Here is a 56968-nt window from a genome sequence, read left to right as displayed (position 1 = left end):
CGTGTGCATGGAAGTGCGTGTGGTCGATGCCGACGGCGCCGAAGTGCCGCGCGGCACCGTGGGCGAGGTGGCGGTGCGCGGGCCCAACGTGATGCAGGGCTACTGGAACAAGCCCGAGCAAACCGCAGCCGCCCTGCGCAACGGCTGGATGCACACCGGCGACGGCGCCTACATGGACGACGACGGCTTCATCTTCGTGGTCGACCGCATGAAAGACATGATCATCAGCGGCGGCGAGAACGTCTATTCCGCCGAGGTCGAGAACGCCATCAACCAGCACCCCGCGGTGGCCGCCAGCGCTGTCATCGGCATTCCCAGCGACGAGTGGGGCGAGGCCGTGCATGCGGTGCTGGTGCTCAAGCCGGGGCAGGGCATTCAGCCCGACGAACTGATTGCGCACTGCAAGACCCTCATCGCCAACTACAAATGCCCGCGCAGCGTGGCCGTGCTCGACGCGCTGCCGCTCTCGGGCGCCGGCAAGGTGCTGAAGACCAAGCTGCGCGAACCCTTCTGGCAAGGCCGCCAGCGCAGCGTGGCCTGAGCGCCTGCGTCATCCATCCACAACCTCCAGGAGCCTTTCAATGAGCCAAGACGTCTATGTGGTCGGGGTCGGCATGATCCCCTTCACCAAGCCCGGCGCCAACCAGCCGTACCCGCAAATGGCCAGCCACGCGACCAACGCCGCGCTGAAAGACGCCGGCATCGGCTACGAGCTGGTGCAGCAGGCCTACGTGGGCTATGTGTACGGCGACTCCACCGCCGGCCAACGCGCGCTGTACGAGGTGGGCATGACCGGCATTCCGGTCGTCAATGTCAACAACAACTGCTCCACCGGCTCCACCGCGCTCTTCCTCGCGCGCCAGGCCGTGGCCAGCGGCGCGGCCGACTGCGTGCTGGCACTGGGCTTCGAGCACATGAGCCCGGGCGCGCTGGGCGCGGTGTTCAACGACCGGCCCAGCCCCTTCGACCACTTCGAGCGCATCACCGACGAGCTGGTCGGCAACGAGCAGGTGCCGCTGGCGCTGCGCTACTTCGGCGGCGCGGGGCTGGCGCACATGCAGCAGTACGGCACGCAGATGTCGACCTTCGCCAAGATCCGCGCCAAGGCCAGCCGCCATGCGTCGAACAACCCGGTGGCGCTGTTTCGCACGGTCATCACCGAAGAAGAGGTCATGGCCGCGCCCGTCATGTGGCCCGGCGTGATGACGCGGCTCATGGCCTGTCCGCCCACCTGCGGCGCGGCCGCCGCCATCGTGTGCTCGGCGCGCTTTGCAGAACGCCATGGGCTGGACCGCAGCGTGCGCATCAAGGCGCAGGCCATGACCACCGACCGCGCCATCAGCTTCGAGAGCCGCGACATGCGCGAGGTGGTCGGCTTCAGCATGGCGCAGGAGGCTGCGCAGAAGGTGTACGACGCGGCCGGTGTCGGCCCGCAAGACGTCGACGTGGTCGAGCTGCACGACTGCTTTGCGCACAACGAGCTCATCAGCTACGAGGCGCTGGGCCTGTGCCCGGTGGGCGGCGCGGAAAAGTTCGTGGTCGACGGCGACAACACCTATGGCGGCAAGGTGGTGACCAACCCTTCGGGCGGGCTGCTGTCCAAGGGCCATCCGCTGGGGGCCACCGGGCTCGCGCAGTGCACCGAGCTGGTTCAGCAACTGCGGGGCACCGCCGACAAACGGCAGGTGAAAGGCGCGCGGCTCGCGCTGCAGCACAACCTGGGCCTGGGCGGTGCGTGCGTGGTCACCATGTACGAACGCGTGTAGGGGCGGCCAGCATGATCGACAGGAAATGGATCGGCCACGCGCTTGCGCCTTCGGTGCTGCCCATCGAGCGCACGCGCCTGCAGTTCTTTGCCAAGGCCATCGGCGAGACCGACCCCATCTACACCGATGCCGCCGCCGCGCGCGACGCCGGCTACCCCGACCTGCCCGCGCCGCCGACCTTTCTGTTCGCGGCCGAGCTCGACTCGGGCGCGTCCGGCCGGCTGCTGGCCGACCTGCAGATTCCGTTGTCGAAACTGTTGCACGGTGAGCAGAGCTTCACCTACCACCGGCCGGCCTGCGTGGGCGACACGGTCACGGTGCGCTCCACCGTCACCGACATCTACGACAAGAAAAACGGCGCGCTGGAGTTCGTCGTGAAAACCTCGCGCGCCACCAACCAGCGTGACGAGCTGGTGGCCGAGCTGCGCGCGGTCATCGTCTGCCGCCGTTGAACGAAGGCACCGCGCAATGAACACCGTCGCCACCACCACGATCACCCCTGTCACCTTCGACGCCGTGCAAGTCGGCGACGAGCTCCCCGCGCTGCAACTGCCGCCCGTGACCCGCACCACGCTCGCGCTGTTCGCGGGTGCCTCGGGCGACCACAACCCCATTCACATCGACACCGACTTCGCGCGCCAGGCCGGCATGCCCGACGTGTTTGCGCAAGGCATGCTGGGCATGGCCTGGCTCGGCCGGTTGCTCACGCAATGGGCGCCGCAGTCGCAGCTGCGCCGCTTCGACGTGCGCTTTCAGGGCATCACGCATCTGGGCCATGCAGTGCGCTGCAGCGGCCGCGTGCTCGAAAAGCTGGAGCACAACGGCGAGCGCTGCGTGCGCGTGGAGGTGCTCAGCGCCAACCAGTACGGGCAGGCGCGCATCGCCGGTGAAGCGCTGGTGGCGCTGCGCTGATTCATTCAATAAATAAAAAAGGAACAGAGACATGACACCCAAGCTCGACGGCAAGGTCGCCCTCATCACCGGCTCGGGCCGCGGCATAGGCCGCGCCATTGCATTGAAGCTCGCGTCCGAGGGCGCGCGCGTGGTCGTCAACGACCTCGACACGGCACCGGCCGAGGAGACTGTGCAGGCCATTCGCGCGGCAGGTGGGCAGGCCGTGGCCTGCGTCGGCAGCGTGGCCGCGCCGGACTTCGCGGAGCGCTTCGTCGGCACCGCGGTGAACGAATACAAGGGCCTGGACATCGTCGTCAACAACGCCGGCTACACCTGGGACAGCGTGGTGCAGAAGATGACCGACGAGCAGTGGTACGCCATGATCGACGTGCACCTGACCGCGCCCTTTCGCATCCTGCGCGCGGCGCAGCCGGTGATTCGTGCGCTGTCGAAGGCCGAGGCCGAGGCGGGCCGGCGCGTGGTGCGCAAGGTGGTCAACATCTCGTCGGTGGCCGGGCTCTTCGGCAATGCGGGGCAGGCCAACTATTCGACCGCCAAGGCCGGCATCGTGGGCCTCACGCAAACGCTGGCCAAGGAGTGGGGCCGCATGAACGTCACCGTCAACTGCGTGGCCTTCGGCTTCATCCAGACGCGGCTCACGGCCAGCACCGCTGAGGCCAGCACGGCCAACATCGAGGGCCGCGAAATCAAGGTGGGCATCAACCCGGGGCTGCTGGCCATGATGGAGCAATCGATTCCGCTGGGCCGCGGCGGCACGCCTGAGGAAGCGGCCGGTGCGGTGTACCTGCTGTGCACGCCCGAGTCGGACTACGTGAGCGGGCAGACGCTGATGTGCACCGGCGGGCTCACGGGCATCTGATGAACATGCAAGAGAGCGAAGGCATTGCCTGGGGCGTGGCCGATGGCATCGGGCGCATCGTGCTGAAGCGACCCGAGCGCGCCAACGCCATCGGTCGCAGCAACGCCTGGGTGCTGGTGCGTGCGATCGACGAGGTGATCGCGCAGCAGCCGCGCGCCATTCTGCTGACCGGCGAAGGCCGCGTGTTCTGCGCCGGTGGCGACATCGGCGAATTCGTGGCGGCCGGCGAGGCTTTGCCCGCGCTGGTCGACGACATCCTGAACGGCTTGCACCCCGCGCTGCTGCGCCTGTCGGCCCAGCCCGCGCCGCTGGTGGTGGCGGTGAACGGCGCGGTCGGTGGGGCGGGCGTGGGGCTGGCGCTGTGCGGCGACTTTGTGCTGGCGGCCGAATCGATGAAGCTGCGCACCGGGTACGCGGCCATCGGGCTGTCGCCGGATGCAGGGGCTTCGTACTTCCTGGCGCGCCGTGTCGGGCCGGTGCGTGCGCAGCAACTGCTGATGCTGAGCGACGCCATCGACAGCCAGCGCTGCCTCGCCTGGGGCGCGGTCGATGCGCGGCACCCCGATGCCGAACTGGCAGGCGCCGCCGAAGCGCTGGCGGCGCGGCTCGCCCATGGGGCGACTGCTTCGTTCGCCGGTATCAAGGCGCTGTGCGCGGGCGCACCGGGGCGTTCGTTCGAAGACCACCTGGCGATGGAGCACCAACTGCTGCGCGACCGCGCCGGCAGCGCGGATGCGCGCGAGGGCGTGGCGGCGTTCGTGGAGAAGCGGGCGGCGCGTTTCACTGGCCGCTGAGCGGCGGCGCGGTTCGACCGACGCTCAGGCGGAGTTTTGCCTGCGACAAAGTACTGCTGCATCGGACGCTCGCTCAACGAGCTCCCTTGGCCGCCGTACACCGCAGACCGCCTCCCATGAGTGATTTCAATCTTCTGACCATTGCCACCGTTCAGTCGCACGTTGGTCCTGCTGTTGCCGTCTTGCTCGGCACCGATCGGTTCATCGGGCTCAAGCCGCTCCAATGGGTCGACAGCACCGATGCACCGGTTCGTCGCGTCTTTGCGTACGCGCAACTCAAGGGCGGGGTGGTTGCCCCGCGCTGGGGATATTCGTTCGACTTCGTGCCCCACCTCGCAGCCGGAAAGATGCAGTGGCATCGCACTGAAAAATCGGTGATCTTCGATGCGTTCGTCGATGGGCAATCCCTCGATATGAACCTGTCGTACATGTGGGGCGAGCGCGGGCTGCTCGAAGGCATGACGCCCCGGCTCGAGGAGGCCGTGCGCAGCGCCAAAGACTTCTGGCGGGCCGGCGGGCAAGGGAACGCGGTGTATGACCAGGTCATTGCGTTGAACGACCGGCCCGAGGCACAGATGTACATACAGTCGCCGGTGGCCGCCGCGTTTTGCCATGCACTCTGCGGACGCGAACAAGATGCGCGTCGCGCGATGGCGGTTTACATCGACCGAAACAGGCCTCGCGAAGACACAGTCCCAAAGTTGTGGGCGGCGCTGGACGGCGCGCTTCAAGGCACGTCATGACGTTGGCACGATCAACTACAGTGAGCGGCCAGCCGACCCCCGCACCCGTTGTCAAGATCGACCGATGGGTCAGTCGATGTGCCCCGAAAGCTTGATTCATGACTCTGCAGAAAAAAGGAAAGTACTGGTACGGCACCGGGTCGGAGGACATCCAGGCTGAACTCATTGCCTACAGCAAGCGCAACAAATACGCGGCCGTGGCTTTTTCTGGCGCGCGCTGCGCGTGCGGCGGCGCATCTTTCAAGCTCGAAACCGACGAAGACGAAGGTGCAGGCCGTCGAACTTGCGCCGGCTGCGGCGCGGTTCACCTGATGGGCGACAGCGAAGAGTTTGCAAGCGACGCAAATTTCGAACGCCATGAATGCGTCTGCGACGCGGACGAGTTCGAGCTTTTGTCGGGCGTTGCGCTCTATGCCGACAGCAACGACGTTCGGTGGTGCTACATCGGCTGCCGGTGCACGCACTGCAACTTGGTCGGTGTGTTCGCGGACTGGAAGTGCGAGGCCGGGGATGCCGACCTGTTTCTGGCCAAGACCTGAGGACGCTGCGGCAAGCACCTTGATGGCGCCGTTGCAGCATCTTCAACACGATTTTTCTGGTTACCGCATCAGCAAGCATGAGCAGCCATTCACATCGCGCAGCGCAAGAGCTGAACGCTCTGCCGCCTTCACCTAAGAAGTCTGAAGCGCTTGCCGCGCTGGAGGACATCCGCGAGTCCGAGCAGCGAACAAACGCGGCCGTCGAGCGATTGGAATTAACACTCGCGGCCCTGTCTCCTTCGCCGCGCGAGCAAGGAGTTTTTCGGCTTCTTCCGTGGCTTGCTGGGTTGCTGGCAATCGCCGCCATCGCCTCGGGAATCGATGCGATATGGACCTCCGAGTCGTGTTCGCGGGGCCGCAGCGGAGTCAGTTGCGTTCACGGCCCAAAAGCACAGTTGCAAGGCGCCGCCACCGTTGCGGTCGGCCTGATCCTTGCGATCATTCCGATGCGGTCGTCCGTCTGGAAATGGACGGTGGCCGCTCTCCTTGCCGCGCTTGTGTACGGGCTGTTGATTGCGTCGTTGCTTAACTAGCCATTTCATCTTTTTCAGCGTTTGCCATGCTCAACAGATCCGCCATCATTCTGGGAGCCTCAGGCTCTGTCGGCCAAGCCCTTCTTGCCGAGGTGCTGCACTGCGAAAGCTTCAGTCGCGTTCTCGTGATCACGCGCCAGCCGCTGGGCCTTCAGCTCGACGCGCGCGTGCAAGAGTGTCTGGTGCCGGACATGGTGCCGAACAAGCTCTTTCAAGCGGTTGTCGACGCGCTGAGCAAGCTCGATGGCGATGTTCTCGGATTCAGTGCTTTGGGCGTCGGCGCCGGCACAGCCAAAATTTCTTTGGAAGCGCACCGCGCCGTCGATGTCGATCTCAATGCCGCGTTCGCTCGCGGGCTGCGTGCCTCGGGAAAAGTGCAGCATCTCGCATTCATGTCGGCGATGGGTGCCAACGCGAATGCCAGGACAACCGGGTCTGGCGCGCCGGGAATGCCTCGCTACGCTCGCGTCAAAGGCGAGGCCGAAGCTGCTGTTCAGAAAGACGGGCCGGCGGTCGTGAGCATTTTTCGTCCGGCCATGATCATCGGCTCCCGACATACCCCGTGGCTGCTTTCGGCGATGCTGCCGCTGTTTTCGGCGTTGACGCCCGCAAGGTTTCGTTCCATTCGCACGACGGAGATCGCGCAGGCAATGGTCGCCGCCTCATTGCAGCCACCGGCACACAGCGCCATTTACAGCTACCCCGAAATGATGGCGCTCATTGCCGCTGCGTGAGAGCGCAAGCGTTGCGGAAATCGTCCGCAGGAAGACAGCCGAAACGAGTTCAACCCGCAGGTTCAAGTCAGTGGGTCATTTCGGATCGATGACATCGAACTCGAACTGCACCGGCGCGGAATCTCCGACGTACGCGCTGATCAGGTAGTGGCCCGCGGGGTCGCCTTTGGCCACGTCCCAAGACTTTGAAATGGTGCCGTCGTAGACGGTCAAGGTCACGTCCAGCGAAATGGTCTTGCGATCCGGTGACGTGCCGTAGGGCTGACCAGCGGTGCCCCACGTCTTCGGGGTCTGCGGCAATGTCATGCGTTCCAGAACGCGGACCTTGCCTGTCTTCTGGTTGAGTTTCAGGACCCAACCGTAGTTCTGGTCGATCTTTCGGGGGACGGTGTTCGAAGCCTTGAAGCCGAGCACGGCGTTGTTCGGCGCGAGCTTGAACAGGCCGAAGACCGCATCGAGCGGACACGCGCCATTCGCTGCCGGAGCGTCGGCGCAAGCTTTGAACACGGCGGCATTGGATGCAGAAATGGAGCCTTGCGACGTGGCGGGCATCGGGGCGTCGTTGGAACTGCGCGGCACGTCGCGCGTCGTTTGCGCGCTGATGTGGGTACACGCGACTGCGGCGGAAAGAACAAGAAGGTGGCGGATGTAGGTCATGGTGGATTTGGCTTGGCAAGCGGCTCTCGACCGATCATGCCTTGCATCGTGATCCAGCCGGCGGCTGACATTGCTGCCGATGCCGCCACTGCGTCGCTTCCAGCTCGCGTAGGCGCCCAGGTACTGGCTGCGCAGGTCGTTGGAGCCCGCCGCGTAGTTCACGATGCCCCGCGCGAAGCCCGTGACGCTCATGTCGCCGTCGAGCTGGCCAACGTAGATACCGGTGCGCCAGCGAGCATGGCCCACAGGTCAGCTGCTCGGGCAGTGCGGCGTACAAGGGAAAAAGCCGCAAAGATACAACTTGCAATGCCTATGGGCTACCCCCGAAAACAGGTAGATCCGCTCAGTGAAAGAGGGCCAAGGACGCGTCCGACGACATGATGTTTTCGATAGCTTTGCCGCCGCGCTAAAGACGGGCCGCGAAACTCGCAGCCCGCCGACCAGCTGCTAACTGCTGGTTTCAGGCGCGCCATGCCGCGCCTTCTCACTCAACTGAAACAGCTCCCCCGCCTTGCGCGCCAATTCAGCCGCAAGCCAAAGCAGGTTGTCCAGTTGTCGCGGCCCCGTGCCGCTGCACCAGTCGATGTCTTCCCCGTGGCAGACCCACAGCAGGGCTTCGAGTTGGGCGAGTGTGTTTTCGAGCTGGTCCGCAGGGTCTTGGGCGGTCTCGTCGGGGGAGTTTGGGGGCGAGTGGGCCCCGGCTATAGTCTTGGTAGCCATTTTTGTGCGGTCCTTTCTAGGGTGTTGCACTTTTTTGGTTAGACGGTCGGGGTGCTAGTTACACCCCGGCCGTCGCCTTTTGATACTTCGCATCTGCATCGTTGCTTGTTCAGCACCGACAACCTGCCGCGAGGCGAGCAGTCTTCAAAAATTTGTTTGGCTGTGTCTGTGGCGCCTTCTGTGTCCCCTTGCCGGGGTAGTGAGTGTCTGGGGCATTCACTGTAGACAACGGCGCCCGGCGTGCAGTCGTCACGCGCTGCACGAAGTCGCGATTCACGCCAAAAAATGCAGCTTCGGCTGTACGGGCAGGGCAGGCGGGCAGGGCGCGCGCGCCCATGCGCGCGTAACCCGCACGCTGCCGGTCAAAGGTCGTTCGGCGCTTGCGCGCTTTCCACATCACGGCACCACGCATAGATGCTCTTCGGCTGGCGCTCGAAAGGCTCTGGCAAGGTGACCTTGATGGCGTCGAACGGCGCTATCTTGAAGTTGGCAGCCGAGCAATGCACGACCAGGCTCGCGTGACCGTCCGCATCGGCCTCGACCACGATGCCGATGTGTCCGAAGCCCTCGTCGCTTCCCGCCTTCGGGTACACGACCAACGCACCCGGTGCGGCAGGCGCGCGCCGCTGAAAGCGCACGCCGCGTCCCATGGCGTCGGCCCAGATGCTGTCGGTGAAGATCCAGCCCGCCGCGTCCGTGAAGGGGCCCGGTTGGGTTCGCCTGCCGGAACCGAGCGCCCAGCAGACGAAGCCCGAGCAATCGCAGGCGCGTACCACCACTGCCGGGTCGCGCATGTCGAGCCCGGCGGCGGCGACCAGCGGCATGCGGCTCCTTTTCAAGCCCACCCACCTTAGCCAGGGCCGCGACCGAAAGCGATAGCGCGTAAGCGCTATGGCCTTGGACAGGGCATCTGACAAGAATCGTGTGGCGTCCACACCGTGGGGAGCCCGATGCAGATCCGCGTACTGATAGTCGAAGACGAACCGGAGTTCCTGCGCCGGTTTTCTCTCGCCGTGCTGGGTGACCCGGGGCTTTCGCTGATCGCCGCGGTGTCCAACGGATCCGCCGCAATGGCGCTGCTGGCCTTGGAAACGCCCGATGTGCTGCTGCTCGATCTGGGCCTGCCCGACATGGACGGCACCGAGGTGATTCGCCATGTCGCCCGGCACCACCCGCGGTGCGACGTGCTGGTGGTGACGATGTTCGGCGACGAGCAGCACGTGATCACCGCGCTGGAGGCCGGAGCAACCGGCTACCTGCTCAAGGACGCCTGTGGCGATCACGTGGCCGCGAGCATTCATGAGTTGCATGCAGGCGGATCGCCCATCAGCCCCGGCATTGCGCGTTGCGTACTGGCGCGCTTGCGCGCGGCGCCGGCCCGCACTGCGCAAGAGGTGGCGAGCGATGCCGTGCTGACGCCGCGCGAGACCGAACTGCTGCGCTTGACGGCCAAGGGCCTGAGCTTCGATGCCATGGGCGAACTGCTGGAGATTTCCCCGCACACGGTGGTGGCGCACGTCAAGAAGATCTATCGCAAACTGGCGGTGCATTCGCGTGGAGAGGCCGTCTACGAAGCCAGCCAAATGGGCCTGCTGTGACATGGCGCCGGCTGCGGGCGCTGTGGATCGCCTGCTTGCTGGTGGCTGGCGCTGCTGCTGCTGCTTTGCCGCAGGAGGCGCTGCAAGCGGCCGATCTTCAAGAGGCCGATCTTCAAGAAGCATCCACTTCGCCGCAGCAAGCATTCAAGCTGATCGCGGCGCAATCGATTCCGCCCGACGCAGGTGCGCAGTGGGAACGGGTGACGTTGCCCCACATCATCCGGTGGGCCGACAGCGCGCAGTCGCCAAGCCCTGTCTGGTTCCGGCTCGCGTTCGAACGCCCGAGCACATCGACCGGGCCCTGGGCTTTGTATCTGCCTTACTTTTACGGTGGGGGACAAGTCTGGCTCAACGGCCGACAGGCGGCCAGCGTGCCGGAGTCGACGCAGCGGCTTCGCGTGCGATGGGAGCGGCCTCATCTCCTGCTGTTGCCCGACGACCTGCTGCGCGCCGGCCGCAATGAATTGATGGTGCGCGCAGTGCCTGCGTTTGGCGAAGGCGGGCTGCGTTTTCCGCGCGCGAGCATCGGGCCGATGGTGCAGTTGAGCGAAGTGAACGACCGCCGCTTCTGGTGGGTACAGGTGGCGCCGCAGACCACGGTGGTGGCGTGCCTGATCGTTTCCGCGTTCGTGCTGTTCATCTGGTGGCGGCGCCCGGGCGAAGTGCTGTACGGGCTGTTCGGGCTTGCCACCGCGCTGTGGGGCATTCGCACCCTGACCTTCGTGATGCAGGTGATACCGGTCGACCGATGGGAGCTTTGGCGGCTGGTGTACCTGGGGGCCACCGGCGGCTTCGTGGTGGTCATGGCGGTCTTTGCGATGCGGTTTTCCGGACTGCGCCACCGGTGGGTCGAGCGTGCATTGGTGGCGTACTGGCTCGTCGGGCCGGCCTGGCTGTTGCTGCAAGGCCCGGCCGGCGAGGGCATGGTCAACCGCGTGTGGACGGCGGGGCTGATACCCATCGGCCTGGGCATCGTGGGGGTCTCGTTCTGGACGGTGTGGCGGCAGCGCACCTGGGTGTCGGCGGTCATACCCGCGGCGCTTGTGCTGGCGACGCTTGCCGGTGTGCATGACTACCTGATCTCGTGGAGCCCAGGCATGGTCGATCGCGTATGGCCAGGGTGGGCCGGACATCGCCTGTTCCTGTTGCACCATGGGGCCAACCTGCTGTTGTTGGCAATGGGCGTGCTGTTGTCCTTGCGCTTCATACAGACGCTCACGTCGCTGCAGCAACTCAACGAATCGCTCGAATCGCGTGTGGCCGACCGGGAGCGCAGCCTCTCGGCCAACTACGTGCGTCTTGCGTCGCTGGAGCGGCAGAACGCGGCCTCCGCGGAGCGCCAATTGATCATGCGGGAGATTCACGACGGGCTCGGCTCCAAGCTCTTCACGTCGCTTTCGCGCGTTGAGCGGGGCGACATGGACAGCCGGCAGATCGCGGAATCGCTGCGCGCCTGCATTGCAGACATGCGGCTCGCGCTGGATGCGCTTGCGCCGGAAGATCACGACCTGCGCACCGCGTTCGGCGACTTCATGTTCCGCTGGCAAACCGAGTTGAGCGCGGTGGGCGTGGGCGCCGCCTGGACGATCGATGTGCCCGAACACGCACCCGGCGTTCCGCCCCACACCACGCTGCAGTTGCTGCGCATCGCACAGGAAGCCCTTACCAACATCGCCAAGCATGCGCGGGCGCGGCGGGTGTGCCTGAGCCTGCAGCAGATCGACGGCCTGCTGCGGCTCGAAATTCAGGACGACGGCATCGGCGCCGCACCGGCTCGCGGCGCCAGGGGGCGCGGCATGAGCAACATGCGCACGCGCGCGGAGCAGCTTGGCGGCACGCTCGAAGTGCGGCAGGACGCGTATGGCACCTGCGTTGCGCTGAGCGCTCCCGCGAATCTTTCAGCAAGCTCCCCGGGGCTCGAGCCGGCTTTGCGCGGCATGCCCATCCCGCAAACGCGGGAGGCGTGAACTCGAAAGCGGCATTCCTTCGCCGCGCGGCCATGCATACATTGGGCAGGCACGCATCGCAGCCCTTCAGGAGAGAAAGCGCATGACCTCGGAAGATCATTGGACCCAGCTCGGCCGTTCGCTGCCGAAGGCGCTGCTCCCGCGCGGCGCAGCGGCCGCAAACCGCCGGCCGGCCCGGCGCATGCGTGCGGCCCTGCGCAGTGGAGTGCCGACAGCATGACGCCGAGCGCCGACCTCCTGTCTTCGGCCACGCTGATGCCGATCGTCAGCTGGCTGTATCTGGCCACCAACTCCGCACGGGCGCTCACCTACGTGCCGCAAATCGCCGCGGTGTGGCGCTGTACCGATGGCGCGAAAGCAATCTCTCTGCTGACCTGGGGGTCATGGGTGCTCGCCAACCTCACGGGGGTGATGTATGGCGCGCTCGTGGTGCAGGACGGTTTCTTTGCCGGCATCTCGGCGCTGAATTTCGTGTGTTGCTCGGCTGTCGCGCTGATCGCCGCGCGGCGCAGGGGGCTGGTTTGAACAGCTGCCTGCTCTGCGCTGGCACTGACAACAGCACCGGGAGCAGCAACTGCAAAAGCGTCAGGCCGTGGGCGGCTTCGGCGGCTCGTTGAAGGTGTCGTGCAGGGGCACATCTGCGGGGGTTGCAGCGGCGGGCATGGCCACCATCGCCGGCTCCTTCTTCTTCGTGAAGAACTTGCTGATGCCCCACAGCACGCCGCCCACCGCCACGATGGCCAGCTTGGCGAACTTGGCGACAAAGGCCAGCACGATGGCGATCAGCCCCAGCTTCTTCACCGCCACGCCGGCCACCAATGCGGCCAGGCCGTAGGCGGCAACCTTGTCGGTGGAGGAGTTGAAGTCCGCGTACTTCTTGCCGTCGTCGTACTGCAGCGCGGTGAGCAGCTTGGCGGCGTCGGGCTTGAACTTGTCCAGGTCCTTGGCGTTGGTGATGAGGTTCAGGCTGATATAGCCGTCGCGGCCCAGCGCGTAGGTGTTGTAGTTGACGCCCTGGTTGTCGTCGGCGCCGCCCTTGCGCTTGGACAAGGCCGACCACACCAGGCGGTGCGCGCCGGACTCGTACTCGGGCTTTTGCGCCCAGCCCGTGACCTCGATGGACGGAATGCCGCGCTTGGCGCGTTCTTCGTTCGCGGCTTCGGTGCCTTCCTTCAGGCTCTTGAGCAGGTCGTCGGCGTTCCAGTCTTTCGCGTCGTCGTCCTTGATGTAGCCCTCTTTCACAAACTTGACCACCGCCATCCAGTCGGCGTCGTCGGCGGGGAACACCGCGCCCAGAAAGGTGTCGTCGGTGCGGTTGCCCATGGCGCGCATCAGTTGCGCGGCGGCGGGCGTGGGCACCCACACGTAGCCTTCGGGCAGCTTCAGGTGGGCCTGGTCGCGCAGGGTGATGTCGGCGGGGCCGACCTTCTGCACGGCCTTGGCGGCTTTGAAGGCGGCCTCTTGTTCGCTTTCCAGCGAGGTCTCGGCGGCACTGGCTGCGGAGGTTGTCGAGGCGGTGGTCGAGGCGTTGGTCGACGGGGTGGATGGCGATGCAGCCTGGGCGGTGTGCGCCACGAAAGCGGCGCACGCGAGCAGCAGGCCGGCCGTCAGGCGGGCGGGTTGAATACGCAAGTTCTCTCTCCTCGGTTGTTATGAATTTGGCGAGCGAGAAGAGTGTAAATAGCTTGCCTAAGAACCCGCGTTGCAGTCCGTGCACCAGCCCGCGCGATGCTCGCGCTACCCCGAGCTACCCCGAGCTACCCCCTCGAAAGCACCGGCGGCTTGCGGTGCCGCGTCGCCGTTTCGTAGTCGTGCGCGTAGGCCAGCAGGTCGGCCTCGCTCCACAGACGCCCCACGAACAGCAACCCGAAGGGCGCACCGGATTCGTAGTAACCGGCCGGCATGGTGACTGCCGGCAGGCCTGCGATGTTGATCTCTCCCACGGTCGTTTCCTGAATGGTCTGGCCCGTGCCGCTGGGCGGCAGTTCTTCGCGCATCTGCGGAAACACCAGGCCGTCGAGCCGCTCGCGCGCAAACACCTCGTCCACGATGCGCAGGTACGCCTCCTTCAGCGCAATGAAGTCCGGCAACGCCGGCGGCTTGGAGGGCGAAGCGAGCGACGCCGCAAAGTCGGGCAGGTTGTGCATGAAGGCCAGCACGCCGCCTTCACCAAAAGCCGATTGGCTCGCGGTTGCCGCCGCAAATTCGTCGAAAGTTTTCAGCGCCGCATTCGGGCCCAGCCGCTCCAGATAGCGTTGCAGGTCGTAGGGCACCGACTCCATGCCGCGTGCATCGAAGTTGGGCAGCGGCGTTGTCGGCTGGCGCAGGGCGGCAAAGCCCGATCCCGCAAACGGGTCGTCGACCAGCACCGCGCCCAGCGCCCTCAACTCCTGCGCGGCACGCGCGTACAGCCGCTGTGTGGGCGGCGACAGCGGCTGCGCGCGCCAGCCCGGCCCGTACAAACCCAGCCGCACGCCCTTGAGCGACTGGCTGCCGAGCCTGGCCGCGTAGCCCAGCGCGGGCTTCTTGCCCACGCCCGCGAGCGTCTTCGGGTCTTCGCTCGAATAGCCTGCCAGCACGTCCAGGCACAGCGCTGCGTCTCGCACGCAACGCGCAATGGGGCCCACCACGTCGCGGTTGCCCGACAGCGGCATCACCCCCGCGTTGGGAACCAGGCCGATGGTGGGCTTGATGCCGACCAGGTCCTGTGCCGACGCTGGGTTTTGAATGGAGCCGCCCGTTTCCTCTGCCAGGCCGAGCACCGCCATGCCGGCGCTCACCGCGGCGGCTGTTCCGGCACTGCTGCCGCCCGGCACCCGCCCGGGCATGGCCACGTTCAGCGTGGGCCCGGCCCAGCTGTCGTCGGCATGCGTGCCGGTGTGGCTGAGCACGGGCACGTTGGTCTTGCCCAGGATGACGGCGCCCGCGGCGCGCATGCGTGCCACCACGGGGGAGTCGGTGGCGGGCATCAGGTCGACGCCGCCGGTCTTGCTGTAAAGCAGCGACCAGCCCGCCGTGGTCGGGAAGCCGACCATGTCCATCGGGTCCTTCACCACGACCGGCACACCCGCCAACGGCCCCAGCGCTTCGCCGGCCAGGCGGCGCTGGTCGATGGCGCGCGCGTCGTCAATGGCGGCTTCGTTGATGAAGATGACGGCGTTGTAGTGCGCGTTGAAGGCGTCGATCTGCTTCATGCAGGCCTCGGCGAGGCTTTGCGCGGTGAATCTGCCGCTCGTGAAACCTTCTTGCACCTGCGCTACGGTCAAGGTGCTCAGGTCGGGGGCGGCCGCGTCGGTGGGGGGCGCGCCTTCGTTGGCCGAATCGAAATAGCTCATGCTCGAACTCCTGGTGATGGATGGGGGATGGGGGATGGGGGCGAAGCCGCAGCCGGAACCGTGGCAGCAGGTGCGCTCAGAAAGTCATGTGCCGGTCGACCACTTCGTCGGTCAGCCCTTCGATGGGGCCGCTCTGCACGATGGAGCCCTTCTCGAACATCGCGAAGTGGCTGGCCACGCGGCGGGCGAAGCCGATGTTCTGTTCGACCAGCACCATGGTCATGCCGAACTCGCGGTTCAGCCGCGTGATGGCCGCCTCGATCTCTTCGACCACCGAAGGCTGGATGCCTTCGTTCGGCTCGTCGAGCAGCATCACCTTGGGGTGCGCCGCCAGCGCGCGTGCCAGCGCCAGCTGTTGCTGCTGGCCGCCCGAGAGCACACCGCCGGCGCGCTCCAGGTTGGCCGCTAGGTAGGGGAACAGCTCCAGCGCCAGCGGCGGAATTGTTCGCGGCCCGCGGCCGGCAAAGCAGCCCATCAAGATGTTCTGCCGCACGCTGAAGTCCGCAATGATTTCGCGGCCCTGCGGCACATAGGCGATGCCGCTGCGCGCGCGCAGGTGGGTGGGCATGGCGTCGATGCGAACACCCTCCAGCTCGATGGCGCCGGTCGAGCGCACCATGCTGCCCATCAGCGTGCGCAGCAGCGTGGTCTTGCCCATGCCGTTGCGCCCCAGCACGGCGGTGATCTTGCCGGCGGGTATGACCAGGTCGACGTTCTGCAGGGCGTGGCTGCGGCCGTAGAAGCCGTTGAGGCCGGACAGTTTCAGCATGGCGATGCAATCCCGTGAGAGCCGAGGTAGGCCTGCCGCACCTGCGGGTTGCGCTCTATCTCCGCAACGTTTCCTTCGGCCAGCACGCGGCCCAGGTGCAGTACCGTGATGCGCTCGGCAATGTCGCGCACGAACGCCATGTCGTGCTCCACCACCAGAATGGTGTGACTGCCGCGCAGTGTCTTCAGTATTTGCGCTGTCTTGCGCGTTTCCGCCTGCGTCATGCCGGCGGTGGGCTCGTCGAGCAGGATCACCTTGGGGCGCTGCGCAATCAGCAGGCCCAGCTCCAGCCATTGCGTGTGGCCGTGGCTCAGGTCGGCGGCCTGGCGCTGCTGCACGCTCTCCAGCCCGATGAGCGCGAGGATCTCGTCCACGCGCTGCTCGTCCTGCCGGGCAAAGCCCCAGCGCAGGTTACGAAGAATCGAGGGCTCGCGCGTGGCCGCCACGCACAGGTTCTGCCGCACGCTCAGTTCCCTGAAGACGCTCGGTATCTGAAACTTGCGCCCGATGCCGGCACGCGCCACGCGGTACTCGGGCCAGTGGGTCACGTCGGTGCCGTACAGCGCAATGCGGCCTTCGGTGCTGCGGGTCTTGCCCGAGACGAGGTCCATCAGCGTGGTCTTGCCCGCGCCGTTGGCGCCCAGCAGCACGCGCAGTTCGCCCTCGGCCACCTGCAGCGATACGCCGTCCACCGCCTTGAAGCCGCCGAAGCTCACGCCCAGCGATGTCAGTTGAAGTGCGATGGCGGTCATTGCGCGCTCTCCAGCTCGCGCCGCGCCGCGCGGGTGCTCCAGCGCTCCAGCATGTCGTGCACCCAGCCGCCGATGCCCTTGGGCAGGTACAGCACCACCAGCACGAAGGTCAGCCCCACGATCACGCGCCAGGCCTCTACCAGTGACTGCGTTTCGCTGGCGGTCGCTTCCAGCATGTTGATGAGGATGGCGCCCACGCATGCGCCCAGCAGCGACGCGCGGCCCCCCACGGCGGCCCACACCACCATGGTGATGGAGAACGCCAGGTCCATGAAGGTGGGTGACGCAAACTCCGCCACCACCACATAGAGCATGCCCGCCAGCGCGGCAATGCCGGCGGACAGCGCGAAGAAGAAGGTCTGGTAGTGCGCCACGTCAAAGCCCAGATAGCGCGCGCGCTGCGGGTCGCCCGAGGTGGCGCGCAGGATCAGCCCCGCGCGCGTGGCCAGCAGCAGCCGCGCGCCCACCAGGACCACCGCCAGCAGGCCGGCAACCAGGTAGTAGGTCGAGGTGCTGTAGGGGTCGAACTCGTGCGCCGCAATGCGCAGCCAGGCCAGGTCCGACAGGCCGTTGAAGCCGTTGGTGAGCGGCTGCGCATCGACCAGCAGCAGCCGCACCAGCAACACCAGCGCCAGCGTGATGATCGAGACGAACACGCCCGCTATGCGTTTGCGGAACACGACCGCGCCCAGCACAAACGCCACCGCCACCGGCAACAGCACGCCCATCAGAATGCCGAACCCCTGGTAGCGAAACGGCAGCCACAGAAAAGATCCGTGATTGATGCAGCACAGGTCGATGAGCGCGCCCGGCTCGGCGTTGGACAGCATGAAGTCCGGCACTGGCCCCTTGCCGCCGTGCTGCAGGCTGGTCGGGCTCGCCATCTTCAGCGACATGGCCAGCATGTAGGCCCCCATGCCGAAGAACAGGCCTTGCCCCAGGTTGAGAATGCCGGCATAGCCCCAGCACATGGCAATGGCGATGCCGAGCATGCCGTACACCAGGTACTTGGCGAGCCGGTTGAGCCAGAAGCCGTCGAGCACCAGCGGCGCGGCGGCCACCAGTACCAAAAAAATCGCATAGGCCGCGAAGGTCGCGCGCCGGTCCAGTTGGGCCACCATGTCTTACCGTCCCTTGAACGAGAACAAGCCCTGAGGGCGAATGACGATCAGGCCGATCACCAGTGCAAACACCGCGGCGCGCGCCACGATATCGTTGGTGATGGCCGCGACCACGCCGTTGACTTCGCCCAGCCCCAGCGCGACCACCACCGCGCCCAGCAGGCTGCCGACACCGCCTGCCACCACCACCAGGAAACTGTCGACCACCAGCGCGGTGCCCATGTCGGGCGACACCGTCTTGAAGCCCGCGACCAGAACGCCCGTGATGCCCGCCAGGCCCGCGCCGAAGGCAAAGGTCCAGGCGTTGACGCGTTGCACGTCGATGCCGCAGGCCGCGGCCATGCGCGGGTTGCGAATGATGGCGCGCACCTGCATGCCGATGCGGGTGCGGTACAGCAGCAGCCAGGTGGCCAGCGTCAGCACCAGCGTGCTGGCGACGATGAACGCGCGGTACGCGTTGATCGACGTGCCCGCAATCTGGAAAGCGCCCTGCAGCTCGGCCGGAACGCGCATGTTCTGCAGCCCCGGCCCCAGGCCTTCGATGTGGATGCCGAAGAACGCGAGCCCGCCTTCGAGCCGCACGAACTGCTGCACGAGGATGGCCACGCCCCAGGTGGCGAGCAGCGTGTCGCCCAGCCGGCCGTACAGGCGGCGCACCACGCAGCGCTCTATCAGGAAGCCCAGCGCCGCGGTGAGCACAAAGGCAATCGGAATGGCCGCGTACAGGCCCCAGCCGAGCCAGATCTGCGTCATGACCGCGGCATACGCGCCCACCATGATCATCTCGCCGTGCGCCATGTTCACGACGCCCATGGCACCGTAGATGATGACGAGGCCGAGCGCGGCCAGCAGAAGAATCGAGCCCACGCTGAGGCCGATCAGAAGTACATCCAGCATGCAGGGAACTCTTTGGAAGATGCGAGAGACGCGCGCGGCTCCCGCCCGCACAGATGGCGCGCGGGCGAGAGCCGCAAGGCGCGTCAGATCTTGGCGGTGTCCGCGCCCTTGCGCGTGCAGATCAGGTTGGCGTCGGTCTCGCCGTAGGCCGAGTACGGCAGTGGGCGAATAGGCTGCGCGCTGGCGTCCACCACCTTGCTCTGGCCGTCGGCCTGCCACTGGCCGATGCGCGGCGTCACCCACGCGTGCAGGCTCTCGGGGTCGATGCGCACCTTGCCGCCGGGCGCGTCGAAGCTCTGCCCGCCGATGTTGGCGCGAATCGCGTCGGCCGTGGTCGACTTGCCGGCCTCCACCGCCTGCTTCCACAGAAACACCTGGAAGTAGGCCGCCTCCAGCGAGTGGTAGGTCACGGCCTTGGGGTCGTTCACGAACTTGCGGTAACGCTCGATGAACGACTTGTTCGCGGGCGTGTCAATGGACATGAAGTAAGGCACCGACGTGTAGCTGCCTGCGGCGTACTCCGCGCCCATGGCGGCGATCTCGATCTCGCTGGTCACGGTGGCACAGATGGGCACGGTGGCCTGCGACATGCCCTGGTTCTTGTACTCGCGGTAGAAGGACACCAGCGAGTCGCCGACCACGTTGGACAGCACCACGTCGGCGCCCGACTCCTTGATCTTGCGCACCGTGGTCGCCCACTCGGAATGCCCCAGCTCCAGGTACTCGTCGGCCACCCACTTGGCGCCCGACTGCTCGATCAGCTTCTTGCTGACCTTGGCCATTTCGCGCGGGTACACATAGTTGGAGCCGACGATGAAGAACTTCTTCTTGCCCAGCTTTTGCACGATCCAGGGAATGTAGTTGCCCAGTTGCTGGTTGGCGACCGCGCCGCTGTACACCACGTTCTTGGAGCACTCGTAGCCCTCGTAGTGCGTCTGATAGAACAGCATGGCGTTGCGCCGCTCGAACACCGGCAGCACTGCCTTACGGCTGGCCGAGGTATGGCAGCCGAACACCGTTTCGATGCGGTCGCGCGTCACCAGCTTGGACGCTTTTTCGTTGAAGGTCTTGGGGTCGGAGGCGCCGTCTTCGAGCACCACCTCCACCGGGCGGCCCATCACGCCGCCGGTGGCGTTGATTTCGGCCACCGCCATGCGCACGGCGTTGGCGAGCATCTTCTCCACGATGGAGAGACCGCCCGTTTGCGAGTACAGCGCGCCCACCTTGATGGGGTCGGCCGCGAAGGCGGAGCGCATCCACGCGGGGGAAGACAGCGCGGCGGCCGAAGCTGCAGAAGAAACAAGGAGGCGGCGACGAGAAGTTGTCAGCATGGCGGAACCTTAAGACGTGAGGCAGCACTGCATGGCTGCCGAATGGTTGATGAACCGTGTCAAGCGATACCAGCCGACGGCACTGTCGGGCGCGGGCAAAAAAAAACCCACTCCGCAGCGATGCACTGCGGTGTGGGCTTCATTGCCAGCATTCAGAAGAACACACATGGTTCCCTGAAAGAACCGCACCAGCGCCTGAAGATCAAGGGTGGTGCAGCCACTGCGCCAACGTATTCGGCTGGCGCAGTGCGGTGATGCTAGCGGGTTAGTTTGCGGCTTGCAACAGTGTTTCCATGTTGATGATCGAACTGGCAATCTGCTCCATGGAAAGCCGCTTCGACATGGCCTGCGCGCGAATCGCCTGGTAGGCCTCGACCTCGCTGATGCCCTTGGAGGCCATCAGGATCGTCTTGGCGCGGCTCATGGCCTGGTCGCTTGTGATCTTGCGGCGCAGCTTGCGGTTTTCCTTCAGCAGCGCCTGGCGCTCCGCCCAGATGCTGCGCGCCGCAATCAGGTTGGCGAGCAGGCCGAAGGGCTTGATGGGCTTTTGCACCACCGCGAACGCACCGCTCTCCAGCACCAGTTGCAGCGTGGTCGGGTCTTCGTAATTGACGATGGCGATGACGGTGGGCTCGGGCTTGGGCAGCGACTTGAGCAGCGCCTCCGTCGCATGCCGGGCCTCGCCTTCGATCAGCAGAAAAAGCACATCGGCGTTGGACACCAGATTGGGCGGCACCGGCCAGACGATGCTCACCATGCACCCTACGCGGCGCAGGTGGCTGACCAGCGCGTCCCCTTCTTCGTCCGGCGGATGCACCACCACAACCTTCAGCTCGGGCAGCTCTCGCAGCAGGGATATCGCCATGAGGCTCTCCGGTCAGGCCGAACGGCCCGCAAGTGGATCGAACCGGCTCTCGTACATGTACGGGTCCGGCTTCACGCGAATGCCCGGGTCGTCCACCACCTGGAAGGTGCCGCCGGCATCCACGCGTGCCACGCGCGGCCACAGGTAGGTGTGGTGGTTTTCCTGGTCGATGCGGACCTTGCCCTGCGGCGCCTCGAACTCGTGGTCGTGCAGGTGCGGCAGCATCAGGTCGAGCCGGTCGTCGCCCGCGCGCGCCAGCGTCTGCGCATAGAGCTTCACCTGAAAGTAGGCGGCCTCCGCGCAGGCGGTAATGGGCAGGTCGGGGCCGAAGCGCTTGCGGTACGCCGCCACGAACTTCCGGTTGGCCGGGCTTTGCAACGTGGAGAAATAGGGCGCCGCGGTGATGCTGCCTTCGGCCGTGCCGGGGGGCATCTGCGCAATCTCCGCCTCCTGCGTGGACTGGCTTGCAATGGGATGCGTGCGCTGGTCGAAGCCGGCCTCGCGGTAGGCCTTGTAGAAGTGCGCGATGCCGTCGCCCACCACGGTCGAATACACCACGTCGGGCTGGGCCACCTGAATGCGCCGCATCACCTTGGCCATGTCGATGTCGGCCACGCGCAGCGGCACGTACATTTCGTCGAGCACCTCCCCGCCGGCCTGGCGGAACAAGTCCGCAATGATCCGGTTCGACTCGTAGGGGTACACGTAGTCCGAGCCGATCAGGAACAGCCGCTTGCCGAAGTTTTGCGTCAGGTAGCGCACCAGCTGCACCGAGTTCTGGTTGGGTGCCGCGCCGGTGTACACGCAGTTGGGCGAGTACTCGAAGCCCTCGTACAGCGTGGGGTAGAACAGCAGCGCGCGGTGCGCCTCGACCACCGGCAGCACGGCCTTGCGTGTGCTGGACATGTAGCAACCGAAGATCACCGCCACGCCTTCGGTGTCGCACAGCTGCTTGGCCAACTCGCGGTACTGCTTGGGGCGCGAGCCGGGGTCGTGAATCACCGGCTCGATCTGCCGGCCGAGCACGCCGCCGCTCTCGTTGATTTCCTCGATGGCCAGCAGGGTGCCGGCCTGCTGCGTTCGCTCCACCGCGGCGGTCACGCCGGTGGTGGAGAACAGGACACCGACTCGCCAGGTTCGCGCTCTGGATGTGCTCACGATGGGTCTTTCAAAAAAAAAGCTCCCAACGGTCCGGGGAGACCGTTGGGAGCTTCACTGCTCCGGAGTATCGGGTTGGGGTAGAGGCGCTGCGCGGCACCACCGGTTCGGCGCACTTTACAGCACGGGGCGCATTTCAGGTGTCGCTCCATTTGCGAAGCAGGTTGTGGTACGTGCCCACCAGCGTGCGGCGCGCCGCTTCGTCCGCGCCGCTCTGGTTGAGCCGCTGAATGGCGTTGTCCAGGTCGAACAGCAACGCGCGGTCACCCGCATCGCGCACCAGGCTCTGCACCCAGAAGAAGCACGCGGTGCGCACGCCGCGCGTGATGGGCGTCACCTGGTGCAGGCTGGTGGCGGGGTACAGCACCATGTCGCCGGCCGCGAGCTTCACGGTCTGCATGCCGTGCGTGTCTTCCATCTGCAGCTCGCCGCCGTCGTAGCTGTCGGCGTCCGACAGAAAGAGCGTGGCCGACAGGTCGGTGCGCAGCTTGCGCCCGCTGCGCGGGTCGATGCGCACGCCCCCGTCCACATGCAGTCCAAAGCGCATGCCCTCGCTGTAGCGGTTGAACATGGGCGGGTACAGCAGGTTGGGCAAGGCCGCGCTGATGAAGGTCGGGTGCCGCTCCAGCGCCTCGGCCACGATGGCCTGGCATTCATGCGCCACCGCGGAGCCTTCGTCGATCTGCTGGTTGAACTTGACCGGCGCGCCCTGGTGGCCCGCGGTCACGCGCCCGTCGACCCATGCATCGCCCGCGGCCGCCAGGCGCTCGCGCACCGTGGCAAGCGCTTGGGCGTTCAGCACTCCGGGAATGCAGACCAGCATGCGGTCGGGTCCTTCAGCAGTTCAAAGACGGTAGGTGAGCGACAGCGTGGCCGCCCGGCCCGAGCCCGGCACCGCGCGACCGCCGTCCGAGGGAATCAGCGCGTCGTAGTAGTGGCGGTTGGCCAGGTTGAACAGGTTCAGGCGAATGTCGTACTTGGGCTGATGGTAGGCCACCATGGCGTCCAGCCGGGCATAGCCGCCGACCTGCACCAGGTCGGTGTTGTTGGCGAAGCGCTTGGCGCTGTAGGTGGTGCCGCCGCCGATTTCCCACTCGGGCGTGAGGGCGTAGGTGGCCCACAGGCTGGCCGCGTCCTTGGGCGTGTTGGCGGGCGTCTTGCCCAGCGTGCCGGGCGCAATGCCGTCGATGATGGTGGCGTCCAGATGCGTGTAGGCGCCGAACAGCTGCAGCTTGTCGGTCACGCGGCCCGCCACGCCGGCGCGCGCGCCGTTCACGCGCACCGTGCCGGTGGCGCTGTAGGTGCCGTCGCTGTTCTGCGAGCGTGCATTGGTCTGCGTGATTTGAAACGCAGCCGCCGTGAACGACAGGTTGCCGTCGTTCATGTCCCACTTGCCGCCCACTTCATAGGCCTTGTTCTTTTGCGGCGGCAGTGGCTGCGTGCTGCCGGTGGTGGCCACCAGCTGCTCGAGCGACGGGTTGAACGACGTGCTGTAAGACACGTAGTAAGACTGCGCGGGCGTGGGCTGCCAGATGGCGCCGGCGCGCACGCTGGTGAAGTCGACCGTTTGGCTTTCAGCCGCGAGCGAGGTCGCGGTCGTGATGCTGTTTGCGATGTTCGCGCGGTAGTGGTCCTGGCGCACGCCGCCCACCAGCTTCCATTGCGGGCTGAGCTCGACCGTGTCGTTCACGTAGCCGGCCACGGTGGTGGCGCTGGCGGTGGCCAGGTTGCCGGGCAGCGCGGGCGCGGTGCTGGGTGTGTTGCCCTGGTAGGGCGCGAGCAGCGGCGAGCAGGTGGCGTAGCCGCTGGTGCCGCCCACGGGGTTGAGCGCCACGCCGGCGCAGGTGCCGTTGCGGTAGTAGGCCTGGTTGTCGTAGGTGTCGTGGCCCAGCTCCAGGCCTGCGAGCAGCGTGTGCTTGAGGGTGCCGGTGTCGAACTTGGTGTTCAGCTCGGTCAGGTTGAACAGCGACTTGTCGTGGATGGTGCGGTCATGGCTTTGCTGGCGCACCCACAGGCTGCTGAGCGGCAGCGTGGAGAACGCAGCGGCCGGCACCGCCGTGGTGCCGGTGGAGAAGGGCGTGAACACGCCCTTGGCCGACAGCGTGCCAAGGGCCTGCGGCGCGGTCTCGCGCGCGTCGGTGGTCACGTCGTTGTAGGTGGTCTGGTTGCGGATCGACGTGTCGGGCGTGAGCTTGTGCTGCACCACCGCGCTGAAGGCCTGAATGTCGGAAATGGTGCGGTCGTCGCTGAAGCCGAAGGCCGTGTCGCGGTCGACCTTGGCCGGGTGGCCGTTGAGCGGGGGCACGCCGTAGTCGGGCTGGTCGCGGTTGTGCTGCACCAGCGCGGAGAGCGTGACCTGCGTGGGCGTGTTGATGCCGAACTTCAGCGACGCGTCCAGCCCGAAGTCTTTCAGCTTGGTCTGCTCGCGCGTGCTGGCGTCGCCTTGCTGGCCCATGGCCGCGATGCGAAACGCCGAAGTGTCCGACAGCGGGCGGTTGATGTCGATGGTGGAGCGCACCAGCCCGGTGGTGCTGGCCGACACCGACACTTCGGCCGCGGGCGTGAGCGACGGCTTCTTGGTGACCTGGTTGATCACGCCGCCGGTGGAGCCGCGCCCGAACAGCATCGACGATGGGCCCATCAGCACCTCGACCGAGTCGAGCGCGAAGGTGTCGCGGTAGTACTGCGCGCGGTCGCGGGCGCCGTCCAGGTAGATGTCGGTGCGTGCCGAGAAGCCGTTCAGGTTGATGTTGGTGCCGATCTGCCCGCCCTCGGCGCCGCCGATGGTCAGGCCCGGCACGTTGCGCAGCGCGCTTGCCAGCGAGGTCGCGCCCTGCGACTGCATCACCGCTTGGTTGATGACGGTGATCGACTGCGGCGCGTCGCGCAGGTCGGCCGGCAGGCGACTGAGGGAGGCGGGGTTGGCGCCGAAGCCGGTCTTGTCTTGCGCGCCTTGCACCTGCACCTCGCGCAGGGTGGCGGGGACGGAGGTGCCGGGTGTGCCTGTGGTGGCTGTTGTGCTTGTGGCGCCGGCGGATGAAGGCGAGGGTGCGCGGGCCGGCGCGGTGGGCTCGGGCGACGACTGGGCGAACGCGGCGGGCAGCGAAGCGCAGAGTCCGAGCAGGGCGAACGCCACGGGCGTGAGGCGGCGCGTGGCGCGCAAGGAGCGCAAGTAGCGGGAAGGGCGGCGGGTGCGGGTCATGGGCGGTTTTCCGGGAGGTGCCCGGGCGAAGGCCCGGGCCGGGCGGCGCAAACAAAAGCACCACCGGCGGAAATTCTGGCCGCGAATGAATCTTATTTGTATGGTTTAACTGAGGGTGTTTGACCCGCGATACAAAACCCGGTTCTTTACCTGTCAAGTCAGGTCGTAGGCAGCTTTGTGGCTGCTGGAGCGGAACGCTGCGTTCAGCGCCACGGCGTGGGCGGCGGAATTTCGCACACGGGCTCCACATCGATGCTCTTGAAATCCGCCGGCGAAACGATCTCCAGGTACTCCATGTCCGGCGAATAGTCGAACAGGTAGTGCCGGATGCCCGGGCGCTGGTGCACCACGTCGCCGGCCTCGACCAGGGTTTCCTTGTCTTCGTACATGAACCGGGCCCAGCCCTTGACCATGATCACGATCTGAAAGTCCGCCTCGTGGCGGTGCCAGCCGGTGCCCGTTTCCGGTGCCATGTTGGCCTTGACCAGGTGCGCGATGACCTTGCCGTGCGTGGCCTCGGCAATGCCCAGGTCGCGGTAGACGAAGAAGTCGCGCAAACCGCCCGGCACGAATTCCGTGTCGCCGGGTTTCACGTGGGAGAACTGGGTGGCCGTACGGTCCAGCATGGGGCGCTCCTTCGCAGGGGGTGGTGGTGCGGTGCAACACGCATAAAGCGTTCCTGCGCTCGACCAGGGGCAGTGCAGGGCGCCATGGCGTAGCCTTCGCCCTTCGAACGCTTTGCACTTCAAGGGAACCACGCCATGACCAAGCCCAAGCCCTGCACCCACACCGACAGCATTCACCACGTCACGCCCAGCGCCAAGGGCTGCGAGGAATGCCTGAAGACCGGCAGCCCCTGGGTTCACCTGCGCCTGTGCCGCACCTGCGGCCACGTGGGCTGCTGCGACGATTCGCCCCACCGCCATGCGCGCGCGCATTTCAAGGAAACGGCGCACCCGGTCATCGAAGGCTACGACCCGCCCGAAGGCTGGGGCTGGTGCTTCGTGGACCGCGTCGCGCTGGACCTGGGCACTGACACCACGCCGCAGGTCGGGCCCATTCCCCGCTTCGTCTGACGGCGCGTTCGGCGCCGGGCCCGCCGCTCAGGCCGCAGGCCACACGCTGCACGCTTGCCCCGTCAGAATCTGGCGTTCAGCGTCACGCGGAAGGCGCGTGGTGAGCCTGGCGTGATGTTGGTGTTGCTGTTCGCGTTCAGAAAGTACTTCTTGTTGAACAGGTTCTCCACGTTGAGCTGCATCTGCACGTTCTTGTTCAGCGTGAAGAACACGGCCGCGTCGAAGCGCGTGTAGCCCGGCAGCACGACGTTGGGGAACGGCGACGCAGTGGTCACGATCTGCTCGCTCGACGCGAACATCTTCGACTGGCGAATCACGCCCAGGCCGGCGCCCCACATCGGCGTGAAGTCGTAGCGGTTCCACAGCGCCAGGGTGTGCTTGGGCACTTGGCCGACGGTGGCGCCGGCGCGAATGGTGGCGGAGGTGTCGGCCTTGAACTTGGCGTCGGTGTAGGAGTAGCCGCCCGCCACGCTCCATGCCGGCGTGATGTTGCCGCTCAGGCCCAGCTCGAAGCCCTGCGTGCGCTGGCCGTCGCTCAGGATGGTGCGCGTGCTGGTCGGGTCGGTTGGGTCCAGCACCACCACGTTGGAGCGGTCCAGGCGGTACAGCGCGGCCGTGGCGGCCAGCGAAGAGGTCACGTCCCACTTGGCGCCGATTTCGTAGTTCTTGAACTTCTCGGGCTTGAGCGCCGCGTTGCTCAGGCTCAGCGAGGCCAGCTGGTCGCCGGCGCGCGGCTGGTAGGCAATGCTGTAGTTGGCGTACAGCGAGAGCGGCTCGATCGGCTTGTAGATCAGCCCCACGCGCGGCGACACCAGGTCGTCGTTGGTCTTGAAGCGGTCGCCGTTGCGGTTGTTGCGAAAGTCCACCTTGAACTGGTCGTAGCGCAGGCCGGCCACCACCTGGAACTGCGGGCTCAGCTCGATCTGGTCCTGCACGTACAGCGCCGCCACGGTGGCCTTGCCGCTGTTGTTGGCGTCGGTGGCCGACTGGCGGTACACCACCGGCAGGTTGGTGGTGGGAAACGCCAGCGGCACCGTCACGCTGGTGGCGGTGTTGTTGAAGTAGCCGGTGTTGCGAAAGTTGTTGGTGTCCTGCTGGCCCAGCTCGGCGCCCACCAGCAGCTTGTGCTTGATGCCGCCGGTGTTCAGCGAGAAGGTCAGGTCGGTCTGGTTGAACAGGCTCTTGCGCGAGGTGGCGTTGTTGTAGGCGTTGATGGCCACGCCGGTGCCCGCTGCGTTCACCGCGCCGGGGAACACGTTTTGATAGAACTTGTCCTGGTCCGACCAGCGCGTGCGGTTGCGCAGCTGCACGCCGTTGTCGAACTCGTGCTCGACCAGCACGTTGAAGGCGTCCAGCGTGGAGCCCGTGGGGCTGCCCGCGGCGTTGCCGAAGAAGGTCGACGGCGAGGTCACCACCGGCACGCCGCGGAACGACGTGATGCCGCGGTCGGCAATGCGGCTGTCCTTGAAGTGCTCGTAGCCCAGCGTCACCAGGGTCTTGGCGCTGGGGCGCCAGCTGAGCGTCGGGTTGATGCCCGAGCGTTCAAGCCACACGCCGTCGCGGTAGCTCTTCGCGTTTTCATACAGGCCGTTGAGGCGAAACGCCAGCTGGTCGTTGATGGGCTGGTTCAGGTCGACCGTGAGGCGGCGGTCGTCGTGCGAGCCGAGCGTGACCGAGCCGGCGTAGAAGGGCGTCCACTCGGGCTGCTTGCTCACGCGGTTGATCAGGCCGCCCGTGGCGCCGCGCCCGAAGATCATCGCGTTGGGGCCCTTGAACACTTCCACGCGCTCGATGTTGTACAGGTCGCGGTAGTACTGCACGTCGTCGCGAATGCCGTCGATGAAGAAGTCGCCGGTGGTGCTGATGCCGCGAAAGATCGGCGTCTCGCGGTTGCCTTCGCCCTGCGCAAAGCCCACGCCCGGCACGTAGCGCACGGCCTCGGCAACGCTCTGCACGGCGCGGTCGCGCATGTTGTCGCTGGTGATGACGCTGATCGACTGCGGCGTGTCGCGCAGCAGCGTGTCGGTCTTGGTGGCCGTGGTGCTGCGCGGGGCGGCGTAGCCCTTGTCGCCTTCGCCGGTGACGGTGACCGCGGGCAGCGAGTTGCCCGATGCGGCCGAAGCTGCCGGTGCAGATTGCGCCCATGCGGGCAACGCGCACAGCGTCATCGCGGCGCTGGCGGTCAGCAGCTGGACGGCCTGGACGATCGAGCGCTGCGCAAAGGTGACGCCCGCGTCTTGGGCACGCAGGCTGGAGTTCTTGTTCATGGTGAAGGCGGAGAGAAAAGGAAAGGGGCGCCAGGGCGCCGGCCAAAAAGGCGAGCGTCGATTTCGGTTCCTTCCTGAAGCGGCCGCCTGGAAGGAGCGCAAATACGACCTATTCGCAATTTGCGGCGAATGTAGAAGCAAGCAGTAGTACTGTCAAGTGCTACTGTTTTTGGCCGAATGCGGCCGCAATGAGCGTTCTGCCTGGCAATGTAAAGAGAATGTCACGGCAACGGCAAAGCAGCAGTGGGTCTTGCAACTGCTACGAAAACCTTCGGAAAAGCAACGTCAGGGCGTCTTGCCGGGCGTTTTTTCGACGCGTGGCGTGCGCACGCCGCTGATCTGTCCGCGAACCACTTTCCAGAAGTTCTTGGTGCCGTCGAGCAGGCGCCAGGCGTTGGAGCGGTGCGCGAGCACACCCACTTCGGGCAGCACGTCGCGCAGGTTCTTGATGCCCAGGATCTTGAGGTACTTGCGGATGGTGGTCGGGCTGTGGATCAGCATCATCACGCGCCAGCCGTAGTGGCGCCCGAGCATCAGCATGCCGATGGCGCTTTCGAGCTCGTCGAGGTCGCCGTTGAAGTCGTCCACGGCGCGGTCGACGATGCCCAGGATGTCCGGGTCTTTCAGAGCCATGGCAGCAGCGGGAACATCGGGCACATCAGGCACATCTTGGGGGTGGTCATCGGCACGGCGGCAGTGTCGCACGGGGTGTGCGCGAACCCCATGAGAGAATTTGGCAAATGCAAATCATTTTCATCGAGATGAGCGGCTTCACACCCTTGGCTTCCTCCGCAACCTGACATGTTCGACGCCTTTGCCGTCACGCTGCGCGAATTCGCGGAACTGGTGCTGATCGTCGGCTCGCTCGGCGCCTACCTGCACAAGAAGGGCCGGCGCGAGCTGTTCGCCTGCATCGGCTGGGGCTTGGTGCTGGGCTTGATGCTGGCGTCGGCATTGGCGTTGGTGCTCATCGATGCGTCGTTCGGCAGCGCGGCGGAGGCTGCGCTGGCCGCCGCCATGGGCTGCGGCATGCTGGTGATGGCCATTGGCATGGGCGCGTCGGCTGGCAACATCCGCGGCCGTGTGCAGCTCTTCTTCGACGCGTGGCTCGAGCGGCCTGGCGCCGGCATTGCGGTCATCGCGTTCGTGGCACTCGCGTCGTTTCGTGAGTCGCTGGAAGTCGCCGTGTTCGCTCGCGCCATTCATGTGCGTGTCGGTGTCTCCGACACATTGACCGGCATGGCGCTGGGCGTTGCCGCCGCGGGCTTGCTGTGGCCTGCGTGGCGCTGGCTGCACATGCGCGCGGGCCTGCTGATGGTGTTCCGCCTGTCGGCGCTGGTGCTGTCGCTGCTGTCGATTCAACTGCTGCTGCATGGCGTGGCGCAGTTGCTGCAAACGCCGATGTTCGCTTCGGCCGGCCCTGGGCTGGTGGCGGCTGTGGAGCCGTTTCTGGCGGGTGGTCCGCGCTACGGTTTCTTGTGCGCCGCGCTGATGCTGGGGCCTGTTGTGTTGCTGATGCGCGGGTGGTGGCGTCGCGCGGGGACTGTGGACTGAACTCGGTGTTTTGCTGAGGCTTGAGTTGGTCGGGGCGACGCTCACGCCGACGGGGTGCCTTGCTCCGCGAATGTCCTCCGCCCTTCGGGCTCCCCCTTTATTTCGCTGCGCAAGGCACCCCATCGGCGTGAGCGTTGGACAGCGCCGGGGTTGATCGTGCGATCACCAGCAGCGTGCCCAGGTGCACAGGGCGTCGGGTACTCCCCGCAGCGAAATAAAGGAGGAGCGAAGCGGGGGACATTCGCGGAGGGGAGTACCCGGCGGCCTGTGCACACGCCCCGAACAAAGAGCCCCAAACACCCTCTTCGGCGGCACGGCGACGCAGACCGAGGCGAAGAGCAGCTCCAGCTCGCTGGGGGTGGACGTGTCGGCTTCAGGCTCGAGCCTGCAGCCAGAGAAGAAGGCGGGTGGCACAGGCACCGGCACCGGCACCACCCCAGCCAAGGATCCGCTCGCCCAGAAAAAGGGCAGCGGCGTTGCCTCCGTCGGCGTCGAGACCGAGTCCAGCAACACCAGCCAGAAGACGTCGTTGAGCGGCGGCCAGGGCGTGACGGTGACGCAAGGCACCGCGAGCCCCGCAACGCGCCAGATCACGGCCAGCGTGCCCATGCCCGACAAGCTGCCCGCGGGCAAGACGGTCGCGGCCACCACCGCCGACGGCAAGCCGCTGCCGACGTGGCTCAAGCTGGACCCCGCCACCGGCAAGTTCAGCGGCAACCCGCCGGCGGACTTCAAGGGCGAGCTGAAGGTCAACGTCAAGGTGCCGCAGGCCGACGGTTCGGTGAAGACCGTGCCGATGAGCTTCTCGGGCAACTAGCAGAAGACGAACGCGACGCGCGGGTTGGGGGGTGTCACGGCCGGGGCGGCGCTCGCCCCGGTCGGCGTTCGCGCCGTGGAAACCCTGCGCGGGACAGCGGTATCGGCCGACTCTGCATGATCCACGGCTTCGACGACCGCGCGCGTCCTCTCTTGCCCGTGACATGCCCATCCCTCCGAACGCAGCCCCCGACCCCTCCACCGCGCCCTCAACCGCCCGCGCCACCGCACGCGAATGGACCGGCCTGGCCGTCATCGCCTTGCCGTGCATGCTCTATTCGATGGACCTCACGGTGCTGAACCTGGCAATTCCGTCGATCAGCGAAGACCTCAAGCCCACCGCCTCGCAGCTCCTGTGGATCGTCGACATCTACGGCTTCTTCGTGGCCGGCCTGCTCGTCACCATGGGCACGCTGGGCGACCGCATCGGCCGACGGCGGCTGCTGCTGATTGGCGCGGCCGCGTTCGGCGTGGCCTCCGTGCTGGCCGCGTTCTCCACCAGCGCCAACATGCTCATCGCCACGCGCGCACTGCTCGGCGTGGCGGGCGCGACCCTGGCACCGTCCACGCTCTCGCTCATTCGAAACATGTTCCTCGACCCGGCCCAGCGCACGGTCGCGATCGGCGTGTGGATCTCGAGCTACTCCGCCGGCGCCGTCATCGGCCCCGTGGTGGGCGGCGTGCTGCTGCAGTACTTTGCGTGGGGCTCGGTGTTTTTGATCGGCGTGCCCGTGATGGTGCTGCTGCTGGTGCTCGGCCCCCTGTTGCTGCCCGAATACCGCGACCCCGACGCCGCCCGGCTCGACCTGGCCAGCGCCGCGCTCTCGCTGGCCGCCGTGTTGGCCGCAATCTACGGCGTGAAGCAGATCGCGGAGCACGGCCTGCACGCCGTGCCTGTGCTGTCGATCGTGCTGGGGCTCGTGCTCGGCACGGTGTTCGTGCGCCGGCAGAAGCGGCTGGCTCATCCGATGATCGACCTGGAGCTGTTCAGCCTGCCGGCCTTCAGCGTGTCGCTGGGCGCCTACATGCTGGCCTGCTTCGTGATGTTCGGCATCTTTCTGTACAACGCGCAGTACCTGCAACTGGTGCTGGGCCTGTCGCCGCTGCAAGCAGGCCTGTGGAGCATGCCGGGCGCGGGCGGCTTCATCGTCGGCTCGATGGTGGTGTCGGCGCTGTCGCGGCGCGTGCGCCCGGCCTTTGTGATGGGCGGCGGGCTTGCGGTGGCGGCGCTGGGCTTCGGCATGCTCGTCGTGCTGCCGGCGCAGGGCGGGCTGGCGTGGATGGTGGCGAGCGCGGTCGTCTCATCGCTCGGCCTGGCGCCGGTGTTCACCCTGGCGACCGACCTGGTGGTGGGCAGCGCCCCACCGGAGCGCGCGGGCGTGGCGTCGGCCATCTCGGAGACCAGCTCCGAATTTGGCGGCGCGCTGGGCATTGCGATCCTGGGGAGCATCGGCGCGGCCATCTACCGCGCGAGCATGGCCGATGCCGTGCCGCCGGGCCTGGGCGCCTTGGTGGGGCCGGCCGAAGTCGAGGCGGCACGCAGCACCCTGGGCGGCGCGGTAGCGCTTGCGCACCAACTGGCGGGCAGCGAGGGCGCAGCCTTGCTCGACGCGGGCCGCGCGGCCTTGCTGCACGGCCTGCGCCTGACGGCCGGCATCTGCGCGGCCGTGTTGCTGTTGGTGGGCGTGCTGGTGGCGGCGCGGTTGCGCGGTGTCGGGGCCCCTGAAAACCCCCATGCCGGCGCATTGCCGCAGCGCTGACGAAACCCCATACTGACGCCTCCACGACGCGTTTCACCGGAGCCCCCATGAGCAACGAACTGCGCAAGAAGCTGCACGACCTGGCCGAACTCTGCGAGAACGCCCCCGACCCGCAAACCAAAGCCATCATCGAGGCGATCCGGCTGCAGACCGCGATACTGAACGAGCGGCTGTTCTCCATCGAGCTGCAGGTGGGTGCCCTGACCAAGCGCCTGGAAAACACCTCCGAAAGCTCGACCCACTGAGGGGGCCGCCGCTTTGTGGGGATAATCCCCGCCATGAGCGGCAACACCTTCGGAACACTCTTCGCGGTCACCAATTTCGGCGAGTCCCATGGCCCGGCCATTGGCTGCGTCATTGACGGTTGCCCCCCCGGCATGGCACTGAGCGAGGCCGACATTCAAGGCGACCTCGACCGCCGCCGCCCCGGCACCAGCCGCCACGTCACCCAGCGCCAGGAGGCCGATGCGGTGCAAATTCTGTCTGGCGTGTACCAGGGCAAGACCACCGGCACCCCCATCGCCCTGCTGATCCAGAACACCGACCAGCGCAGCAAAGATTACGGTCAGATCGCCGAGCAGTTCCGCCCCGGCCACGCCGACTTCACCTACTTCAAGAAATACGGCATTCGCGACCCGCGCGGCGGCGGTCGCTCGTCGGCCCGGCTCACCGCGCCCATGGTCGCGGCCGGCGCGGTCGCCAAGAAGTGGCTGGCCGAAAAGTACGGCATGGTGTTTCGCGGCTGCATGACGCAGATCGGCGACATCGGCATTCCGTTCGAGAGCTGGGAGCACGTGCCCGCCAACCCCTTCTTCGCCCCCATGGCCGACGTCAGCGCGCTGGAGAACTACATGGACCGCCTGCGCAAGGCGGGTGATTCGTGCGGCGCGCGCATCCGCGTCACCGCGACCAATGTGCCCGTAGGCCTGGGCGAGCCGCTGTTCGACAAGCTCGACGCCGAAATCGCCTACGCCATGATGGGCATCAACGCGGTGAAGGCGGTGGAAATTGGCGCCGGCTTCGACAGCGTCACCCAGCGCGGCACCACGCACGGCGACTCCATCACGCCCACAGGTTTCGCCAGCAACAACGCCGGCGGCATTCTGGGCGGCATCAGTTCGGGGCAAGACCTAGAAGTGAGCATCGCCGTCAAGCCGACCAGCTCCATCATCAGCCCGCGCCAGTCCATCGACATTCACAACAACCCCGTCGAAGTCGTCACCAAGGGCCGCCACGACCCCTGCGTGGGCATTCGCGCGACGCCCATCGCCGAGGCCATGCTGGCGCTGGTGGTCATGGAGCATGTGCTGCGCAACCGCGCGCAGTGCGGTGACGTGCACGAGCGCGAGGCCAACATGGCCGCGGCCGAACGCACCGAAGCCACGTCGCCCCAGGCGTCCTTTCTGTAGTGCCGTCGCCGGCACCCGTGGCCGCCGGGCGCGGCCACCTGCTGGCGTTTGCGGGCCTGTCGGCCAGCTATTTCGCGCACATCGGGTTCTTCAACCCCTACCTGCCGCTGTGGCTCAAGGACCTGGGGCTGCCGATCTTCACCATCAGCCTGCTGGCCTCGGTGCAGTCGATCACGCGGGTGTTCGCGCCCTATGCCTGGGGCGCGCTCAGCGACCACACCGGCCAGCGCGTGAAGCTGCTGCGCTTCAGCGCGGCGGTGGCGCTGGCAAGCTCCTTCGGGCTGTGGTGGCACGGCGGGGCGTGGTGGCTCGCGCTGGTGCTGCTGGTCATGTTCACCCACACCAGCTCGATGATGTCGCTCACCGAGGCCGCCATGGCGCAACTGGTGGCCGGCGACTGGGGCCGCTATGGGCGCATTCGGCTGTGCGGCTCGGCGGGTTTCTTGCTCACCGTGTTCGTGGCGGGCGAGTGGTTCGAGCGCTTCGGCATGAAGCACTTTCCGGCCTGGGCCGCGGGCACGCTGGCCATCGTGCTCATCGCGACGATGAAGCTGCCCGACGTGCGCGAGCCGCCCGCGGCGCACGGCAGCGTGAAGGAGCCCATCGGCCCGGTGCTGCGCATTCCGGCGGTGCGGTGGTTCTTTGCGGCGCTGTTCTTTCAGGTGATGTCGCACTTCTCGGTGTACGCGTTCTTCTCGCTGTACCTGGATTCGATCGGCTACAGCAAGAGCACCATCGGCCTGCTGTGGGCGTTGTCGGTGGTGGCCGAGATCGTGTGGTTCTTCTTGCAGGGCCGCCTCATCGGCCTGATGCCGATGCCGCGCTGGATGCTGGTGTGCGCCATCGCGGCCGTGGCGCGGCTGGCGCTGACCGCGGGGCTCGGCGGCTGGATTGCGGCGCTCGTCGTTGCGCAGTGGCTGCACGCGCTGAGCTTTGCGGCGCACCACACCACTTGCATCGCAATGGTGTCGCGGCGTTTTCCGGGGCACCTGCGCGGGCGTGGGCAGGCGCTGTTCACGGTGATCGGCTATGGCTTTGGCGGCGTGCTGGGGGTGTTGCTGGGCGGGGCGGTGGCGCAGGGCTTCGGGTACAGCACGATGTTCGGCGCGGCGGCGCTGCTGGCGGTGGCGGGGAGCGTGTGCGCGTGGCGGGCGATGCGGCTGGAGCCGATGGGGCGTAGCGCCAGAGCTTGACGGTCACGCCTACCCCACCCATGCTCTTCGCCAGCCTGCGCGAGGTGCAGTGGGAGGTGGTGCCGGAGCAGCCCGGCAGCCGTACGGTCCAGACCGACTGGTCGGGCGAGGTGATTGCCGATCGCTGGGTGCAGGTGGCCAGCGTGAACGACCCGGTGTCGCACGACACCACCGTGTATGTGGCTCACGGCGCGCAAGGCGGGCTGACGTTTTCCTGCAGGGCATCCACCAGAAAATCGACCATCACGCGCACCTTGGCGCTGAGGTGGCGACGACTTGCGTAGATCGCCAGGATGTCGATGGCAGGCATGCGGTAGGCGGGCATGACCTCGACCAGTCGGCCCGCGCGCACATCCTCGCCAATCACAAAGCTCGGCTGCCAGATCACACCGGCGCCGGCAATGGCCGCCGCGCGGGCGGTGTTGCCGTTGTTGGCGCGTATCGCCCAGCGAACCCGTACCGATTCCAGCGTGCCGCCAGGGCCGGCAAACTGCCACTCGTCGGAAGTCGCGCCGTAGGTGTAGCCCAGGCACAGGTGCCGCGAAAGGTCTGCCGGAACCTGCGGCATGCCATGGGCAGCAAGGTAGTCGGGCGAGGCGCAGACCAGGTTTTCCGAGCAGCCCAGCCGACGGGCAATGTGGTTGCCCGACATGGTGCGCGAGATGCGAATGGCCAGGTCGTAGCCCTCCTCGACGATGTCGACCACGCGGTCGATGAGCGCGATGTCGAGCTCGACGTCGGGGTACTTCGCCATGAACTTCGGCCACAGGGGCGCCAGCACGATGCTGCCGAAACTCAGCGGCGCATTGATGCGCAGGCGCCCGCGCGGCTGCATCGACGCGGTGGTCGCCAGCGCCTCGGTTTCCGCCACCTCTTCAAGAATCGACTTGGCCCGGTCGAACAATGCCTCGCCGCCTTCGGTGAGCGACAGGCGGCGTGACGTGCGGTTGATGAGCCGCGTGCGCAAGTGGGCCTCCAGCTCGTTGACGTAGCGCGTCACGTTGGCCGGGGAGGTGTCCAGCGCGTCGGCGGCCTTGGTGAAGCTGCCGCGCGCGACCACGGTGACGAACACCTCGTAAGCACGCAATCGGTCCATAAGCGTCGGCTCCAATCATTCATGAAAGCTGAATGAGTAAACCACTTTTGGGGCCTTTATGGAAGTGAAGCTGAATCATAAATTCACGTCACCCCAGCAACCCACCTCAAAGGAACTCACCATGAACGACACCCCATCGAGCCTCGGCTCTACCTCCACGCCCAGCCCGACCCGCCGCGCGCTGATTGCCGGCGCAGCCGCATTCGGCGCCGCCATGGCCATCGCCCCCACGGCACACGCCGCCCCTGCCGCAGACGCGGTACGCGGCTTCCGTGCGGGCAGCGCGCAGGTCAACGGCACCCGCATCAACTACCGCATCGGCGGCAGCGGCCCGGCCATCGTGCTGCTGCACGGCTACGCCGAAACCGGGCACATGTGGAACCCGCTGATGCCGCTGCTGGCCAAGACGCACACCGTGCTCGTGCCCGACCTGCGCGGCGCCGGCGATTCGTCGAAGCCCGAAACGGGTTACGGCAAGAAGAACATGGCCGTCGACATCCACGAGCTGGTGCGCTCGCTGGGCATCCGCAGCGTGAGCATCGTCGGGCACGACATCGGCCTGATGGTGGCCTACGCCTATGCCGCCCAGTTCCCTGCGGAGACCGACAAGGTGGTGCTCATGGACGCGTTCCTGCCCGGCATCGGCGACTGGCAGCACGTCTGGCTTTTGCGCGACCTCTGGCATTTCCATTTCCACGGCGCCACGCCGCTGGCGCTGGTGAGCGGGCGCGAGCGCATCTATTTCGAGCATTTCTGGAACGACTTTGCTGCCGACCCCAAGCACTCGGTGCCCGAAGCCGATCGCCGCTTCTACGCCCGGGCCTACGCGCAACCCGGCGGCATGCGTGCCGGGTTCGAATACTTCAAGGCCTTCGAGCAGGACGCCGCCGAGTTCGCCGAACTGGGCAAGACGCAGCTGCCCATGCCGATGCTGGTGCTCTCCGGTGAAAAGGCCGGCGGGACATTCCTCATCGAGCAAGGCAAGATGGTTGCGACCAACGTGCAGGGCGTGATCGTCAAAGGCTCCGGCCACTGGCTGATGGAAGAAGCGCCAGACCAGGTCATTCCGGCATTGGTCGGCTTCCTGGGCTAACGGCAAACAGACCTCAGTGTTCAACCTACCAAGGAGATTCGACATGGACCTTCAACTCAACGGCAAGCTCGCACTGGTGAGCGGCAGCACGGCCGGCATCGGCTACGCCATTGCGCACACGCTGGCACAAGAGGGCGCGAGCGTCATCGTCAACGGCCGGTCGCAGGCGTCGGTCGACGAGGCGGTGGACCGCATTCGCGCCGAGACGCACGGCACGGTTGTCGGCTATGCGGGAGACCTCAGCCGGGCCGACGCCGCCGAAGAGGCAGTGCGTCGTCACCCCGGCATCGCCATCCTGGTCAACAACCTGGGCATCTTCGAGGCCAAGGCTTTCGAAGACATTCCCGATGAAGACTGGCAGCGCTTCTTCGACGTGAACGTGCTGAGCGGCGTGCGCCTTGCACGCCTGGTGCTGCCCGAGATGCGGCGAGCGAACTGGGGACGGATCATCTTCATTTCGAGCGAGAGCGGGGTGCAGATACCGACCGAGATGATTCACTACGGCGTGACGAAGACCGCGCAGCTTGCGGTGTCGCGCGGGCTGGCGGAATCGGTCGCCGGCACGAACATCACGGTGAACAGCGTGCTTCCGGGCCCGACGAAATCGCGTGGCGTCGGGGACTTTGTGGAAGGCCTCGCGCGGTCGAGCGACAAGAGCTTCGAGCAGGTAGAGGCGGAGTTCTTTGAACACGTGCGCCCGACATCGCTGATCAAGCGCTTTGCTTCGCCGCAGGAAGTGGCGTCGCTGGTGGCCTACGTGGCAAGCCCGCTCGCTTCAGCGACCACGGGCGCAGCACTTCGAGTGGATGGCGGTGTTGTCAAAAGCGCGTTCTGACGCCGCGCGATGAGCGGGCTGCGCCGCTGTCGCCGGAATTTCCGACGCGGCAACGTCGGCTGCGGTGAGCACCATGGCCGTCTTTCGATTCGCATGCCTGCAACAGGGGCCATCAGCCTGGATCAGGCCTGTGCGGCAATTCACCACCATGTCTATCGCCTGCACCCCTGCAGCCCCCTATTGCCAATTCCCAATTAGCGAGAACTTTCTTATTCCTTAAATAATTAACCCCCATTGCCATCGTTTCTCAAGACAAATCAACATTTAAAATAATTGTCAAAACAAGCAATGGGAGGTGGGCATGAAGCTCAATTTGCAAACCATATTCGTATTGATTCAATTCGAATTAATCGATTCGCCTTATAGCCAACACAGCCAACCCATAGCGCGGCAGCGGCAATGAACCGCCGCGTCACCATCGAAACGCCCCTTGGCGAGGCGTTGCAACTGCGCCAGCTCGTGGGCCGCGAGGCGCTCAGCCAGCTGTATGCGTTCGACATCGATCTGCTGGGCAACAGCAACGCGCTCGACCCCAAGGCGCTGCTGGGCAAGCCGGCCACGGTCACGGTGCAGACCGAGGGCGGCGTGCGCTACCTGGGCGGCATCGCCACGCGCTTCGGGCTGCAGCAGGAAGACGCGCGCCATTCGTTCTACCGCCTGCGCCTGCGCCCCTGGCTGTGGCTGGCCACGCGGCGCAGCGACTTCCGCATCTTTCAGGGCAAAAGCGTGCCGGACATCGTCATGCAGGTGCTGGGCGTGTACGGCCACCCCATCGAGAAGAAGCTCACGCGCGGCGACTACCGCGTGTGGGACTACTGCGTGCAGTACCACGAGAGCGACTTCGCCTTTGTCTCGCGGCTGTGCGAGCTCGAGGGCATTTATTACCACTTTCGCCATGAGCAGTCGCAGCACGTGCTGGTGCTGGCCGACGACATCGCCGGCTCGCACGGCCCGCTGCCCGGCGGCGAAGAGGTGCGCTACCACCCGCTCGAAAAGTCCGGCATGGCCGGCGGCCCGGGCCAGCGCGAGCGCATCTACGCATGGGAAATTTCCGAAGAAGTGCGCCCCGGCCACCACTTCAACGACGACTACGACTTTCAGAAACCCAAGGCCGAGCTCTCGCACCTGCGCCAGATGCCCCCGGGGCACGACAACGACAGCCACGAGCAGTACGAATGGCCCGGCGGCTTCACCCAGCACGCCGACGGCGAAACCTACGCACGCATCCGCAACGAGGAGCAACTGAGCCAGCGCAACCGCGTGACCGGCCGCTCCAACCTGCGCGAGCTGGCCACCGGCCACACGCTGCGCCTCACCGGCCACCCCAAGGCCGACCAGAACCAGCAGTACCTGCTGCTGGGCGTGAGCTACCACCTGCAGGAGACCCTGCAGGCCAGCGAAGGCGCGCAGGGCGCCGAAGGCTCGGTGCAGCGCTTTGCGTTCGACGCGCAGCCCACCAGCTACCCCTGGCGCCCCGCGCGCACCACGCCCAAGCCGCGCACGCGCGGGCCGCAGACCGCGATGGTGGTGGGTCCGGCGGGCGAGCAGATCTGGACCGACCCCTACGGCCGCATCAAGGTGCAGTTCCACTGGGACCGCCTGGGGCAGGAGAACGAAAACTCCAGCTGCTGGGTGCGCGTGTCCACCGCGTGGGGCGGCGCCACCTTCGGCATGACGTCGGTGCCGCGCATCGGCATGGAGGTGATCGTCGACTTTCTGAACGGCGACCCTGACTACCCCATCGTCACCGGCTGCGTGCACAACGCCGACACCATGCCCGCATGGCAGCTGCCGGAGCAAAAGCACCTGTCGGGCATCCGCAGCCGCGAGCTGGGCGGCGGGCGCGGCAACCACCTGGTGCTGGACGACACGCAGGGCAAGATCCAGGCGCAACTGCGCAGCGACCACCAGGCCAGCCAGCTGAGCGTGGGCCACATCGGGCGCATCGAAGACACGGCCGGGCGCAAGGAGCCGCGCGGCCAGGGCTTCGAGCTGCGCACCGACGGCCACGGCGTGCTGCGCGCGGCCAAGGGCCTGCTGCTGAGCACCGAGCCGCGCCCCAACGCGCAGGCCCACATCACCGACATGGGCGAGACCGTGGGCCGCCTCACGCAGGCGCGCGACCTGCACGAAGGCCTGAGCGAAGTGGCGCTGGGCGCGCAGGCGCACGACGCCGGCGACCAGAACGAAGTCACGGCGGTCCTGAAGGAGCAGAACGACGCCATCAAGGGCCAGGGCGGCAACCGCGAGCAGGGCGAGTTCCCTGAACTGCAGGAGCCGCACCTCACGCTGGCCAGTGCCCGCGGCCTTCAGACCGTGGCGCAGGGCTCCACCCATGTGGTGAGCAACGAGCACACCGCGCTCACCAGCGGCGGCCACACCAGCGTGAGCGCGGGCAAGAGCCTGCTGGTGAGCGTGCAGAGCGCCATTCGTCTGTTTGCCGCCAAGGCCGGCATGCGGCTGGTGGCGGCCAGCGCAGACATCGACATCAAGGCGCTGAAGGACAGCGTGAACGTGCTGGCCAAGCTCAACATCACGCAGACGGCCAACAAGATCACCATCAGCGCCAAAGAGGAGGTGGTGATCAACGGCGGCTCCAGCTTCAGCCGCTGGAGCTCCGGCGGCATCGAGCACGGCACATCGGGCACCTGGCGCGAGCATGCGGCGGTGCACAGCCTGGTGGGGCCGGCCAGCGAAGGCAAGCCCGCGCTGCCCAACCCGCCGCAGGTGCCCAAGGGCCAGCTCGACCTGTACCACCAGTACATCAAGCCCAGCGGCGAGAAACACCACGGCGTGGCGCAGGGCGACTTCACGGTGGTCGATGCCGAAGGCGGCTCGCACGCCGGCACGCTGGACCGCAACGGCTTTGCCACGGTGTCGGGCCTGCCCATCGGCACCGCGAAGGTGACATTCGGCAAGGACCCGCGCGACCCGTGGGAAGAGGGCAGCTATTTCGGCACGCCGAAGGATTGGAAGGGCAAGAGCGCTGGTGCCGGTGCGGGTGGCGAGGCGGGGGGCGGGGTGTCGGGGTTTGCTTCGGGCGCTGCGGGTGGAGCCGCTGGAGCGGCTGGAGCGGCTGGTGCAGGCGGCTTGGCCAGCATGTCCGGCATCGCGAACATGGCCGGCGTGGCCGGTTCGGCCGGCGGTGCCGCGGGTGCGCTGGCCGGTGTCGCGGGCATGGGCAGCAAGGCCGCGGGTGCGCTGGGCCAGGTGACGCAGGCGGCCGGCATGGCGCAGCAGGCGGTGAGCGCCGCGCAGGCCGTTCAGCAAGGCGGCGCGAAGGCGCTGCTAGGGCAGGCCGGCCAGGCCGCGACCGGCATGGCGATGCAGGCGGCCGGCGCCAGACTGGGCCCGATGGGGCCGGCCGCGGTCAACGTGGCGGGCAACGCGATGACAGGCGGGATGGGAGGTGCCGTGAGCGGCGCGATGAATGGCGCAATGAACGGTGCCATGAACGGTGCCATGAACGGCGCCGCGAACTCCGTCAATGGCGCCATGGGCGGCGCCACCGCAGCCGCCATGCCCGCGCCGAGCGGACGCACGCCGGGCTTCATGGGTTGATGGGCGGAATCCAGCCGCATGAACCTCGATGCCTCTGCCGCGCCGATCTTCGAAGTCGACTCGCCAGACCAACTGCTGCTCCACGCACCGGTGGTCGTTGCCTTGAGCAACGCGTTCAAGCTGTTCGCCCAAACCGGGCAGGAGCTGAAGAATTTCAACGTCCGCATCGCCGAGCGGAAGCAGGAAAACGGCGAAGAGGAAAACGGCGAAGACGAGAACGGGGCACACACCATCGGCATTGCGTTCTCGGCCAAGCTGCCCCCGGGACAAAAGGGCATCGGCAATGCCAGCAAGCTGGGGCGATCGGTGCTGTACATCGCCTCCAGAACATCGGGCGAAATTCTCAGGGAACAGGGGAGCCGTTGACGCGTCGACCAGAGCCCCTTCCAGTTCTCGGGCAGCCCCTTCGCGCACCTCGCGTTCCGGTGCGCCCACATCAATCGAAGCCGACGGAGAAATAAAAAAATGCCAGGGACGGAAGACGCCAAGGCGCCAACGCAGCGCCCACCCCAGACCGCGGTCGCACCGCTGAACACCATCGTCGCCGACGACATCGCGGCGTCCAGCAAGGCGGTGGACGACTGGCTGCGCTCCTTCAGCGGCGGCTACGTCACGCTGGAGCGGCTCACCATGGTGCTGGGGAGCATTCCCATCGTCGGCAACATCATGGCGCTGGTCGACGTGTTTCTGGACATCATCAACATCGTCGAGAAAAAAGCCAAGGACGGCATCGACGAATTTCTGCTGTGGGTGAGCCTGGGCATCAACCTCATCGGGCTGATTCCGTTGCCGCCCTCCATGGCCGCCGCGCGCATGAGCCTGCGGCCCACGCTGCACCTGGTGAAGCAAGAGCTGAAGACCGCCGCCTCCAACCTGGGTGAAGCCATCGTCACCGCTTTGGTAGGCCACCTGAACGCCACCATCATGGGCGAGCTCGACAAGTTCATCGACGGCGCCATCGCCAAGCTGGACGACATGCTCAAGGCCTGCGCCAAGCTCGCCGACAGCGTGGTCGACAACCTCATCGACGTGCTGCGCCGCGTGCTCGGCCAGAAAGACCTGTTCACCGTCGGCACGCCGCCCACGCCGGAGACCAAGGTGCACGACCCCAAGACGCAGAGCACCTGGAGCCGCATGTGGGGCAGCGCGGTGCGCTACACCAAGCAGTCCGCCAACTACGTGGCCAAGGCGGCGGCCCACCAGTTGCCCGACGGCGTGGCGGCGCGGGTCAACGGCGTCATCACGCGCATGCTGGACTTCAAGGTCGTCTTCAGGCGCCAGCTCGGCAAGCTGGCCGACCGCGAGGCGCAGGCCAGCATCATGTGGCTGCTGCACAAGCTGCTGGCGGCCATTCAGCGCAAGAAGGGCCAGCGCTCGGCCATCGTGCCGCCGAGCCACGGCGCGGTGGCCGACAAGGACCGCCCCGGCGCGCAACTGGGCCACATCAGCAAGCAGGCCCCTGCCCGCAACGACCCGGGCTGCCGCAACAAGCCGGCGCGCGCGGGCGTGGGCGGCTCCATCAGCCTGGCGACCGGCTGCGAAAGCTTTGTGCACACCGACTTCGTGCTGGGCGCACCGCTGCCCATCGCATGGCAGCGCGTGTACCGCAGCCAGCTGAGCGTCTACGACCGCGGCGTGCTCGGCGCGCGCTGGACTACGGCCTTCACCACGCGGCTGGACATCACCGCGCAGGGCCGGCTCGTCTACCACGGCGCCGACGGCCGCAGCCACACCTACCCGGCGCTGGCCGTCGGGCAGGTGCACCGCGACGCGGTGGAAGACATCACGCTGAGCCTGCTCGGCGACACGCTGCTGGCGCTGGACTTCGGCCTGCAAGGCGAATGGCGCGAACTGTATGAGCGCGTGGAAAGCCCGCAGCCGCACTTCAGGCTGGTGGCGCAACAGGCGCAAGACGGCAAGTCCATCGGCCTGCGCTACGACCACTTCATCGCTGCCACGGGCGAGCATGTGCTGAGCGACATCGTCAGCAAGCAGGGCGACGCGGTGATGGCGCACGTCGGCACCTTGCCCGATGCGCAGACCGGTCTCATCCAGTCGCTGTGGGAAATCAAGGATGGCCAGGTCGTTCGCCAACTGGCCGCCTACACGCACGACGCGCAATGCGACCTCGTGGCCGCGCAGGACGAAGACGGCGCGAGCTGGGCCTACACCTGCGCAAACCATTTGGTCACCCGCTACACCGACCGCACAGGCCGCGGCATGAACCTGGCCTATGACGGCACCGGCGCCAATGCCAAGGCCGTGCGCGAGTGGACCGACGACGGCAGCTTCGCGCTCACGCTGGAGTGGGACGCGAACATTCGCCTCACCTACGTGACCGATGCCTTGGGCGGCGAGACCTGGCACTACTACGACATCGACGGCTACACCTACCGCGTGATCCACGCTGACGGGCTGCAGGAGTGGTTCTTTCGCGATGACGAAAAAAACGTCACCCGTCACATTCACACCGACGGCAGCACCGACGACTGCACCTACGACCAAGACGGAAACCTGCAGACCCACACCCGCGCGGACGGCAGCCGCGTGCATTACGCGTACGACACGCAGAACCGGCTCACCGGCATTCGCGACGGCGAAGGCGGCATGTGGAAGCGTGACTACGACGCGCAAGGCCACCTGACAGAGCAGACCGACCCGCTCGGCCACAAGACCGAATACGCCTACGACAAGGCCGGCCGGCCCGAGCGCATCACCGATGCCAAGGGCGGCACGCGCCGCATGAGCTACACGCCCGACAGCCGCCTGGCGAGCCTGACCGACTGCTCGGGCAAAACGCGCCGCTGGGCGTACGACAGCCGCGGCCGCATGGTCGCCGCCATCGACGCGGCGGGCAACGCCACGCGCTACCGCTACACGCCGTCGGGCGAAGGCGCGGCACGCAACGCACAGGGCAACGCACAGGGCAACGCCCCGGGCCGGCTCGAAGAAATAACGTCGCCCGACGGCACGCGCGAACATCTCGTGCACGACGCCGAAAGCCGCGTGCTGGCGCACACCGACCCGCTGGGGCGCGCCACGCGCTACAGCTACACGCGCGCCGGCCTGGTAGCGGGCCGCACCGACGCCGCCGGCCGCTCGCTCAAGTACCACTGGGACCTGCTGGGCCGCCTGACCGAACTGCACAACGAGAACGGCAGCCGCTACAACTTTGCCTACGACCCCGTCGGCCGGTTGCTCGAAGAAACCGGCTTCGACCGCAAGACCACGCAGTACCGGCGCGAAGAGAGCACCGGCCGGCTGGTCGAAGTGATCGAGAGAAAGAGTGAGAGCAACAACGAAGGCGAAGCCGCACGCGTCACCCACTTCGAATTCGACGCCATGGGCCGCCTGGTGTCGCGCCGCGTCGGCGAGCAGGCCGAGCGCTTCGCCTTCGACGCCAACGGCCGAATGATCGAAGCCGCGAACGGCGATGCCCGCCTGCAGTGGTTCCACGACGCGGCCGGCAACCTCACGCGCGAGCATCAGCACTGCCTGGAGAGCGGGCGCACGGCCGTCTGGCAGCACCGCTACGACGCGCTCAACCATCGCATCGCCACCGTGCGGCCCGACGGCCACGTCACCCAGTGGCTGACCTACGGCTCCGGCCACGTGCACGGCCTCTTGCTCGACGGCCAGGACATCCTGGGCTTCGAGCGCGACGACCTGCACCGCGAAGTGCTGCGCGAACAAGGCAACGGCCTGAGCCAGCGCCTGCGCTACGACAGCGTGGGCCGCAGGCTGGAGCAGCAGATCGCGCAGACCCAGCCGAGCGCCATCGAAACGCTGGACCTGCACCGCACCTACAGCTACGACAAGTCGGGCCAGCTGGTGGCCATCGGCGACAGCCGGCACGGCAACACCGGCTACCGCTACGACCCAGTGGGCCGCCTGGTGGAGGCCACCGGCCGCTACGGCCGCGAGCTGTTCGCCTTCGATCCGGCGGGCAACATCGATGGCACCGCCGGGCCTGCGCATGCGGCATCGAATGCGTCGGCAGCATCGGCAACATCGGCCGCCACGTCGCGGCTGCTCGACAACCTGCTCAAGTCGTACGCAGCCATCCGCTACCGCTACGACGCGCACGGCAACATGGTGGCGCGCACGCGCGGCGGCCGCACCACCACCTTCACCTGGGACGGCTTCGACCGCATGACCGCCGCCGTGGAAGAAGACGGCAACGCGACCACCTTCCGCTACGACCCGTTGGGCCGGCGCATCGCCAAGCGCTCGCACGACCGCATCACCCGCTTCAGCTGGGACGGCGACATGCTCGCCTTCGAAAGCACGCAGAGCGTGGCCGGCGAGCAAGAGAACGAAGGCTGCGGCGCCAGCGTGCACTACATCCACGAGCCCGGCAGCTTCGCGCCGCTGGTGCAGGTGCGCCGCGCCCAGGCCGTCGTGCTGGCGCGCACGCCCGACGTGCAGGCCCTCATGGCCGACAACGGCGGCGCCTACGACATCGAACTCGATCCGCTGTGGAACGGCGAACAGCAGCCCGCGCCGCAGGCCTTTGCGCGCGACGAAATCGCCTTCTACCAATGCGACCACCTGGGCACGCCGCAGGCCCTTACCGATCACCAAGGGCGCCTGGCCTGGTCCGCGCAGTACAAGGCCTGGGGCGAGGCGCGCGAGGCCATTGCCGAGGCCGGGCGGCGCGCGGGCTTTGCCAACCCCATCCGCTTTCAGGGGCAGTACTTCGACGCCGAAACCGGCCTGCACTACAACCGGCACCGCTACTACGACCCCGCCAGCGGGCGCTATGTGTCGCGCGATCCGCTGGGGCTGGCGGGCGGGCTCAACCTGCATGTGTACGTGGGCAACAACCCGGTGCGCGGCATCGATCCGCTGGGGTTGGCCGACATCAACCTGTTTCCGACCAGCGAGGCCATCCACAACTCCGCCGAAAAAATTCCCCGCCCCAAGGGCGCCTTCATGGTGGGCGGGCACGGCAACGAGAACCTCATGGTCGACGGCGCGCACAACCCCATCTCGCCCAAGCAGATGGCCGAGCGCATCAAGGCGCACCCGTCGTACCAGGAGGGCCAGCACGTGGTGCTGCTGTCGTGCAACACCGGCAAGGGCGCCGACCCCTACGCCAAGAAGCTCGCCACCGAACTCAACGCCCCCGTCAGCGGGCCCGACAAGTTTCTGTGGATCTGGCCCAGCGGCGTCAGCAAGCCGGCCGGCATGAAACCCGACGGCACCATGGACACGGCGGACCCCGGCAAATGGCACACCTTTCAACCATGAAGACATTCACTGCTTCAACCCTGCTCCGGCTGCCCGCGCTGCTGGTGCCGCTCGTACTCTTCAACCCCGTCATGGAGGCATTTGCCATGGACAACAGCACCCCCCCTTCGCCGATTTCGGGGGCCTCCAGTTTCCGGCTCTCGCCCGACGAGCGCACCGCGCTCGCGGCCAAGGCCGAAGCCGCAAATGCAGAAGGGGCAGAGGCCGCGTTCCGCCTCGCGCAGTTCCATACCCTGGTCGACTACGACCCCGCCAAGCGCCTGCACTGGCTCGGCATTGCCGCGAAGGGCGGCCATGCGGTTGCGCAGAACAACCTGGCCTACGACTACCTGCACGGCGACCGCAAAGACCTGGCGCAGGCGGTACGGTGGGCGGCTGAGTCGCTGAAGAACGGCAATGCCGCGGCGGCGCAGACGCTGAAGGAAGCAGAGGCCGCGCAAGCCGCTCAGGCCACCAAGGCACCCGGCGGACCCCAGCGCCCGTGAGCTCGCAGATCATCATCCTCGCGCACGACATTTGGCGCAAAGGCGCGGGCGGCGCGCCCGCCGGGCTTGTGGGCCAGGCCGACAGCTTCGCCTACGCGGGGCTGGACCTCGGCCTTGCGCAGTTCGCCGCTACTGCCTTCACCGGCACCAGCTTCACCGCCACCAGCTTCAAGCAGGCGGGCTGGACGGGCTGCCAGTTCACCGGCTGCAGCTTCACGCAGTGCGACTTCGGCGGCATCTCGGTGTCGGGTTGCACCTTCGTCAACTGCAACTTCACGCGCGCCAACTTCGACGGCGGCAGCATCAGCGCCAGCACCTTCACCCAGTGCCACTGGGACGACATCAGCTTCGCGGGCGGACAGTGGAACGACGTGGGCGTGCTGAACTGCGGCGGCACCGTGGTGCATGCGCAGGGGCTGCAGGGGCGCAGTGTCGACTTCACGGGCAGCACCTTCGAACAGCTCGAATTCCAGGGCGCCAACATCAACTGAAGAACAGGAAATTTCATCGCCATGAAAAACATCAATACCGCTTTCGCCACCGCCATCGCCGCCGCCTTTCTGGCGAGCGCCCCGTTCACCGCTGCGCAGGCGCAGACCGCGACCACGCTCACCAAGCTGTACGCCAGCTACGAGAAGCAGGGCCGCCGCGCCGTCGGCATGCCCGAGTACGGCCGGCAGGTGAAGTTCTCGGGCGTGGTGCTGGAAGCATCGGAGTCCATGGACGGCTCGTCGCTGATCCGGGCCGCCGACGTGGGCGGCAACAAGGAGCTCGCGCGACTGACACCGGCCGACGATGCGCAGAACGCAAAGATCGGCGCGATGCGGCGCGGCGCCAAGTTCACCGCCACCTGCGAGGTCGGGTTCGCCATGGGGTCGGTCTACCTGACGATGTCGGACTGCGTGATACAGCCCTGACGTCGACAGCCCTGACGTCGGCAGCACAACCTACAGGTCCGGAGGGAGAAAAAAATGGCGGAGTCGCAAGAAGGATCGCAAACGCCGAAGAAGGCGCCCGAGCGCGAAACCCAGACGGCCGTTGCGCCGCTGAACACCATCGGTGCGGAAGACATCGCCGCCGCCAGCAAGGCGGTGGACACCTGGCTGCGCTCCATCAGCGGCGACTACGTCACGCTGGAGCGGCTCACCATGGTGCTGGGGAGCATTCCCATCGTCGGCAACATCATGGCGCTGGTCGATGTGTTTCTGGACATCATCACCATCGTCGAGAAAAAAACCAAGGACAGCGTCGACGCCTTTCTGACCTGGGTGAGCCTGGGCATCAACCTCATCGGGCTCATTCCGCTGCCGCCCTCCATGGCCGCCGCGCGCATGAGCCTTCGGCCCACGCTGCACCTGGTGAAGCAAGAGCTGAAGACCGCCGCCTCCAACCTGGGCGAAGCCATCGTCACCGCATTGGTGGGGCACCTGAACGCCACCATCATGGGCGAGCTGGACAAGTTCATCGACGGCGCCATCGCCAAGCTCGGCGGCATCCTGAAAGACTGCGCCGACCTGGCCGACAAGGTCATCGACAACCTCGTGGACATCATGCGCCGCGTGCTCGGCCAGAAAGACCTGTTCACCGTGGCCAAGCCGGCCGCCGCCGAGAGCAAGGTGCACGACCCCAAGACGCAGAGCACCTGGAGCCGCATGTGGGGCAGCGCGGTGCGCTACACCAAGCAGTCGGCCAACTACGTGGCCAAGGCCGCCGCGAGCCAACTGCCCGCGGGTGTCGCCACCCGGCTCAACGGCGTCGTCACGCAGATGCTGGACTTCAAGCGCCTGCTGCGCGGCCAGTTGTCGAAGCTGGCCGACCGCGAGGCGCAGGCCAGCGTCATGTGGCTGCTGCACAAGCTGCGCGACGCGCTGCTGCGCAAGAAGCACAAGGGCAACGCGATCGTGCCGGCGCACAAGGGAGCCGAGTCGCACAAGACCTTGCCGGGCACGCCGCTCGGGCACATCAGCAAGCAGGCGCCGGCGCATGCAACCGGCGGCTGCAAGAACTGCCCCGCCACGTCGCGCGTGGGCGGCTCGGTCAGCCTTGCCATCGGCAACGAGAGCTTCACCCACACCGACTTCGCGCTGGCCGCGCCGCTGCCCATCGAATGGTCGCGCACCTATGCGAGCGACCTCTGTGCGTTCGACGGCGGCAGCATTGGCGCGCGCTGGATCACCCCCTTCGGCATGCGCGTGGACATGGCCACGCCCGCGCGCGGCCCGCGCCAGGGGCGTGCCAGCTTCGTGTACCACGCAGCCGACGGGCGCAGCCATGCGTACCCGGTGCTGGCGGTGGGGCAGAGCCACTTCGATGCCATTGAAGAAGTCACCCTCACGCGCCTGAGCGAAAGCCTGCTGGCGCTGGACTTCGGCAAGCCGCTGCCCGCGGGCGAGCAAAGCGAATGGCGCGAGCTGTACGAACGGGTCGACGGCAAGCAGCCGCACTTCAGGCTGGTGGCGCAGCAGGCGAAAGACGGCAAGTCCATCGGCCTGCGCTACGACCACTTCATTGCCGCCACGGGCGAGCATGTGCTCAGCGACATCATCAGCAAGCAGGGCGACGCGACCATGGCGCACGTCGGCACGCAGCCCGATGCGCAGACCGGCCTCATCCAGTCGCTGTGGGAGCTGAAAGACGGCCAGGTCGTTCGCCGACTGGCCGCCTACACGCACGACGCGCAACGCGACCTCGTCACTGCACAAGACGAAGACGGCGCGGCCTGGGCCTACACCTACAGCCACCACCTGGTCACCCGCTACACCGACCGCACCGGCCGGGCGATGAACCTCGCCTACGACGGCACCGGCGCAGATGCCAAGGCCGTGCGCGAGTGGTCCGACGACGGCAGCTTTGCGCTCACGCTGGAGTGGGACCCCAACATTCGCCTCACCTACGTGACCGATGCATTGGGCGGGGAGACCTGGCACTACTACGACATTCAGGGCTACACCTACCGCGTGATCCACCCCGACCGGCTGCAGGAGTGGTTCTTTCGTGATGACGCCAAGAACATCACCCGCCACATTCACACCGACGGCAGCACCGACGACTACACCTACGACCAAGACGGCAACCTGCAGACGCACACCCGCGCCGACGGCAGCCGCGTGCACTTCGAATACGACACGCTGCACCGCATGACCGGCATCCGCGATGCCGAAGGCGGCGTTTGGAAGCGCGACCACGACGCGCAAGGCCACCTCACCGAAGAGACCGACCCGCTCGGCCACAACACCGAATACGCCTACGACAAGGCCGGCCGGCCCGAGCGCATCACCGATGCCAAGGGCGGCGTTAAAACGCTGACCTATTCCCCGTCGGGCCAGCTGCTCAGCTACACCGACTGCTCCGCCAAGACCAGCCACTGGGCCTATGACGAACGCGGCCGCCTCACCAAGGCCACCGACGCCGCCGGCCATATCACCGGCTACCGCTACGCCGCCGGCCAGCTCGAACAGATCGTGCAGCCCGACGACACCAGCGAACACTTCGCGCACGACGCCGAAGGCCGCTTGCTGAGCCACACCGACGCGCTGGGGCGCACCACGCGCTACAGCTACACGCGCGCCGGCCTGGTCGCAGGCCGCACCGACGCCGCGGGCCGATCGCTCAAGTACCACTGGGACCTGCTCGGCCGCCTCACCGAACTGCACAACGAGAACGGCAGCCGCTACAACTTCGCTTACGACCCCGTCGGCCGCTTGCTCGAAGAAACCGGCTTCGACCGCAAGAGCACGCAGTACGTGCACGAGGAAACCACCGGCATCCTGGCCGAGGTGGTGGAGGCCGGCCACCGCACCCAACTCGAATTCGACCCGCTGGGCCGCCTGAGCGAACGCCGGGCCGGCGAACAGCGCGAGCGCTTCGGCTACGACCGCAACGGCCGCCTCGTCGAAGCGGCCAACGCCGATGCGCGCCTGCAATGGTTCTACGACCCCGCCGGCAACCTTACGCGCGAGCATCACGACTACCTGGAGCGCAAGCGCACGGCCGTGTGGCAGCACCGCTACGACGAGCTCAACCAACGCATCGCCACCGTGCGGCCCGACGGCCACGTCACCCAGTGGCTCACCTACGGCTCCGGCCATGTGCACGGGTTGCTGGTCGACGGGCAGGACATCCTGGGCTTCGAGCGCGACGACCTGCACCGCGAAGTGGTGCGCGAGCAGGGCAACGGCCTGAGCCAGCGCCAGACCTACGACCCCGCCGGCCGGTTGCTCGAACAACAGATCTCGCGCACAAGGCCAGGTGCCATCGAGGCCATGCCCGTCGACGGAACCGTGGCCGGGGCTGCCGGCATTGCGCGCAGCTACAGCTACGACAAGGCCGGGCAGCTCGTGGCCATCGGCGACAGCCGGCGCGGCAACCTGAGCTACCGCTACGACCCGGTGGGCCGCCTGCTCGAAGCCAACAGCCGCGTGGGGCGCGAGGTGTTCGCGTTCGACCCGGCGGGCAACATCGCCGACCCGGCAACAGCAGACGATGCAGCCCGGCAACACGCGACCGGTGCGGTCCACAAGCTGCTGGACAACCTGCTGAAGAACTACGCCGGCACCAGCTACCGCTACGACGAGCGCGGCAACATGACCGAGCGCGTGCGCAACGGCTGGCGCACCGGCTTCGCATGGGACGGCTTCAACCGCATGACCGCCGCCACGGACCAGAGCGGCGTCACCACCACCTTCGCCTACGACCCGTTGGGCCGCCGCATCGCCAAGCGCTCGAGCGAGGCGACCACGCTCTTCGGCTGGGACGGCGACGTGCTCGCGTTCGAGAGCACGCAGAGCCGGTCAGCGCTGAAGGAGGGGAGCGAACACGGCTGGAGCGTGCACTACATCCACGAGGCCGGCTCGTTCGTGCCGTTGGTGCAGGTGCGCCAGGCGCGCGCGATGGCGCTGGGCGAGACGACGGATGCGAAGGCGCTGATGGAGGCGAACGGCGGGGTCTACGACATTGAGCAGGACCCGCTGTGGAACGGTGAGCAGAGGAACGTGCCGCGTGCGTTCGACCGGAAGGAGATGGCGTTCTATCAGTGCGATCACCTGGGCACGCCGCAGGAGCTGACGGACCATGAAGGCAGCGTCGCGTGGTCGGGGCAGTACAAAGCGTGGGGGGAAGCGCGGGAGGCGATCAGCGAGGCAGGGAGACGGGCGGGGTTCAGGAACCCGATTCGGTTTCAGGGACAGTATTTTGATGAAGAGACGGGGCTGCATTACAACCGGTATCGGTATTACGACCCTTATTCAGGAAGATTTACTTCAAAAGACCCGATAGGGTTGGCTGGCGGTTTAAATTTCCATGAATATGCGCCAAATACAACTGCATGGATTGACCCATGGGGCCTTCAGCGGCGCAAGAAATCTGACCCTGCACCAGCTATTGAACACCAGCCTTGCTGCAAATGCAAAAGCGGCCATGCATATCGTGTCTTGAGGCCTGATGAAGATCCTGGGATCGGATTTTCGGCCAGCGATCCAGCCGCAAATTATTCCGTTGAGGGGCACGTGTTGCATGCGTCAAAGGATAGTGTGAAAACCCAGTACATTTCTGCATCTCGGACCTATGAGCAAGCAGTGACTAATTCGACGAGATATGGAACTGGAAAGGAGCGAATTGCAGGTATTGATCTATCGCAAGTACAGGATTCATTGGACTTGAATAGTGATTGCAGTCCGTTGAAAGGCACAACCGCTCGCCGCCGAGCGCAAGCATCTGGCGAGGTTCTAATTGTTGGGCGTGTGCCTCCGTCGGCAATAAAAATTGTTAGGCCCTAAGGAATAAATATGTCGGATCAGTTAATTGATGTTTTTATTGAGAAGTGGCTAGATTTCGATCTGGAGATTCGCGAAAAAAAAGGCCTTAATGAGGCCTTGTACAAAGATTTGATTGGGCTTCTTAGGGAAATTAAAAATCACTTGAACGGAAAAAGGGACATACCAAAAAGCCTGGCTGAAATATTTTTGGATATGTGGGGGGCGATGACTAGTAGTGCAGATCTTTATGAGGTGGATATGAAAAAAAGAGTTTATGAAGCGGCCGATCAATTGACTTGTCAAGCTCGCGAAATCTGTTCAAGCTGAAGAATTGAGAGAGGGCTTGGAATCAGGTCCTCGTTAGCTCGTAAGTGCTTTAAACCTTAAATGAAGCTGCTCTTATTCGAGGGCAAGAAGCGCTGAAGGAGGGGAGCGAACACGGCTGGAGCGTGCACTACATCCACGAGGCCGGCTCGTCCGGGCAACTGGTGCAGGTGCGCCAGGCGCGCGCGATGGCGCTGAACGAGACGACGGATGCGAAGGCGCTGATGGAGGCGAACGGCGGGGTGTATGACATCGAGCAGGACCCGCTGTGGAACGGTGAAGGGCGCAGCAGTGCGCCGCGCGCGTTCGACCGGAAGGAGATGGCGTTCTATCAATGCGATCACCTGGGCACGCCGCAGGAGCTGACGGACCATGAAGGCGGCGTGGCATGGTCGGCGCAGTAAAAGCGTGGGGGGAGGCGCGGGAGGCGATCAGCGAGGCGGGGAGACGGGCTGGGTTCAGCAATCCGATTCGGTTTCAGGGGCAGTATTTCGATGAGGAAACGGGGCTGCATTACAACCGGTATCGGTATTACGAGCCACAAAGCGGGAGCTTCGTATCGAATGACCCGATCAAGTTAGCTGAATTTGTCGATGCTCTCTACGCTGGAGTGCAGGATTTTATAGCAGGGGGAAAAAATTTAAAAATTCCTGACTCTGTGAGTTCGGACCTCAATCTCGCCATTGATGAACTCGTAAAAGCCAAATCGCGGTAGTACGACCGTCGGGCTGGGGGGAGTCCTATTGGTGAAGGTTATCGCAGTGGCGGAGGATGCCCTATCACCACTTCTCGAGTCACCGTTCGCAGAAATAATTCCGGCGAAATTTATACGGCTTATCCACAACTATGAATTCACTGAACCTTAATTATTTGCGCGGCCTCTATGATTATTTGCTTGGTAAGAGCGATGAGGAGTTGGAGGATTTTGATATAAATCTTCCCGCCAATAGAGAAATTCTTTTTGAGGAAATGAAGCGCAGTTTTTTAAAATTCGGCCCAATTTCTAAAAACAACATAATTGACGGGATAAATTTAATTATTGCAAATTATTCCAATGACAATCTATGGAGAAATGCCATTCCACATGATCTTTCGCTTAATCGAGTGATAGACCGGCGCGAGTATTTGGAAGCGATTCTTTTTGTACTAACGAATAGCACTCCGTCTCCGGTGGCTGCGGATGATTTTTTTCTTGTCGATGAAATCGGACCTCAAGGTTTGAATTATTCCGAATAGCTGACGCTGCAGGGTTGTCTGAGGCCGAGCAAGAGCTTCCCATCTAATTAAAGCGATCAGCAAAAAAACCAAAGGGCGCGAATGGCTCAAATCCAGGAAGTCTGGATCTTTCACGGCGCGAACGCGAAATTCGCCTCGGCCGTCTTTCACGACAAGGACGAGGCCGTGAAATGGATCGAAAGGTGCGGCCTGACCGGTGTTCTGACGAAGTATCCGGTCGGCATTTCGGTCCATGAATGGGCTGTTGCGCACGATATTCTGGGACGCCACGGGCGGCAGAGCTGGCAAAAGTGAAAGTAATTTTGGAGACACACCAAAAGGCCGGGACTAATCCTGCGAAATGAAATGAAAAAATTTGAGCCACATTTTATTGATCTCGGATTTTTCGAATTGATTGAAGAGTATGTCTCTTCGGGAAATCTTCGCTCGAAAGGAAAGTTCAAATTTTATCCTTTTGATTTTCAAAGAAGTCTTAAGTGTGGATTTTCTAGCGTAGGAGATGCTGACGAGTTTTTGGCTCTTGAAAAAGAATGTCTAATTAGATTTAGGGCCGCACATGTTCAACTGACGATGAAAAACCTTTTTTATCGTGGAGACTATGTTAATACCTCCTTTTCTGTCATGCCCAAAAAAGTTGAATTGACATTTTTACTCAAGATACTCAATGAAATTGGCACGCTGAATCGTCGCACATCGAGAGTGCTATATCTTGGCGACATCGACGAGGGTGCTTTTGCCTATGATAATCTTTTGATTTTCAGATTTGGCAGAATCGGAGATAAATACTATTTGTCTTCTATCGAGACCTCCTATGGGGAAAACGAAGATGAAAAGAGAAATCAATATTTTTCGGCCGTTTTTCGATCCATGGACAAAATTAACTCAAACGAGCAATTGAAGTAGTATGTCGGCATAGATCCCGATGCTGCCACCGCAGTTGCTCGTATCAATGAATATTTTCCTGTCGTAGTGGATGATTGAATTTCCAAATTTCGGGAAAAATTGGGATCAGAACCTCATTACTCGTGAGCTCTTTAAAAATTGAATGAAGCTGCTCGCGTTCGCACGCCGAGCCGCTTAGCGCTGAAGGAGGGGAGCGAGCAAGGCTGGAGCGTGCACTACATCCACGAGGCCGGCTCGTTCGTGCCCTTGGTGCAGGTGCGCCAGGCGCGCGCGATGGCGCTGAACGAGATGACGGATGCGAAGGCGCTGATGGAGGCGAACGGCGGGGCCTATGACATCGAGCAGGACCCGCTTTGGAACGGTGAGCAGAGGAACGTGCCGCGTGCGTTCGACAGGAAGGAGATGGCGTTCTATCAATGCGATCACCTGGGCACGCTGCAGGAGCTGACGGACCATGAAGGCAGCGTGGCCTGGTCGGCGCAGTACAAGGCGTGGGGGGAAGCGCGGGAGGCGATCAGCGAGGCACGGAGACGGGCAGGGTTCAGGAACCCGATTCGGTTTCAGGGGCAGTATTTCGATGAGGAAACGGGGCTGCATTACAACCGGCATCGGTATTTCGATCCGTACTCTTGACGATTTGCCAGCAAGGATCCAATTAAATTAGCAGGAGGATTTAATTCGAATTCTTATGCTGAAAATCCAATTGAGTGGGTTGATCCGCTGGGACTTTCTCACAGAAAGAGTAATGACGCCTCAAGCGACGGAGAAAAGAATTAGACAACGTGCGGGTCGCGTCGCACGGCGTTGAATCGAGGAAAGGATTTGGCGAAAAGACTTCCCAGCCAACTGGCCAGTGGCAGGTCGGAAATGATCCAAAACGACGCGGAATGAAAAACTACGTATATTCAGAAAATCCCGGTGAATTTGGGCGATTTTACGAATATGTGGATGCAGCCGGTGCAAAGAAAGTGGTGGTAGAACATACCAACGATCCGAGACGAGCACCGCATGTACACGCTGGCGAAGCCAAAGGTGCCGATCCACGGAATTACGATTTTTGCAATGATCGATATCAAAAAATAGATGATCCAAAAACGGG

Annotated in this window: 54 protein-coding genes and 1 pseudogene (2 of these 55 only partly in view); 37 read left to right on the top strand and 18 right to left on the bottom strand. The window is 65.4% G+C overall.

Annotation, left to right across the window (positions count from 1 at the left end; genetic code table 11):
* The 10 genes from VLK31_RS21620 to VLK31_RS21575 form a co-directional block, all read left to right on the top strand.
* Window positions 1-541 carry the 3' end of a long-chain-fatty-acid--CoA ligase gene (locus tag VLK31_RS21620; RefSeq protein ID WP_409170491.1) on the top strand. 1019 nt of this gene lie to the left of the window's left edge, so 541 of the gene's 1560 nt are visible here — the last part of the coding sequence; its start codon lies beyond the left edge, outside the window; the stop codon is at window positions 539-541.
* A gap of 40 nt (window positions 542-581) precedes the next feature.
* Window positions 582-1766: a lipid-transfer protein gene (locus VLK31_RS21615; protein WP_409170490.1), complete on the top strand. Its 1185-nt coding sequence runs from the start codon at window positions 582-584 to the stop codon at window positions 1764-1766.
* An 11-nt stretch (window positions 1767-1777) separates the two neighbouring features.
* Window positions 1778-2218, top strand: a complete 441-nt coding sequence (locus VLK31_RS21610) for a MaoC family dehydratase N-terminal domain-containing protein (RefSeq protein WP_409170489.1) — start codon at window positions 1778-1780, stop codon at window positions 2216-2218.
* A gap of 16 nt (window positions 2219-2234) precedes the next feature.
* Window positions 2235-2678 carry a MaoC family dehydratase gene (locus VLK31_RS21605; RefSeq protein ID WP_409170488.1) on the top strand — a complete coding sequence of 148 codons (444 nt, stop codon included), beginning with the start codon at window positions 2235-2237 and terminating at the stop codon, window positions 2676-2678.
* 31 nt (window positions 2679-2709) lie between these two features.
* Window positions 2710-3540, top strand: coding sequence for an SDR family NAD(P)-dependent oxidoreductase (locus VLK31_RS21600; protein ID WP_409170487.1), 831 nt, complete (start codon window positions 2710-2712; stop codon window positions 3538-3540).
* Window positions 3540-4334 carry an enoyl-CoA hydratase-related protein gene (locus VLK31_RS21595; protein WP_409170486.1) on the top strand — a complete coding sequence of 265 codons (795 nt, stop codon included), beginning with the start codon at window positions 3540-3542 and terminating at the stop codon, window positions 4332-4334. The genes VLK31_RS21600 and VLK31_RS21595 overlap by 1 nt, the downstream gene beginning before the upstream one ends.
* Before the next feature lie 116 nt (window positions 4335-4450).
* Window positions 4451-5077, top strand: coding sequence for a hypothetical protein (locus VLK31_RS21590; RefSeq protein ID WP_409170485.1), 627 nt, complete (start codon window positions 4451-4453; stop codon window positions 5075-5077).
* Window positions 5078-5175: 98 nt separating this feature from the next.
* Entirely contained in the window at window positions 5176-5616 is a 441-nt protein-coding gene (locus VLK31_RS21585) for a hypothetical protein (protein ID WP_409170484.1), read from the top strand.
* A 77-nt stretch (window positions 5617-5693) separates the two neighbouring features.
* The gene (locus tag VLK31_RS21580; RefSeq protein WP_409170483.1) at window positions 5694-6149 is read left to right on the top strand and encodes a hypothetical protein; all 456 of its coding nucleotides are present in this window, start codon (window positions 5694-5696) and stop codon (window positions 6147-6149) included.
* 26 nt (window positions 6150-6175) lie between these two features.
* Window positions 6176-6883, top strand: coding sequence for a hypothetical protein (locus tag VLK31_RS21575; RefSeq protein ID WP_409170482.1), 708 nt, complete (start codon window positions 6176-6178; stop codon window positions 6881-6883).
* 75 nt (window positions 6884-6958) lie between these two features.
* Here VLK31_RS21575 and VLK31_RS21570 read toward each other — a convergent pair whose 3' ends face one another.
* The 3 genes from VLK31_RS21570 to VLK31_RS21560 all read right to left on the bottom strand — a co-directional run bounded on the left by VLK31_RS21570 (window position 6959) and on the right by VLK31_RS21560 (window position 9084).
* The gene (locus tag VLK31_RS21570) at window positions 6959-7786 is read right to left on the bottom strand and encodes a hypothetical protein (protein ID WP_409170481.1); all 828 of its coding nucleotides are present in this window, start codon (window positions 7784-7786) and stop codon (window positions 6959-6961) included.
* A 201-nt stretch (window positions 7787-7987) separates the two neighbouring features.
* Complete coding sequence (locus VLK31_RS21565) at window positions 7988-8260, bottom strand: hypothetical protein (protein WP_409170480.1); 273 nt, start codon at window positions 8258-8260, stop codon at window positions 7988-7990.
* A 362-nt stretch (window positions 8261-8622) separates the two neighbouring features.
* Window positions 8623-9084 (bottom strand): CHAP domain-containing protein, encoded by a 462-nt coding sequence (locus VLK31_RS21560; RefSeq protein ID WP_409170479.1) that lies wholly within the window; start codon window positions 9082-9084, stop codon window positions 8623-8625.
* Between the two features lie 126 nt (window positions 9085-9210).
* Here VLK31_RS21560 and VLK31_RS21555 point away from each other — a divergent pair, with 126 nt between their 5' ends.
* From VLK31_RS21555 to VLK31_RS21545, 3 genes are all read left to right on the top strand, one after another.
* On the top strand, window positions 9211-9858 hold the full coding sequence (locus VLK31_RS21555) for a response regulator (protein WP_409170478.1): 648 nt from the start codon (window positions 9211-9213) through the stop codon (window positions 9856-9858).
* Window positions 9855-11825 (top strand): ATP-binding protein, encoded by a 1971-nt coding sequence (locus VLK31_RS21550; protein ID WP_409170477.1) that lies wholly within the window; start codon window positions 9855-9857, stop codon window positions 11823-11825. The genes VLK31_RS21555 and VLK31_RS21550 overlap by 4 nt, the downstream gene beginning before the upstream one ends.
* A 216-nt stretch (window positions 11826-12041) precedes the next feature.
* The gene (locus VLK31_RS21545; protein ID WP_409170476.1) at window positions 12042-12350 is read left to right on the top strand and encodes a hypothetical protein; all 309 of its coding nucleotides are present in this window, start codon (window positions 12042-12044) and stop codon (window positions 12348-12350) included.
* Between the two features lie 60 nt (window positions 12351-12410).
* Here VLK31_RS21545 and VLK31_RS21540 read toward each other — a convergent pair whose 3' ends face one another.
* From VLK31_RS21540 to VLK31_RS21485, 12 genes are all read right to left on the bottom strand, one after another.
* A complete protein-coding gene (locus VLK31_RS21540) occupies window positions 12411-13457 on the bottom strand; it encodes a DUF2167 domain-containing protein (protein WP_409170475.1) in 1047 nt (348 codons plus the stop codon).
* Between the two features lie 125 nt (window positions 13458-13582).
* Window positions 13583-15160: an amidase gene (locus tag VLK31_RS21535; protein ID WP_409170474.1), complete on the bottom strand. Its 1578-nt coding sequence runs from the start codon at window positions 15158-15160 to the stop codon at window positions 13583-13585.
* A gap of 76 nt (window positions 15161-15236) precedes the next feature.
* Complete coding sequence (locus VLK31_RS21530; RefSeq protein ID WP_409170473.1) at window positions 15237-15929, bottom strand: ATP-binding cassette domain-containing protein; 693 nt, start codon at window positions 15927-15929, stop codon at window positions 15237-15239.
* Window positions 15923-16681, bottom strand: a complete 759-nt coding sequence (urtD, locus tag VLK31_RS21525) for an urea ABC transporter ATP-binding protein UrtD (protein WP_409170472.1) — start codon at window positions 16679-16681, stop codon at window positions 15923-15925. The genes VLK31_RS21530 and urtD overlap by 7 nt, the downstream gene beginning before the upstream one ends.
* Window positions 16678-17802, bottom strand: coding sequence for an urea ABC transporter permease subunit UrtC (gene urtC / locus VLK31_RS21520; RefSeq protein WP_409170471.1), 1125 nt, complete (start codon window positions 17800-17802; stop codon window positions 16678-16680). Before urtC ends, urtD begins: the two co-directional genes overlap by 4 nt.
* A gap of 3 nt (window positions 17803-17805) precedes the next feature.
* Entirely contained in the window at window positions 17806-18699 is an 894-nt protein-coding gene (urtB, locus tag VLK31_RS21515; protein ID WP_409170470.1) for an urea ABC transporter permease subunit UrtB, read from the bottom strand.
* An 83-nt stretch (window positions 18700-18782) separates the two neighbouring features.
* A complete protein-coding gene (locus VLK31_RS21510) occupies window positions 18783-20030 on the bottom strand; it encodes a transporter substrate-binding domain-containing protein (RefSeq protein WP_409170469.1) in 1248 nt (415 codons plus the stop codon).
* A 265-nt stretch (window positions 20031-20295) separates the two neighbouring features.
* Window positions 20296-20895, bottom strand: a complete 600-nt coding sequence (locus VLK31_RS21505) for an ANTAR domain-containing response regulator (protein ID WP_409170468.1) — start codon at window positions 20893-20895, stop codon at window positions 20296-20298.
* A 12-nt stretch (window positions 20896-20907) separates the two neighbouring features.
* On the bottom strand, window positions 20908-22053 hold the full coding sequence (locus tag VLK31_RS21500; RefSeq protein WP_409170467.1) for a transporter substrate-binding domain-containing protein: 1146 nt from the start codon (window positions 22051-22053) through the stop codon (window positions 20908-20910).
* Window positions 22054-22189: 136 nt separating this feature from the next.
* Entirely contained in the window at window positions 22190-22876 is a 687-nt protein-coding gene (locus tag VLK31_RS21495; protein WP_409170466.1) for a Fe2+-dependent dioxygenase, read from the bottom strand.
* Window positions 22877-22897: 21 nt separating this feature from the next.
* A complete protein-coding gene (locus VLK31_RS21490) occupies window positions 22898-25255 on the bottom strand; it encodes a TonB-dependent receptor (protein WP_409170465.1) in 2358 nt (785 codons plus the stop codon).
* Window positions 25256-25458: 203 nt separating this feature from the next.
* Entirely contained in the window at window positions 25459-25881 is a 423-nt protein-coding gene (locus VLK31_RS21485; RefSeq protein ID WP_409170464.1) for a cupin domain-containing protein, read from the bottom strand.
* Between the two features lie 135 nt (window positions 25882-26016).
* Here VLK31_RS21485 and VLK31_RS21480 point away from each other — a divergent pair, with 135 nt between their 5' ends.
* Complete coding sequence (locus VLK31_RS21480) at window positions 26017-26331, top strand: UBP-type zinc finger domain-containing protein (protein ID WP_409170463.1); 315 nt, start codon at window positions 26017-26019, stop codon at window positions 26329-26331.
* A 62-nt stretch (window positions 26332-26393) separates the two neighbouring features.
* Here VLK31_RS21480 and VLK31_RS21475 read toward each other — a convergent pair whose 3' ends face one another.
* Complete coding sequence (locus VLK31_RS21475) at window positions 26394-28598, bottom strand: TonB-dependent receptor (protein WP_409170462.1); 2205 nt, start codon at window positions 28596-28598, stop codon at window positions 26394-26396.
* 285 nt (window positions 28599-28883) lie between these two features.
* A complete protein-coding gene (locus VLK31_RS21470) occupies window positions 28884-29231 on the bottom strand; it encodes a hypothetical protein (RefSeq protein ID WP_409170461.1) in 348 nt (115 codons plus the stop codon).
* Between the two features lie 168 nt (window positions 29232-29399).
* On the opposite strand from VLK31_RS21470, the gene VLK31_RS21465 reads away from it, so the two are divergent.
* The 6 genes from VLK31_RS21465 to VLK31_RS21440 all read left to right on the top strand — a co-directional run bounded on the left by VLK31_RS21465 (window position 29400) and on the right by VLK31_RS21440 (window position 35330).
* Window positions 29400-30152 (top strand): hypothetical protein, encoded by a 753-nt coding sequence (locus tag VLK31_RS21465; RefSeq protein ID WP_409170460.1) that lies wholly within the window; start codon window positions 29400-29402, stop codon window positions 30150-30152.
* Between the two features lie 364 nt (window positions 30153-30516).
* Complete coding sequence (locus VLK31_RS21460) at window positions 30517-30969, top strand: putative Ig domain-containing protein (protein ID WP_409170459.1); 453 nt, start codon at window positions 30517-30519, stop codon at window positions 30967-30969.
* Window positions 30970-31132: 163 nt separating this feature from the next.
* Window positions 31133-32728: an MFS transporter gene (locus VLK31_RS21455; protein ID WP_409170458.1), complete on the top strand. Its 1596-nt coding sequence runs from the start codon at window positions 31133-31135 to the stop codon at window positions 32726-32728.
* A gap of 47 nt (window positions 32729-32775) precedes the next feature.
* Window positions 32776-32973, top strand: a complete 198-nt coding sequence (locus tag VLK31_RS21450; protein ID WP_409170457.1) for a hypothetical protein — start codon at window positions 32776-32778, stop codon at window positions 32971-32973.
* Between the two features lie 33 nt (window positions 32974-33006).
* Window positions 33007-34137, top strand: coding sequence for a chorismate synthase (gene aroC, locus VLK31_RS21445; RefSeq protein WP_409170456.1), 1131 nt, complete (start codon window positions 33007-33009; stop codon window positions 34135-34137).
* Complete coding sequence (locus VLK31_RS21440) at window positions 34137-35330, top strand: MFS transporter (RefSeq protein WP_409170455.1); 1194 nt, start codon at window positions 34137-34139, stop codon at window positions 35328-35330. The genes aroC and VLK31_RS21440 overlap by 1 nt, the downstream gene beginning before the upstream one ends.
* Window positions 35331-35514: 184 nt before the next feature.
* Here the strand turns inward: VLK31_RS21440 and VLK31_RS21435 are convergent, their stop codons facing one another.
* The gene (locus VLK31_RS21435; protein WP_409170454.1) at window positions 35515-36426 is read right to left on the bottom strand and encodes a LysR family transcriptional regulator; all 912 of its coding nucleotides are present in this window, start codon (window positions 36424-36426) and stop codon (window positions 35515-35517) included.
* Window positions 36427-36547: 121 nt separating this feature from the next.
* Between VLK31_RS21435 and VLK31_RS21430 the strand changes: the two genes are divergently transcribed.
* The 17 genes and pseudogenes from VLK31_RS21430 to VLK31_RS21350 all read left to right on the top strand — a co-directional run.
* Window positions 36548-37519, top strand: a complete 972-nt coding sequence (locus VLK31_RS21430; RefSeq protein WP_409170453.1) for an alpha/beta fold hydrolase — start codon at window positions 36548-36550, stop codon at window positions 37517-37519.
* A 43-nt stretch (window positions 37520-37562) separates the two neighbouring features.
* Window positions 37563-38354, top strand: a complete 792-nt coding sequence (locus tag VLK31_RS21425; RefSeq protein ID WP_409170452.1) for an SDR family NAD(P)-dependent oxidoreductase — start codon at window positions 37563-37565, stop codon at window positions 38352-38354.
* A 399-nt stretch (window positions 38355-38753) separates the two neighbouring features.
* Window positions 38754-41915, top strand: coding sequence for a type VI secretion system tip protein TssI/VgrG (gene tssI / locus VLK31_RS21420; RefSeq protein ID WP_409170451.1), 3162 nt, complete (start codon window positions 38754-38756; stop codon window positions 41913-41915).
* 18 nt (window positions 41916-41933) lie between these two features.
* Window positions 41934-42281 (top strand): hypothetical protein, encoded by a 348-nt coding sequence (locus tag VLK31_RS21415; RefSeq protein WP_409170450.1) that lies wholly within the window; start codon window positions 41934-41936, stop codon window positions 42279-42281.
* A gap of 99 nt (window positions 42282-42380) precedes the next feature.
* A complete protein-coding gene (locus VLK31_RS21410) occupies window positions 42381-47168 on the top strand; it encodes an RHS repeat-associated core domain-containing protein (protein ID WP_409170449.1) in 4788 nt (1595 codons plus the stop codon).
* Window positions 47165-47653 (top strand): hypothetical protein, encoded by a 489-nt coding sequence (locus tag VLK31_RS21405; protein WP_409170448.1) that lies wholly within the window; start codon window positions 47165-47167, stop codon window positions 47651-47653. Before VLK31_RS21410 ends, VLK31_RS21405 begins: the two co-directional genes overlap by 4 nt.
* Entirely contained in the window at window positions 47650-48144 is a 495-nt protein-coding gene (locus VLK31_RS21400; protein ID WP_409170447.1) for a pentapeptide repeat-containing protein, read from the top strand. The genes VLK31_RS21405 and VLK31_RS21400 overlap by 4 nt, the downstream gene beginning before the upstream one ends.
* 21 nt (window positions 48145-48165) lie before the next feature.
* The gene (locus VLK31_RS21395) at window positions 48166-48570 is read left to right on the top strand and encodes a hypothetical protein (RefSeq protein ID WP_409170446.1); all 405 of its coding nucleotides are present in this window, start codon (window positions 48166-48168) and stop codon (window positions 48568-48570) included.
* A 54-nt stretch (window positions 48571-48624) separates the two neighbouring features.
* Window positions 48625-53427: an RHS repeat-associated core domain-containing protein gene (locus tag VLK31_RS21390; protein ID WP_409170445.1), complete on the top strand. Its 4803-nt coding sequence runs from the start codon at window positions 48625-48627 to the stop codon at window positions 53425-53427.
* 9 nt (window positions 53428-53436) lie between these two features.
* The gene (locus VLK31_RS21385) at window positions 53437-53733 is read left to right on the top strand and encodes a hypothetical protein (RefSeq protein WP_409170444.1); all 297 of its coding nucleotides are present in this window, start codon (window positions 53437-53439) and stop codon (window positions 53731-53733) included.
* A gap of 122 nt (window positions 53734-53855) precedes the next feature.
* A complete protein-coding gene (locus VLK31_RS21380) occupies window positions 53856-54134 on the top strand; it encodes an RHS domain-containing protein (RefSeq protein WP_409170443.1) in 279 nt (92 codons plus the stop codon).
* Window positions 54119-54445: an RHS repeat-associated core domain-containing protein gene (locus VLK31_RS21375; protein ID WP_409170442.1), complete on the top strand. Its 327-nt coding sequence runs from the start codon at window positions 54119-54121 to the stop codon at window positions 54443-54445. Before VLK31_RS21380 ends, VLK31_RS21375 begins: the two co-directional genes overlap by 16 nt.
* 131 nt (window positions 54446-54576) lie before the next feature.
* Window positions 54577-54966, top strand: a complete 390-nt coding sequence (locus VLK31_RS21370; RefSeq protein WP_409170441.1) for a hypothetical protein — start codon at window positions 54577-54579, stop codon at window positions 54964-54966.
* Window positions 54967-55047: 81 nt separating this feature from the next.
* Entirely contained in the window at window positions 55048-55260 is a 213-nt protein-coding gene (locus VLK31_RS21365; RefSeq protein ID WP_409170440.1) for a hypothetical protein, read from the top strand.
* Window positions 55261-55311: 51 nt separating this feature from the next.
* On the top strand, window positions 55312-55869 hold the full coding sequence (locus VLK31_RS21360; RefSeq protein ID WP_409170439.1) for a hypothetical protein: 558 nt from the start codon (window positions 55312-55314) through the stop codon (window positions 55867-55869).
* Between the two features lie 273 nt (window positions 55870-56142).
* Window positions 56143-56646, top strand: a pseudogene (locus VLK31_RS21355) (RHS repeat domain-containing protein).
* Between the two features lie 110 nt (window positions 56647-56756).
* A protein-coding gene (locus tag VLK31_RS21350) for an HNH/endonuclease VII fold putative polymorphic toxin (RefSeq protein WP_409170438.1) crosses the window boundary here: on the top strand, window positions 56757-56968 show its 5' portion. The gene runs 28 nt beyond the window's last position; only the first 212 of its 240 coding nucleotides appear in the window; the start codon lies at window positions 56757-56759; its stop codon lies beyond the right edge, outside the window.

Origin of the sequence: Variovorax sp. H27-G14, from assembly GCF_046156345.1 — a bacterium.
Classification (GTDB): domain Bacteria; phylum Pseudomonadota; class Gammaproteobacteria; order Burkholderiales; family Burkholderiaceae_C; genus Variovorax.
This window is presented reverse-complemented; position numbering and strand designations above follow the sequence as displayed.

What these genes read in the sequence shown, in the direction of transcription:
- VLK31_RS21375 (WP_409170442.1), top strand. Translation starts at nt 54,119, where the DNA reads ATGGTCGGCGCAGTAAAAGCGTGGGGGGAGGCGCGGGAGGCGATCAGC.
- VLK31_RS21470 (WP_409170461.1), bottom strand. Translation starts at nt 29,231, where the DNA reads ATGGCTCTGAAAGACCCGGACATCCTGGGCATCGTCGACCGCGCCGTG.
- VLK31_RS21565 (WP_409170480.1), bottom strand. Translation starts at nt 8,260, where the DNA reads ATGGCTACCAAGACTATAGCCGGGGCCCACTCGCCCCCAAACTCCCCC.
- VLK31_RS21530 (WP_409170473.1), bottom strand. Translation starts at nt 15,929, where the DNA reads ATGCTGAAACTGTCCGGCCTCAACGGCTTCTACGGCCGCAGCCACGCC.
- VLK31_RS21555 (WP_409170478.1), top strand. Translation starts at nt 9,211, where the DNA reads ATGCAGATCCGCGTACTGATAGTCGAAGACGAACCGGAGTTCCTGCGC.
- VLK31_RS21475 (WP_409170462.1), bottom strand. Translation starts at nt 28,598, where the DNA reads ATGAACAAGAACTCCAGCCTGCGTGCCCAAGACGCGGGCGTCACCTTT.
- VLK31_RS21430 (WP_409170453.1), top strand. Translation starts at nt 36,548, where the DNA reads ATGAACGACACCCCATCGAGCCTCGGCTCTACCTCCACGCCCAGCCCG.
- VLK31_RS21435 (WP_409170454.1), bottom strand. Translation starts at nt 36,426, where the DNA reads ATGGACCGATTGCGTGCTTACGAGGTGTTCGTCACCGTGGTCGCGCGC.
- VLK31_RS21615 (WP_409170490.1), top strand. Translation starts at nt 582, where the DNA reads ATGAGCCAAGACGTCTATGTGGTCGGGGTCGGCATGATCCCCTTCACC.
- VLK31_RS21390 (WP_409170445.1), top strand. Translation starts at nt 48,625, where the DNA reads ATGGCGGAGTCGCAAGAAGGATCGCAAACGCCGAAGAAGGCGCCCGAG.
- VLK31_RS21510 (WP_409170469.1), bottom strand. Translation starts at nt 20,030, where the DNA reads ATGCTGACAACTTCTCGTCGCCGCCTCCTTGTTTCTTCTGCAGCTTCG.
- VLK31_RS21485 (WP_409170464.1), bottom strand. Translation starts at nt 25,881, where the DNA reads ATGCTGGACCGTACGGCCACCCAGTTCTCCCACGTGAAACCCGGCGAC.
- urtB (WP_409170470.1), bottom strand. Translation starts at nt 18,699, where the DNA reads ATGCTGGATGTACTTCTGATCGGCCTCAGCGTGGGCTCGATTCTTCTG.
- VLK31_RS21595 (WP_409170486.1), top strand. Translation starts at nt 3,540, where the DNA reads ATGAACATGCAAGAGAGCGAAGGCATTGCCTGGGGCGTGGCCGATGGC.
- VLK31_RS21545 (WP_409170476.1), top strand. Translation starts at nt 12,042, where the DNA reads ATGACGCCGAGCGCCGACCTCCTGTCTTCGGCCACGCTGATGCCGATC.
- VLK31_RS21410 (WP_409170449.1), top strand. Translation starts at nt 42,381, where the DNA reads ATGCCAGGGACGGAAGACGCCAAGGCGCCAACGCAGCGCCCACCCCAG.
- VLK31_RS21360 (WP_409170439.1), top strand. Translation starts at nt 55,312, where the DNA reads ATGAAAAAATTTGAGCCACATTTTATTGATCTCGGATTTTTCGAATTG.
- VLK31_RS21425 (WP_409170452.1), top strand. Translation starts at nt 37,563, where the DNA reads ATGGACCTTCAACTCAACGGCAAGCTCGCACTGGTGAGCGGCAGCACG.
- VLK31_RS21585 (WP_409170484.1), top strand. Translation starts at nt 5,176, where the DNA reads ATGACTCTGCAGAAAAAAGGAAAGTACTGGTACGGCACCGGGTCGGAG.
- VLK31_RS21600 (WP_409170487.1), top strand. Translation starts at nt 2,710, where the DNA reads ATGACACCCAAGCTCGACGGCAAGGTCGCCCTCATCACCGGCTCGGGC.
- VLK31_RS21365 (WP_409170440.1), top strand. Translation starts at nt 55,048, where the DNA reads ATGGCTCAAATCCAGGAAGTCTGGATCTTTCACGGCGCGAACGCGAAA.
- VLK31_RS21405 (WP_409170448.1), top strand. Translation starts at nt 47,165, where the DNA reads ATGAAGACATTCACTGCTTCAACCCTGCTCCGGCTGCCCGCGCTGCTG.
- VLK31_RS21480 (WP_409170463.1), top strand. Translation starts at nt 26,017, where the DNA reads ATGACCAAGCCCAAGCCCTGCACCCACACCGACAGCATTCACCACGTC.
- VLK31_RS21395 (WP_409170446.1), top strand. Translation starts at nt 48,166, where the DNA reads ATGAAAAACATCAATACCGCTTTCGCCACCGCCATCGCCGCCGCCTTT.
- VLK31_RS21455 (WP_409170458.1), top strand. Translation starts at nt 31,133, where the DNA reads ATGCCCATCCCTCCGAACGCAGCCCCCGACCCCTCCACCGCGCCCTCA.
- aroC (WP_409170456.1), top strand. Translation starts at nt 33,007, where the DNA reads ATGAGCGGCAACACCTTCGGAACACTCTTCGCGGTCACCAATTTCGGC.
- VLK31_RS21465 (WP_409170460.1), top strand. Translation starts at nt 29,400, where the DNA reads ATGTTCGACGCCTTTGCCGTCACGCTGCGCGAATTCGCGGAACTGGTG.
- VLK31_RS21505 (WP_409170468.1), bottom strand. Translation starts at nt 20,895, where the DNA reads ATGGCGATATCCCTGCTGCGAGAGCTGCCCGAGCTGAAGGTTGTGGTG.
- VLK31_RS21590 (WP_409170485.1), top strand. Translation starts at nt 4,451, where the DNA reads ATGAGTGATTTCAATCTTCTGACCATTGCCACCGTTCAGTCGCACGTT.
- VLK31_RS21605 (WP_409170488.1), top strand. Translation starts at nt 2,235, where the DNA reads ATGAACACCGTCGCCACCACCACGATCACCCCTGTCACCTTCGACGCC.
- urtD (WP_409170472.1), bottom strand. Translation starts at nt 16,681, where the DNA reads ATGACCGCCATCGCACTTCAACTGACATCGCTGGGCGTGAGCTTCGGC.
- VLK31_RS21415 (WP_409170450.1), top strand. Translation starts at nt 41,934, where the DNA reads ATGAACCTCGATGCCTCTGCCGCGCCGATCTTCGAAGTCGACTCGCCA.
- VLK31_RS21560 (WP_409170479.1), bottom strand. Translation starts at nt 9,084, where the DNA reads ATGCCGCTGGTCGCCGCCGCCGGGCTCGACATGCGCGACCCGGCAGTG.
- VLK31_RS21385 (WP_409170444.1), top strand. Translation starts at nt 53,437, where the DNA reads ATGTCGGATCAGTTAATTGATGTTTTTATTGAGAAGTGGCTAGATTTC.
- VLK31_RS21450 (WP_409170457.1), top strand. Translation starts at nt 32,776, where the DNA reads ATGAGCAACGAACTGCGCAAGAAGCTGCACGACCTGGCCGAACTCTGC.
- tssI (WP_409170451.1), top strand. Translation starts at nt 38,754, where the DNA reads ATGAACCGCCGCGTCACCATCGAAACGCCCCTTGGCGAGGCGTTGCAA.
- VLK31_RS21575 (WP_409170482.1), top strand. Translation starts at nt 6,176, where the DNA reads ATGCTCAACAGATCCGCCATCATTCTGGGAGCCTCAGGCTCTGTCGGC.
- VLK31_RS21370 (WP_409170441.1), top strand. Translation starts at nt 54,577, where the DNA reads ATGAATTCACTGAACCTTAATTATTTGCGCGGCCTCTATGATTATTTG.
- VLK31_RS21580 (WP_409170483.1), top strand. Translation starts at nt 5,694, where the DNA reads ATGAGCAGCCATTCACATCGCGCAGCGCAAGAGCTGAACGCTCTGCCG.
- VLK31_RS21610 (WP_409170489.1), top strand. Translation starts at nt 1,778, where the DNA reads ATGATCGACAGGAAATGGATCGGCCACGCGCTTGCGCCTTCGGTGCTG.
- VLK31_RS21495 (WP_409170466.1), bottom strand. Translation starts at nt 22,876, where the DNA reads ATGCTGGTCTGCATTCCCGGAGTGCTGAACGCCCAAGCGCTTGCCACG.
- VLK31_RS21490 (WP_409170465.1), bottom strand. Translation starts at nt 25,255, where the DNA reads ATGACCCGCACCCGCCGCCCTTCCCGCTACTTGCGCTCCTTGCGCGCC.
- VLK31_RS21535 (WP_409170474.1), bottom strand. Translation starts at nt 15,160, where the DNA reads ATGAGCTATTTCGATTCGGCCAACGAAGGCGCGCCCCCCACCGACGCG.
- urtC (WP_409170471.1), bottom strand. Translation starts at nt 17,802, where the DNA reads ATGGTGGCCCAACTGGACCGGCGCGCGACCTTCGCGGCCTATGCGATT.